Source organism: Exobacillus caeni, from assembly GCF_005747095.1.
Lineage (GTDB): Bacteria > Bacillota > Bacilli > Bacillales > Guptibacillaceae > Exobacillus > Exobacillus caeni.
On sequence record NZ_SWLG01000013.1, the window covers coordinates 57,172 to 111,445 of the forward strand.

At 41.6% G+C, this 54,274-nt stretch carries 59 protein-coding genes (1 of these 59 cut by a window edge); 30 read left to right on the plus strand and 29 right to left on the minus strand.

What is annotated here, in order from left to right:
* Positions 1-861: the 3' portion of a phosphotransferase family protein gene (locus FCL54_RS17050; RefSeq protein WP_138127984.1), read on the plus strand. The gene continues 123 nt to the left of window position 1, outside the view; 861 of the gene's 984 nt are visible here — the last part of the coding sequence; its start codon lies beyond the left edge, outside the window; it ends in the stop codon at positions 859-861.
* Positions 862-882: 21 nt separating this feature from the next.
* On the opposite strand, the gene FCL54_RS17055 is transcribed toward FCL54_RS17050, so the two are convergent.
* Entirely contained in the window at positions 883-1,245 is a 363-nt protein-coding gene (locus tag FCL54_RS17055; RefSeq protein ID WP_138127986.1) for a hypothetical protein, read from the minus strand.
* 264 nt (positions 1,246-1,509) lie between these two features.
* Between FCL54_RS17055 and dacB the strand changes: the two genes are divergently transcribed.
* The 3 genes from dacB to ytzI all read left to right on the plus strand — a co-directional run bounded on the left by dacB (position 1,510) and on the right by ytzI (position 4,038).
* Positions 1,510-3,018, plus strand: coding sequence for a D-alanyl-D-alanine carboxypeptidase/D-alanyl-D-alanine endopeptidase (gene dacB / locus FCL54_RS17060; protein ID WP_425467143.1), 1,509 nt, complete (start codon positions 1,510-1,512; stop codon positions 3,016-3,018).
* 312 nt (positions 3,019-3,330) lie between these two features.
* Entirely contained in the window at positions 3,331-3,813 is a 483-nt protein-coding gene (locus FCL54_RS17065; RefSeq protein WP_138127988.1) for an STAS domain-containing protein, read from the plus strand.
* A gap of 63 nt (positions 3,814-3,876) precedes the next feature.
* Positions 3,877-4,038 carry a YtzI protein gene (ytzI, locus tag FCL54_RS17070; protein WP_138127990.1) on the plus strand — a complete coding sequence of 54 codons (162 nt, stop codon included), beginning with the start codon at positions 3,877-3,879 and terminating at the stop codon, positions 4,036-4,038.
* 111 nt (positions 4,039-4,149) lie between these two features.
* On the opposite strand, the gene FCL54_RS24655 is transcribed toward ytzI, so the two are convergent.
* A complete protein-coding gene (locus FCL54_RS24655; protein ID WP_281281386.1) occupies positions 4,150-4,278 on the minus strand; it encodes a hypothetical protein in 129 nt (42 codons plus the stop codon).
* Positions 4,279-4,880: 602 nt separating this feature from the next.
* On the opposite strand from FCL54_RS24655, the gene FCL54_RS17075 reads away from it, so the two are divergent.
* The 5 genes from FCL54_RS17075 (at position 4,881) to FCL54_RS17090 (ending at position 8,513) form a co-directional block, all read left to right on the plus strand.
* Positions 4,881-5,330 (plus strand): Lrp/AsnC family transcriptional regulator, encoded by a 450-nt coding sequence (locus FCL54_RS17075; RefSeq protein WP_138127992.1) that lies wholly within the window; start codon positions 4,881-4,883, stop codon positions 5,328-5,330.
* A gap of 218 nt (positions 5,331-5,548) precedes the next feature.
* Positions 5,549-5,683, plus strand: a complete 135-nt coding sequence (locus FCL54_RS24660; protein WP_281281387.1) for a hypothetical protein — start codon at positions 5,549-5,551, stop codon at positions 5,681-5,683.
* 34 nt (positions 5,684-5,717) lie between these two features.
* A complete protein-coding gene (locus FCL54_RS17080) occupies positions 5,718-7,322 on the plus strand; it encodes a gamma-glutamyltransferase family protein (RefSeq protein WP_138127994.1) in 1,605 nt (534 codons plus the stop codon).
* An 85-nt stretch (positions 7,323-7,407) separates the two neighbouring features.
* A complete protein-coding gene (locus FCL54_RS17085; RefSeq protein ID WP_138127996.1) occupies positions 7,408-7,983 on the plus strand; it encodes a chromate transporter in 576 nt (191 codons plus the stop codon).
* Entirely contained in the window at positions 7,983-8,513 is a 531-nt protein-coding gene (locus FCL54_RS17090; protein WP_138128090.1) for a chromate transporter, read from the plus strand. Before FCL54_RS17085 ends, FCL54_RS17090 begins: the two co-directional genes overlap by 1 nt.
* A 73-nt stretch (positions 8,514-8,586) precedes the next feature.
* Here the strand turns inward: FCL54_RS17090 and FCL54_RS17095 are convergent, their stop codons facing one another.
* Complete coding sequence (locus FCL54_RS17095) at positions 8,587-9,819, minus strand: ATP-binding protein (RefSeq protein ID WP_425467144.1); 1,233 nt, start codon at positions 9,817-9,819, stop codon at positions 8,587-8,589.
* Positions 9,820-10,045: 226 nt separating this feature from the next.
* Entirely contained in the window at positions 10,046-10,327 is a 282-nt protein-coding gene (locus FCL54_RS17100; protein WP_138128000.1) for a hypothetical protein, read from the minus strand.
* 283 nt (positions 10,328-10,610) lie between these two features.
* Here FCL54_RS17100 and FCL54_RS17105 point away from each other — a divergent pair, with 283 nt between their 5' ends.
* From FCL54_RS17105 to FCL54_RS17115, 3 genes are all read left to right on the plus strand, one after another.
* A complete protein-coding gene (locus tag FCL54_RS17105) occupies positions 10,611-11,090 on the plus strand; it encodes a hypothetical protein (RefSeq protein WP_138128002.1) in 480 nt (159 codons plus the stop codon).
* Positions 11,091-11,287: 197 nt separating this feature from the next.
* Positions 11,288-12,184: a ribokinase gene (gene rbsK / locus FCL54_RS17110; RefSeq protein WP_138128004.1), complete on the plus strand. Its 897-nt coding sequence runs from the start codon at positions 11,288-11,290 to the stop codon at positions 12,182-12,184.
* Between the two features lie 65 nt (positions 12,185-12,249).
* The gene (locus tag FCL54_RS17115) at positions 12,250-13,287 is read left to right on the plus strand and encodes an STAS domain-containing protein (RefSeq protein ID WP_138128006.1); all 1,038 of its coding nucleotides are present in this window, start codon (positions 12,250-12,252) and stop codon (positions 13,285-13,287) included.
* A 55-nt stretch (positions 13,288-13,342) separates the two neighbouring features.
* Here the strand turns inward: FCL54_RS17115 and FCL54_RS17120 are convergent, their stop codons facing one another.
* The 8 genes from FCL54_RS17120 to FCL54_RS17155 all read right to left on the minus strand — a co-directional run bounded on the left by FCL54_RS17120 (position 13,343) and on the right by FCL54_RS17155 (position 22,449).
* Positions 13,343-14,560, minus strand: a complete 1,218-nt coding sequence (locus FCL54_RS17120; RefSeq protein WP_138128008.1) for a M20 family metallopeptidase — start codon at positions 14,558-14,560, stop codon at positions 13,343-13,345.
* 290 nt (positions 14,561-14,850) lie between these two features.
* The gene (locus FCL54_RS17125; protein WP_138128010.1) at positions 14,851-15,537 is read right to left on the minus strand and encodes a DUF4352 domain-containing protein; all 687 of its coding nucleotides are present in this window, start codon (positions 15,535-15,537) and stop codon (positions 14,851-14,853) included.
* 71 nt (positions 15,538-15,608) lie between these two features.
* The gene (locus FCL54_RS17130) at positions 15,609-16,982 is read right to left on the minus strand and encodes an alkaline phosphatase (RefSeq protein ID WP_138128012.1); all 1,374 of its coding nucleotides are present in this window, start codon (positions 16,980-16,982) and stop codon (positions 15,609-15,611) included.
* Between the two features lie 401 nt (positions 16,983-17,383).
* On the minus strand, positions 17,384-18,880 hold the full coding sequence (locus FCL54_RS17135; protein ID WP_138128014.1) for a glycine betaine uptake BCCT transporter: 1,497 nt from the start codon (positions 18,878-18,880) through the stop codon (positions 17,384-17,386).
* Between the two features lie 59 nt (positions 18,881-18,939).
* The gene (locus FCL54_RS17140; protein ID WP_246055326.1) at positions 18,940-19,410 is read right to left on the minus strand and encodes a staygreen family protein; all 471 of its coding nucleotides are present in this window, start codon (positions 19,408-19,410) and stop codon (positions 18,940-18,942) included.
* An 84-nt stretch (positions 19,411-19,494) separates the two neighbouring features.
* Positions 19,495-21,072 carry an alkaline phosphatase family protein gene (locus FCL54_RS17145; protein ID WP_138128016.1) on the minus strand — a complete coding sequence of 526 codons (1,578 nt, stop codon included), beginning with the start codon at positions 21,070-21,072 and terminating at the stop codon, positions 19,495-19,497.
* Positions 21,073-21,145: 73 nt separating this feature from the next.
* Positions 21,146-21,871: an endonuclease/exonuclease/phosphatase family protein gene (locus FCL54_RS17150; RefSeq protein WP_171016896.1), complete on the minus strand. Its 726-nt coding sequence runs from the start codon at positions 21,869-21,871 to the stop codon at positions 21,146-21,148.
* Positions 21,872-22,005: 134 nt separating this feature from the next.
* Positions 22,006-22,449, minus strand: a complete 444-nt coding sequence (locus tag FCL54_RS17155) for a Dps family protein (RefSeq protein WP_138128020.1) — start codon at positions 22,447-22,449, stop codon at positions 22,006-22,008.
* Between the two features lie 147 nt (positions 22,450-22,596).
* On the opposite strand from FCL54_RS17155, the gene FCL54_RS24100 reads away from it, so the two are divergent.
* The 6 genes from FCL54_RS24100 (at position 22,597) to FCL54_RS17175 (ending at position 27,576) form a co-directional block, all read left to right on the plus strand.
* A complete protein-coding gene (locus FCL54_RS24100; protein ID WP_171016897.1) occupies positions 22,597-22,773 on the plus strand; it encodes a hypothetical protein in 177 nt (58 codons plus the stop codon).
* Positions 22,774-22,967: 194 nt separating this feature from the next.
* Complete coding sequence (locus FCL54_RS24665) at positions 22,968-23,096, plus strand: hypothetical protein (protein WP_281281388.1); 129 nt, start codon at positions 22,968-22,970, stop codon at positions 23,094-23,096.
* Entirely contained in the window at positions 23,059-23,286 is a 228-nt protein-coding gene (locus tag FCL54_RS17160; protein WP_246055331.1) for a c-type cytochrome, read from the plus strand. Before FCL54_RS24665 ends, FCL54_RS17160 begins: the two co-directional genes overlap by 38 nt.
* Positions 23,287-23,610: 324 nt before the next feature.
* Positions 23,611-23,964 carry a cytochrome c551 gene (gene cccB, locus FCL54_RS17165; RefSeq protein ID WP_138128022.1) on the plus strand — a complete coding sequence of 118 codons (354 nt, stop codon included), beginning with the start codon at positions 23,611-23,613 and terminating at the stop codon, positions 23,962-23,964.
* A gap of 1,195 nt (positions 23,965-25,159) precedes the next feature.
* Positions 25,160-26,497 carry a YjiH family protein gene (locus FCL54_RS17170; RefSeq protein WP_138128024.1) on the plus strand — a complete coding sequence of 446 codons (1,338 nt, stop codon included), beginning with the start codon at positions 25,160-25,162 and terminating at the stop codon, positions 26,495-26,497.
* Between the two features lie 152 nt (positions 26,498-26,649).
* Positions 26,650-27,576 carry a patatin-like phospholipase family protein gene (locus FCL54_RS17175; RefSeq protein ID WP_138128026.1) on the plus strand — a complete coding sequence of 309 codons (927 nt, stop codon included), beginning with the start codon at positions 26,650-26,652 and terminating at the stop codon, positions 27,574-27,576.
* Between the two features lie 150 nt (positions 27,577-27,726).
* On the opposite strand, the gene FCL54_RS24670 is transcribed toward FCL54_RS17175, so the two are convergent.
* From FCL54_RS24670 to FCL54_RS17195, 5 genes are all read right to left on the minus strand, one after another.
* Positions 27,727-27,855: a hypothetical protein gene (locus FCL54_RS24670; RefSeq protein WP_281281389.1), complete on the minus strand. Its 129-nt coding sequence runs from the start codon at positions 27,853-27,855 to the stop codon at positions 27,727-27,729.
* A gap of 251 nt (positions 27,856-28,106) precedes the next feature.
* The gene (locus tag FCL54_RS17180; protein ID WP_171016898.1) at positions 28,107-29,375 is read right to left on the minus strand and encodes an MFS transporter; all 1,269 of its coding nucleotides are present in this window, start codon (positions 29,373-29,375) and stop codon (positions 28,107-28,109) included.
* 401 nt (positions 29,376-29,776) lie between these two features.
* Positions 29,777-30,439, minus strand: coding sequence for a TetR/AcrR family transcriptional regulator (locus FCL54_RS17185; RefSeq protein WP_138128094.1), 663 nt, complete (start codon positions 30,437-30,439; stop codon positions 29,777-29,779).
* A gap of 69 nt (positions 30,440-30,508) precedes the next feature.
* Positions 30,509-31,531, minus strand: a complete 1,023-nt coding sequence (locus FCL54_RS17190; protein ID WP_138128030.1) for an ABC transporter permease — start codon at positions 31,529-31,531, stop codon at positions 30,509-30,511.
* Positions 31,531-32,256 (minus strand): ABC transporter ATP-binding protein, encoded by a 726-nt coding sequence (locus FCL54_RS17195; protein WP_138128032.1) that lies wholly within the window; start codon positions 32,254-32,256, stop codon positions 31,531-31,533. Before FCL54_RS17195 ends, FCL54_RS17190 begins: the two co-directional genes overlap by 1 nt.
* Before the next feature lie 177 nt (positions 32,257-32,433).
* Between FCL54_RS17195 and FCL54_RS17200 the strand changes: the two genes are divergently transcribed.
* Together FCL54_RS17200 and FCL54_RS17205 are read left to right on the plus strand one after the other, a co-directional pair.
* The gene (locus tag FCL54_RS17200) at positions 32,434-32,898 is read left to right on the plus strand and encodes a GNAT family N-acetyltransferase (RefSeq protein ID WP_138128034.1); all 465 of its coding nucleotides are present in this window, start codon (positions 32,434-32,436) and stop codon (positions 32,896-32,898) included.
* 89 nt (positions 32,899-32,987) lie between these two features.
* Positions 32,988-33,626, plus strand: coding sequence for a VC0807 family protein (locus FCL54_RS17205; RefSeq protein WP_138128036.1), 639 nt, complete (start codon positions 32,988-32,990; stop codon positions 33,624-33,626).
* A 129-nt stretch (positions 33,627-33,755) separates the two neighbouring features.
* On the opposite strand, the gene FCL54_RS17210 is transcribed toward FCL54_RS17205, so the two are convergent.
* Positions 33,756-35,336 carry an MFS transporter gene (locus FCL54_RS17210; RefSeq protein WP_138128038.1) on the minus strand — a complete coding sequence of 527 codons (1,581 nt, stop codon included), beginning with the start codon at positions 35,334-35,336 and terminating at the stop codon, positions 33,756-33,758.
* A gap of 227 nt (positions 35,337-35,563) precedes the next feature.
* Here FCL54_RS17210 and FCL54_RS17215 point away from each other — a divergent pair, with 227 nt between their 5' ends.
* Together FCL54_RS17215 and FCL54_RS17220 are read left to right on the plus strand one after the other, a co-directional pair.
* Positions 35,564-36,505: a DMT family transporter gene (locus FCL54_RS17215; RefSeq protein WP_171016899.1), complete on the plus strand. Its 942-nt coding sequence runs from the start codon at positions 35,564-35,566 to the stop codon at positions 36,503-36,505.
* Positions 36,506-36,629: 124 nt separating this feature from the next.
* Positions 36,630-37,115 (plus strand): DinB family protein, encoded by a 486-nt coding sequence (locus FCL54_RS17220; RefSeq protein ID WP_138128042.1) that lies wholly within the window; start codon positions 36,630-36,632, stop codon positions 37,113-37,115.
* Positions 37,116-37,617: 502 nt separating this feature from the next.
* Here FCL54_RS17220 and FCL54_RS17225 read toward each other — a convergent pair.
* Positions 37,618-38,589 (minus strand): helix-turn-helix transcriptional regulator, encoded by a 972-nt coding sequence (locus FCL54_RS17225; protein ID WP_138128044.1) that lies wholly within the window; start codon positions 38,587-38,589, stop codon positions 37,618-37,620.
* A 184-nt stretch (positions 38,590-38,773) separates the two neighbouring features.
* Here FCL54_RS17225 and FCL54_RS17230 point away from each other — a divergent pair, with 184 nt between their 5' ends.
* Entirely contained in the window at positions 38,774-39,124 is a 351-nt protein-coding gene (locus FCL54_RS17230; RefSeq protein ID WP_138128046.1) for a c-type cytochrome, read from the plus strand.
* 55 nt (positions 39,125-39,179) lie between these two features.
* Here the strand turns inward: FCL54_RS17230 and FCL54_RS17235 are convergent, their stop codons facing one another.
* Positions 39,180-40,310, minus strand: a complete 1,131-nt coding sequence (locus FCL54_RS17235; RefSeq protein ID WP_425467141.1) for a S8 family peptidase — start codon at positions 40,308-40,310, stop codon at positions 39,180-39,182.
* 555 nt (positions 40,311-40,865) lie between these two features.
* On the opposite strand from FCL54_RS17235, the gene FCL54_RS17240 reads away from it, so the two are divergent.
* Positions 40,866-41,702: a CAP domain-containing protein gene (locus FCL54_RS17240; RefSeq protein ID WP_138128048.1), complete on the plus strand. Its 837-nt coding sequence runs from the start codon at positions 40,866-40,868 to the stop codon at positions 41,700-41,702.
* A 156-nt stretch (positions 41,703-41,858) separates the two neighbouring features.
* On the opposite strand, the gene FCL54_RS17245 is transcribed toward FCL54_RS17240, so the two are convergent.
* On the minus strand, positions 41,859-42,929 hold the full coding sequence (locus FCL54_RS17245) for a M42 family metallopeptidase (protein WP_425467142.1): 1,071 nt from the start codon (positions 42,927-42,929) through the stop codon (positions 41,859-41,861).
* Between the two features lie 216 nt (positions 42,930-43,145).
* Between FCL54_RS17245 and FCL54_RS17250 the strand changes: the two genes are divergently transcribed.
* Entirely contained in the window at positions 43,146-43,379 is a 234-nt protein-coding gene (locus tag FCL54_RS17250; RefSeq protein WP_138128052.1) for a hypothetical protein, read from the plus strand.
* Between the two features lie 86 nt (positions 43,380-43,465).
* Positions 43,466-44,188, plus strand: a complete 723-nt coding sequence (locus tag FCL54_RS17255; protein ID WP_138128054.1) for an MOSC domain-containing protein — start codon at positions 43,466-43,468, stop codon at positions 44,186-44,188.
* Between the two features lie 40 nt (positions 44,189-44,228).
* Here FCL54_RS17255 and FCL54_RS17260 read toward each other — a convergent pair whose 3' ends face one another.
* On the minus strand, positions 44,229-44,432 hold the full coding sequence (locus FCL54_RS17260; RefSeq protein WP_138128098.1) for a hypothetical protein: 204 nt from the start codon (positions 44,430-44,432) through the stop codon (positions 44,229-44,231).
* Positions 44,433-45,066: 634 nt separating this feature from the next.
* On the opposite strand from FCL54_RS17260, the gene FCL54_RS17265 reads away from it, so the two are divergent.
* Positions 45,067-45,309 (plus strand): type B 50S ribosomal protein L31, encoded by a 243-nt coding sequence (locus tag FCL54_RS17265; protein ID WP_138128056.1) that lies wholly within the window; start codon positions 45,067-45,069, stop codon positions 45,307-45,309.
* A gap of 289 nt (positions 45,310-45,598) precedes the next feature.
* Positions 45,599-46,411, plus strand: a complete 813-nt coding sequence (locus tag FCL54_RS17270; RefSeq protein ID WP_138128058.1) for an MBL fold metallo-hydrolase — start codon at positions 45,599-45,601, stop codon at positions 46,409-46,411.
* Between the two features lie 76 nt (positions 46,412-46,487).
* Here FCL54_RS17270 and FCL54_RS17275 read toward each other — a convergent pair whose 3' ends face one another.
* From FCL54_RS17275 to FCL54_RS17285, 3 genes are all read right to left on the minus strand, one after another.
* On the minus strand, positions 46,488-47,573 hold the full coding sequence (locus FCL54_RS17275; RefSeq protein WP_246055329.1) for a murein hydrolase activator EnvC family protein: 1,086 nt from the start codon (positions 47,571-47,573) through the stop codon (positions 46,488-46,490).
* Between the two features lie 312 nt (positions 47,574-47,885).
* Positions 47,886-48,170: a DUF3219 family protein gene (locus FCL54_RS17280; RefSeq protein ID WP_138128062.1), complete on the minus strand. Its 285-nt coding sequence runs from the start codon at positions 48,168-48,170 to the stop codon at positions 47,886-47,888.
* Entirely contained in the window at positions 48,167-49,144 is a 978-nt protein-coding gene (locus FCL54_RS17285; protein WP_138128100.1) for an MBL fold metallo-hydrolase, read from the minus strand. The genes FCL54_RS17280 and FCL54_RS17285 overlap by 4 nt, the downstream gene beginning before the upstream one ends.
* Positions 49,145-49,297: 153 nt before the next feature.
* Here FCL54_RS17285 and FCL54_RS17290 point away from each other — a divergent pair, with 153 nt between their 5' ends.
* Complete coding sequence (locus FCL54_RS17290) at positions 49,298-49,510, plus strand: methionine aminopeptidase (protein ID WP_138128064.1); 213 nt, start codon at positions 49,298-49,300, stop codon at positions 49,508-49,510.
* Positions 49,511-49,654: 144 nt separating this feature from the next.
* Here the strand turns inward: FCL54_RS17290 and FCL54_RS17295 are convergent, their stop codons facing one another.
* The 3 genes from FCL54_RS17295 to FCL54_RS17305 all read right to left on the minus strand — a co-directional run bounded on the left by FCL54_RS17295 (position 49,655) and on the right by FCL54_RS17305 (position 52,641).
* Entirely contained in the window at positions 49,655-50,068 is a 414-nt protein-coding gene (locus tag FCL54_RS17295; protein WP_138128066.1) for an NUDIX hydrolase, read from the minus strand.
* Between the two features lie 76 nt (positions 50,069-50,144).
* Positions 50,145-51,515, minus strand: coding sequence for an aldehyde dehydrogenase (locus FCL54_RS17300; RefSeq protein WP_138128068.1), 1,371 nt, complete (start codon positions 51,513-51,515; stop codon positions 50,145-50,147).
* Positions 51,516-51,543: 28 nt separating this feature from the next.
* Positions 51,544-52,641, minus strand: coding sequence for an SDR family oxidoreductase (locus FCL54_RS17305; protein ID WP_138128070.1), 1,098 nt, complete (start codon positions 52,639-52,641; stop codon positions 51,544-51,546).
* Positions 52,642-52,931: 290 nt separating this feature from the next.
* On the opposite strand from FCL54_RS17305, the gene FCL54_RS17310 reads away from it, so the two are divergent.
* Positions 52,932-53,750: an SPL family radical SAM protein gene (locus tag FCL54_RS17310; RefSeq protein WP_138128072.1), complete on the plus strand. Its 819-nt coding sequence runs from the start codon at positions 52,932-52,934 to the stop codon at positions 53,748-53,750.
* Between the two features lie 326 nt (positions 53,751-54,076).
* Here the strand turns inward: FCL54_RS17310 and FCL54_RS24895 are convergent.
* Positions 54,077-54,274 (minus strand): hypothetical protein (locus FCL54_RS24895; RefSeq protein WP_246055330.1); only part of this gene is annotated, 198 nt, incomplete at its 5' end.

Below are 54,274 nucleotides of genomic sequence, written 5' to 3' on the forward strand. Positions count from 1 at the left end.
CTGAGTAACTCGAATTATAAAGTATTACTGGAAGGATACGAGGACCCTTTTGTTGTAAGGTTAACCAGAAAAGAAACCTGTGAAAAGGAAGCGGCGATACATACCATGTTGGCTGGTGAAGTTCCTGTTCCTGAGGTTTACTATTACAACACCCGGACAGACACACCTTTTTTGATGATGGAATGGAAAGAAGGCGTCCAGCTTAAAAGGGTTCTTCAGATAGGAGAAACGACGGAACTTAAAGAAGCGGGACAATCGATCGGTTATTGGCTTTCAAAGCTGGGATCATGTTCTTTTTCCAGACCAGGATTCCTGGAAGTACACCACACAGACTTAAAAGTTACCGAAACGATGGAGGTTAACCCAGAAACTTTTATCGAAGTGATAAACCATTTCGTTCGTGACGGAAAGTCAAAGAGATGGCTCGGTGAATCTTTAGCGAAAGAAGTGCTCCAGTTTGCAAAAAAGCATGCACATCTGTTAAATCATCTCGATCGAACCTCTGCGCTTGTGCATAGCGACTTTAACGGATTAAATATTTTAGTTGATAATCAAAACGGACAACTGAACACGAGTGCGATTTTGGATTGGGAGTTTGCTTTTTCTGGTCCGATCGAGGTGGATATTGGCAACATGCTGAGATATACGGGGTTTTCGAATTTCGTTGTTTTTGAAAATGCTTTTCTGGCAGGGCTTGCAGAAGGCGGTATAAACCTGGATAAGAACTGGAGGAAACGTGCAAAGCTTGTGGATTTAATAGCGCTCTGTGAAATGTTGAATAATGATAATGGAGGAAAAGTAAAGGTTCATGACTTAAAAAGCCTGATAATTAAAACCCTTGAGGACTGGGAAAACCTTTAAAACTCTTAGAGAAGGGCTTTGCTACAGGAGCCCTTCTTCATTGATGCGATATTCGGCCTGTTCGTTAAGGCAGGTGATTAATTCATGATCCGGGAGCTTTCGGTACCTTTTGTAAGCGTGCATATGGGTGACACCGGGGTTCAGTTCCATTAGTTGTTCCAGCAAGGAGTTTTCAATAATGCTTCGTGTAAGCTTATCATTTTTCCACTTAAACGCTTCGACTTCATTGCTTCCATTTTTAACGAGAAAATATCTGTCCTTTAAATCGACACTTCCCCGGACGGTGTTATAGTACCCCTTAATCACATCTATTATGGCTACGAGCTCTCCTGTCTCTTTTTCTTCCAGCGTTCCATTTATCTTGATGATCTTGATGCTGTTCATAGTATCTACCTTTCTTTAGATAATGGATGACACCTAGATATTTTTGCCAATCTCCATCAAAACATACTTCTTTTTAAAAATTTCTATTGGTACAGGGACCCGGGAACCAGTCTAATGGTCTTGTATGAGAAGTGATTAGAAAACCATACTACATTACCATAGTCATGTTTTTCATAAAATCGTATAAAAATATTATAATATTCATTATTTTCTGTTAATATTAGCTTGTTTGCTAATAGTTGGACAGGGAGGCACATATTGGAAATGAAACAGTTGTTCATGAAACGATGGCTTGTCTTACTGATGGTATGTCTTATGGTGGCGGTTATTCCTTATCAAACTCCTGACACAAAGAGTGTGGACGCCTCTGGTGAACATGCAGAACTTGCAAGGTCGATCGACAAGATTTTAAGTGATGAGAGGCTTGACGGGGCACTTGCAGGAGTTAGTATCCGGTCTGCAAAAACAGGGGAGCTAATTTACGAGCACCTGGCCGAAACAAGGTTAAAACCTGCTTCCAACATGAAGCTTCTAACTGCTGCAGCAGCCCTCGAGACTCTAGGGCCAGACTATACTTTTAAAACAGAACTATTAACCGATGGTAAGCTAAAGGGGAAGGTCTTGAACGGGAATTTATATTTGAAAGGAAAGGGAGATCCGACGCTTTTAAAAGAAGACTATGATGAGCTTGCAAAGGAATTGAAGCAAAAAGGGGTAAGTGTAGTAACAGGAAGTTTGATTGCAGATGATTCCTGGTATGATCATGAACGATTTTCTGAAGATCTAACCTGGAATGACGAAACACAATATTATGGAGCGTCTATTTCTGCGTTAACTGCTTCACCGAATGAAGATTACGATGCAGGAACCGTTATTGTGGCGGCATATCCTTCCGATAAAGAAGGAGAACCAGCTGAAATAACAGTAACTCCAAAAACGGATTATGTTCAGATTATAAACAGGACGAAAACAGTTGCTAAAGATGGGGAAAAAGACATATCGATCGAGCGGGAACACGGCGGCAACAAGATTGTAGTCGAAGGAACGATTCCGGTGGATGTCACCAGGTCCAGGTCATGGGTGGCTGTATGGGAACCGACTGGCTATGCACTCGATTTGTTCCAGCAGTCTTTAGAGGATGAGGGAATCAGGGTAAATAATCGGGCAAAAGTAAGTATAGCAACACCAGTAAATGCAGAGAAATTAGTTTCGAAAGACTCTATGCCTCTATCAGAGTTGTTAATACCTTTTATGAAGCTAAGCAACAACGGACATGCAGAAGTCCTTGTGAAAGAGATGGGAAAAGTCGTCCATGATGAGGGCAGCTGGGACAAGGGCATTGAAGTAGTGGAAAGCTTTTTAAAAAATAACGGAATCGATACAAAAACGCTTCGTATACGGGACGGTTCGGGGATATCCCACGTGAACATGGTCCCTGCAAATGAACTATCGAAGCTTTTATATGTTATTAAAGAAAAAGAATGGTATAACATTTATTTAAACTCGCTTCCTGTAGCAGGGGCAAGCGAACGCTTTGTTGGAGGGACGCTGCGCTATCGTATGAATGATACTCTTGCAGCCGGTAATGTGAAGGCAAAGACAGGTTCCCTGACTGGTGTAACTTCTTTGACGGGTTATGTCACTACGAAAGACGATGAAGAGCTCATTTTCTCCATCATCCTGAATAACTTTATAGATGATGATCTTAAGGAGATTGAAGATAAGATTGCAATAGAACTTGCAGAATATGAATTTAAAGGTACTAATAAATAACTGAAAAAATCTGTACGAGCAAGGGGCTGACACGAATCAGCCTCTTTTTTGCGGAATAGTATAAGACTTTTGATACAAACTAACCTTACCCTACTTATACTAAAATACCTGGTTTTAAATAACTGGTTTTAAATTTCTTAAACTGGTGAACAGCATTGATAAGAAATCAAAACGGTATGTTTTTAACATGGGGAAGATGGTTCGCAGTTGTTTTGAGAATTCTTAGTATCATCTTAATTTGTGAAATTTATGTTTTTATATTAAAATTAGTAACTAGATTGTAGATAGGACGAAAGAAGGAGGATGTAAGCTATGGAAAAGGACCGATCCAATTATATTAATGAACTTGAGCTTAAGTTAAAGGAATATGAAGTGGCATTTGAAGAAATCTCCTCACCGATCATTCCTTCTATTATTCCCAATACGATTCTGGTTCCGTTAACCGGTCAGTTAACGGTAGAAAGGTTTGAGAACATTCGGCAAAAACTGTTGTCCTTTGTTAAGAACAACCCCGAAGTGGATGCTGCGATTATCGACTTTACTGGAATTAACAATGAAGATATCAGTAGTATAGGATATGAAAAACTTGCTAATGAGATCCATCAGGTGGCAAACGCTTTGCAACTTATGGGTGTGGAAGCGATCTATGCTGGCTTTAAGCCAAAGGCAGTGCAAAGCATGGTGCTTTCTGGAATTGATCTGGACTTAACCGCACATGCTAACTTTAGAAAAGCCCTTGAATTTTTAATGAAAAAGAAAGGGTTGCAATTTGTAACTAATGCAATTCATTCATAAGTCTTTTGGTTAACGTATACTTAGTGTATGATGAATTTCAGATAAACCTTTAGGAGAGATTCGATGGTTTTAACAGTGATTCTCATTACGATTGCCATGACCTTTATTATTGCCCTTATGTTTGGAATAGCTGTTTCAAAAGGATACAGTGTGAAACATACCGTGGACCCGCTTCCTGAGAAAAGTGAGACAGAAGAAAACGATAATAAACTTAATGAACGATAATTGGAAGGAACTCGGTGATCCTTCTTTTTTATTGTATGGGCTCGTCACAATCGGCGAGTTTTTTTATTGCCTAAAAAATGAAATGCCTGAAATCATTTTGGGGACAATGCACTATTCCAACCCATGTTTCTTTAAAAATGGCTCTTTTCTAAAAGATTGTTGTTTTTGCACAAGAGCGATAAATTGCGATGCAATTGCAGCATTGATTTTCACTCCGGGCAATTCGCTTTCCGCGGGCAACGCTTCAGCTTCCTTGTCAGCAAAAACCGCCTGTCTAGTTCCGGCTCAAAGAGACTAGTGGATTTCCCTCACCTCCTTGCGATAAGGCAACATCGACTCTCTTTCGTTCGTCGTTGTTTCTTATCTCCATGCGGTTCAGTCCAATCCATACGTCTCTTGGCGTTCGCCTCCACTTTTCAACACTGTGGGATCTTCAGCTGTTGCTTTTCCCGCAGGACAAGGAAGGGTTCGGCAGCGTTACATCGCAAGAAGGAAATGTGAAAACATTTTCGAGGAGTCGACTGCTCTTCGTTTCTATCAATTGACGTCTTTCAAAGATGTGGAACGTCAAAGCGCAACTCAGCGGAGGAAATATACGTAGACTCCTGCGGGACAGCGAAGACGTTGAGACCCCGCAAGGAGCGTTTTGTGCGAGTGAGGAGGCTCAGCGCGAGCCCGCGGAAAGCGTAGTGTATTTCCGCAGCGGTCATCCTTCCGTTATGTTGCAGTTCATCTCTACTGTGAAGCTTCTTTAGCAACAAAGTGCACTTGAAAATTCAGTTGATTCAAAAACTTCTTTCAGCTAAACTATTACCAATCATCTATGGAAAAGAGCTGATGAAATGAAACTGGATGACATCGATAGAAAAATTTTAGAATTATTGTCGGATAACGGAAGAATGTCCTATGTTGATATTGGGAAAGAATTGAACCTATCTAGAGTTTCTGTAAGAGATCGAGTGAACCAATTGTGTGAGAACGGCATCATAGAAAAATTTAGTGCTGTCATAAATTCTGAAAAGGTTGGGAAAACGGTATCAGCTTTTTTTAATGTGGAATGTGAACCTTTATATCTCGTTGAAGTCGCAGAAAAGTTAACGAACAATCCGAATGTTGCAAGCTGTTACCAGATGACAGGGCCGAGTACCCTGCACATGCATGTTCTGGTGGAGGATTTTACCAGCCTGGAAAAATTTATTAATAATGAGTTATATTCACTTGAAGGGATTACAAGAGTTGATAGCCACATACTGTTGCGAAGGTTTAAAAGCCGAAGTGGATTGAAATTGTAGATTTGATTACCAAACCGTAAGCATAACGTCGCTTTCGGTTTATTTAATTTTACAAAAAGAAGGAATTCCCATTGTAGCACTTTTTTTAGTGAGAAAAGGTGGATTTATCTGAATAATTACTATATAATCTAATCTAATTTGAATATTAGATATCATTTGTAAGTCAGAAACATTAATTCGGTTACAAATAGTAACTTAAAAAGGGTTGATGATTTACAATGGGATTGGTATATCGGTCAAGAGTAGTATTGATTTATTTGGCGGAATCTTTAGCGGAAAGCCGTTGTAAGGAAGAGAAGCCGGCATGGCGGGAAATGGAAGAAATCCATTTTGTTGCCTGTCATGAAATCTAACCATAAAGAAACAAAAGATTGAAAGGAGCAACAGATGGATTATTTAAAACACCCTTATACCTCCCAGCGAATGACGACGTTTGGCAAAAATGGCATGGTAGCAACTTCACAGCCGTTAGCTGCTCAGGCCGGACTGGATATTTTAAAGCAGGGCGGTAACGCGATCGATGCTGCTATCGCAACCGCAGCAGCGTTAACAGTTGTTGAACCCACCTCCAACGGGATCGGAGGGGATGCTTTTGCACTCGTCTGGACAAATGGAAAGCTTCACGGTCTAAACGCTAGCGGTCCTTCTCCTCAAAGCATTTCGATCGAAGCGGTAAAAGAAAGAGGATATGAAGAAATTCCAGCCCATGGCTGGGTGCCGGTTACTGTACCTGGTGCACCGGGAGCCTGGGCGGAACTTTCAAAGGAATTTGGAAAATTGCCTTTAACAGAAGTGCTGAAGCCTGCGATCGACTATGCGGAAAACGGTTATCCTGTTTCACCGATACTCGGGAAGTTCTGGAAGCTGGCATATAAGAAATTTAAAGGAATATTAACAGAGGAAGAATTCACCCACTGGTTTGAAACCTTTGCTCCAGGCGGGAACCCTCCAGAAATCGGGGAAGTATGGAAATCACCGGGGCATGCCAGCACATTAAAGGAAATTGCAGAAACAAATGCTGAGTCTTTTTACAGAGGCGAATTAGCAAACAAGATATCTTCTTTTTCAAAAGAATATAACGGTTTTATCTCGAAAGAAGACCTTGAAAACTTTCAGCCTGAATGGGTCGATCCTATTAACGTGAAATATCGCGGATACGATGTCTGGGAGATTCCGCCGAACGGGCAGGGCCTAGTCGCACTGATGGCATTAAACGTTCTAAATGGCATGGATATTGATGAAAAAGAATCAATAGATACTTATCATAAACAGATTGAAGCTATGAAGCTTGCCTTTACAGATGGCCAAAAGTATATAACGGAAGAGAAAGCGATGTCTGTTAAAGTGAAGGATCTTCTTTCCGAACAATATGCAGAAAAAAGAAGAGCTTTAATCGGCGAAGAAGCAATAACACCTGAGCCGGGAACACCGCCTAAAGGCGGCACGGTATACCTCGCAACGGCTGATGGTGAAGGGAACATGGTTTCATTTATCCAAAGCAACTATATGGGCTTTGGCTCTGGTTTGGTGGTGCCCGGAACAGGGATCGCGCTGCAAAACCGCGGGCATAACTTCTCGTTAAACACTGAACATGACAATCGTTTAGAACCAGGTAAACGTACATACCATACCATTATACCTGGATTTCTGACAAAAGATGGCCAGCCTGTTGGCCCGTTTGGAGTAATGGGAGGATTTATGCAGCCCCAGGGGCATTTGCAGGTAGTGATGAATACAGTAGATTTCCACTTGAATCCTCAAACGGCACTGGATGCGCCGAGATGGCAATGGTTGAAGGATAAAAAAGTACTGGTAGAAAGCAATTTTCCTAATCATATCGCCCAGGAGCTTTCAAGAAAAGGCCATGAAATACAAGTCGCTCTGGATTCTGGAGCGTTTGGAAGAGGGCAGATCATCTGGAGAAATCCCGATACAGGAGTGCTTAGTGGAGGGACAGAATCCAGGACTGATGGAGCCATTGCGGTATGGTAAAGGAATGAGAAAACGAGACGCCAACCTGAATGGAAATGTTTTGGCGTCTTTCTTTTGAATTTCAACAGACAAGGGGTTTTATTTTTTGACACATTTTCATTTATTTTTAGCTTTTTTTCGAGTTGGAATGCTCGGGTATGGCGGAGGTCCCTCATCGATTCCACTTGTTCATAAAGAAGTAGTCGACAAATATCAGTGGATGAATGAAGAAGATTTTACGGATTTGCTCGCACTTGCCAACACGCTGCCAGGTCCAATCGCAACAAAGATGGCGGGATATATCGGATATAAGGTCGCCGGAATAGTAGGTATGGTAAACGCTGTGCTTGCTACCATCGTGCCGACTATTCTTCTGATGATCCTGTTGCTTACTTCATTGTCATCTTTTAAAGATCAACCATGGGTCGCTGGTATGACAAAAGCAGTTGTTCCTGTAGTTGGCGTAATGCTCGGAGTATTAACATGGCAGTTCATAACAAGAGCGCAAAAAGGGCTCGGATGGAAAATTACAGGAATTCTTGTTGCAGCCAGTCTGATCTTGCTTGTTTTCCTTAATATTCATCCAGGTATCTTAATCGGAGTCCTTCTTCTTTACGCGCTTTTAAAACCAGCAAAGAAACAGTCAAACCAATCGGTTGTTGAAAGGGGGAATATTTCATGATTTTGTACTGGAATATTTTTCTCGCTTTTTTTATCCCCGGGATTGTAGGATACGGAGGAGGACCAGCATCAATTCCGCTGGTTCAAAATGAAGTGGTCAACCGCTACGGATGGCTTACGGTAAATGAGTTTAGTGAAGTGCTTGCTCTTGGAAATACACTGCCAGGTCCGATCGCCACTAAGATGGCCGGCTATATTGGATTCCAGCAGGGTGGAGTTCTTGGCGCAGTAGTAGGAATTTTTGCTACAGTTGCTCCCTCATTAATATTGATGATTGCTTTATTAGGAATACTTTATAAATTTAAAAACTCGCCGAGGGTCAAGAATATGACGATGCTTATCAGACCGACGATTGCGATACTTCTTGGGATAATGGCATATCAATTCTTTAAAACATCTTACTTCGATATCGGGATGGTCCAAACATTGTTTCTAATTGTGATCAGTTTTCTTTTAATGGAAAAATGGAAGATCCATCCCGCCTTTGTAATTATAGGCTCCCTTGGGTACGGAGCGATTTTCCTGTCATGAAAAAAAGAATCAGCCTGGCTGATTCTTTTTTCCGTATAGGAAAACGTACCTTTTTAGCAAAGGATTTTCTTTATTAAATAGCTTTCTCTTTCTCCTCACTAACCGGTAATGAGACGGTTACAGTAGTTCCAACGTTTACCTCGCTTTCGATTTTCAGAGATCCTTTATGTTCTTCGATGATCTTGTTGGTAATAGTCATTCCCAGTCCCATACCTTTTTCTTTCAGGGTATAAAAAGGTTCACCGATTCTGGCCAGACGTTCTTTTGGGATCCCTATGCCATTATCCTTGATCGTGATGCTCACCTCATTATTCTTGATTTCGGTTTGGACGTTTATCTCTCCGCCAGAAGGCATTGCTTCGATTGCATTTTTAATAATGTTGATAAAAGCTTGCTTAAGCGAGTCTTCATCCCCGAAAATAATTAACTTTTTTCCTTCGAAGTGTGTATCGATTTTAGCTTTTGTAATCAAAGCTTCATGGTTCAAAAGATTGATTACCTTTTGAAGGTGAGTATTGATCTCAACAAACTTAAAAGATTTGGACTGCGGTTTTGATAGGACAAGCAATTCGCTGACAATCTCATTTATACGGTCTAATTCAATTGACATGATATCAAAATGGTCTGGAGAAGGTTTATCCATCTCCTTCATGAATTGCAAAAAACCTCGTACAGATGTTAGAGGATTTCTAATTTCATGAGCTATTCCTGCAGCAAGTTCTCCTGCTACGGATAGCTTTTCCCTGTTTCTTAGAATAGCTTCCGTTTGCTTTAACTGTGTTACATCTCTACCGATCGTAACAAGTCCGTTCCTTTCACCGTTACTAAAAAACAGTGGAACTTTTATAACATCAAAGGTTTTCATCTCACCAGAAGGAATGAGGAAAGATTCTTCACATCTTGTTAGTTTCCGGTTGACCCATGCCTCTTCATCAGAATCAACGCAATGAAGAAAAGCATCCTTGAAAAATGGGGAAATCTCTGCTAATTCTCGGTCCGATTTATTAACATAGTCGACTCCTTCAAGCTGGTACAGTTGTTTACCGTATTCATTTACTTTGATCCATCTGCCGTTTCCGTCCTTAAAACAAACAAAATCGGGCATCGAATTAATAAGCGTGTTCAGCTTTATCTCTTCGCTTTTAGCGACTTTTTCCTGCTTGTCCTTCTTAAGGATAATATAGATTAACCATGTGGTCACAGCAACGAAAAACCAGCCTTTTAAGGTATCGATGGTTCGGTTTTCTGAAAAATAAAGTTCTAAATAATAGTCGGTTAAAGTAACCCACACTAAACTGATCACCATGTAACTTAATGCGGGATGTCTTTTAAGAGCTGAAATTAATTTTTTAAACACGGGCATTCACCTTTGCTTTTATAGCTTTTAACCTAAGTATAACGAATGATGGGAAAAGTAGGTATGGTATATGGTACCAGTATAATAGTTTTGAGGGTAATAGTGTTTATTTTTTTGAAAAGAGGAATGTTTTTATAAAAAATAGGGAAAAGGTCTGTAAGAGAATTCTATGGTATTATTTATCAGAATATTCAGTTATACCTTTGAATCCAGGCTGTTTTCTAACGGAACATTGTTTTTGCACACGAGCGATAAACTGCGACGTAATTGCAGCATTGATTTCCACTGCGGGCAGTTCGCTTTCCGCGAGTAACACTTCAGCTTCCTCAGCAAAAAACGCTTCCTGGGGAATTTTCAGCTGTTGCTTTTCCCGCAGGACAAGGAAGGCTTCGGTAGCGTTAAATCGCACGAAGAAAAGTGAATGCATTTTCGAAGAGTCGACTGCCCTCCACTGCATTCAACTGATGTCTTTGATAGTTAATCCTGAATGAAGACTACAAAGCTCGATTCCCAGTGAAGGAAATACACGTAGACTCCTGCGGGACAGCGAAGACGTTGAGACCCCACAGTGAGCGTACTTTGTGAGCGAGGAGGCTCAGCGCGAGCCAGCGGAAAGCGTAGTGTAATTCCGAAGCGACAAGCCTTTTTATTACGTCGCAGTTCCTCTCAAATAAGAAACATATAAAGCAACTAAATATGTGAAAAGAGCCTAACTATAAAAATCGGGAGTGTATTAAGGAGTGAGGAGAAAAAACAAGATTGTTAACTATGTGACATGGACGGGGATTGTAATAGCGGCATTTCTGTATGTATTCATACTGAATACAGAGCAAATCAATCCAGCGATCGCTTTAAAAAGCGAGCAGAAAGAATCTGTCGAACAAACAGGAGTAGCAGAACCTGAAGCTGTAAAATTGACTGCCAAAAGCAAAAATTGGGATGCGTTTTATACAGGGGCAATCGGGCCTGAGAGTAAGCAGTACGAAATAATGTTCGATTATAAAGGAAAAGAGTTTTCAGATATCGAGGCAGTAAGCTATGAAGGAGCTTTGCCTTATGGAGGGGAATCAAAAGGGGAAGGGCGTTCACTAGAAGGAAGCCGTTTTCTGATCGCAGGTAAGTGTCAGGGCTGTTTGGTAGACCGAAACTTTGGTGAAGCAAAATTTACAATAGAATGGAATGGCAAAAGAGAAGTCCTGATCTTTAAAGAGCCGGAATAAGTAGAAAGAAAAAAAGTTTCTATAAAATTTCATTTTAAGGTTTATGCATGTCCTGTAGGGGGTACACCCATAATACCCAAAGAATCCCCCCTAAAAATTCTTTTGGTAAACCCCTAAAAAAAACTAACCAGCCCGGCTGGTTAGTTTTTTAATGGCCAATTATCATTTATACTAAACAGAAAGGGTGGAGGGATTCTGTGGAAAAGAGGCGCATAACTGTTATTGGCAGCATAAATATGGACCTTGTTACCAGTACGGAAAGAATTCCTGAGTTAGGGGAAACCGTTTCTGGAACATCCTTTACAACTAAAGCCGGGGGGAAAGGCGCAAACCAGGCAGTGGCTGCTGCCAATTTAAATGCAGATGTTACGTTTGTCGGTTGTGTCGGTGACGATGCATTCGGCCATCAACTATTGAAAAATTTACAGGACAAAAGGATAAATACCGATTACATAAAAGTGGTTCCTGAAACGGAGACCGGTATTGCCGCGATTACGATTGCAAACAAAGATAACAGCATTATTGTTGTGCCCGGAGCTAACCTTCATGTTACTCCTGAACTTGTAGAAAGGCATGAAAAGGTTATCGCTGAAAGCGATATCATACTCCTTCAGCTTGAGATTCCCTTAAGAGCAGTGGAAAGAGCGATAGAGATTGCTAATAACCACGGGGTTAAAGTGATTTTAAATCCTGCTCCGGTTCAAAAGCTGCAAAAAAAGTTGTATGAAAAGATCGATTATATAACTCCAAACGAGCATGAAAGCATTGTGTTGTTGGATGAGATGGACACAGAAAAGGAGTCCCTTACGACAAAGATTGTTATCACAAGAGGAAAACAGGGTGCAAGCATTTTTGAAAAAGGGAAACAGGTTCTGATCGAAGGATTTACAACAGAAGTTATCGACACAACAGGTGCTGGAGATGCATTTAACGGGGCGCTGGCCGTTGCGATAAGTGAAGGAAAACCTCTTAAAGAAGCGTGCAGGTTTGCTAATGCCGTTGCCGCGATTTCCGTGACCAGGTTAGGAGCACAAAGCGGAATGCCAGGTTTAGAAGAAGTGAAGGCGTTTTTAAAAAATGTGAATCATATATAGAAGGAACTTAAGTTTTGTTACATAGTATCTGGTATGAAAAAATTTGATAATGGGGGGAAAGGCAAGTGGTCGAAAATACGAATGGAAAGCAAGCAGAAACGAGTGTGAATGGTTCGGAATTTAAATGGGATCTAAACGACGGTTCGTTCCAATTTGAAGGCGCAGATGTCATGTTATTCTGGATCGATTCAGCGTTTAAAACTTTTTTGGATACGATTGAAGAAGTTGCAGGAGAAGGGCCGGCAGATCTTGTTTTTGAAACAGCAGGCTATCGAACAGGATTGATTGTTAGTGGGTTTTTTAAAAAAACCATGGATGATATCGATCAAATGCTGGCGGCCCTGCCTAACATCTATGCTTCAGCGGGATGGGGGAGAACTACGATTGAATTTTGCCCTGATGAACGTAAAGCTACTGTGACAATACTTAACGGATGGGAAGATAAAGTAAGCAGGGCAAGAGGAAAAGAGAAGCCGGGGACATTCCTTCCTGGCCATTGGGCAGGTGTCTTTACAGGGCTATTGGATGAGAACATGTGGTATGAAGTCTCTCCTGGCGGGGAGGATAAAGATGGCCAAATTGTTATTGAGGTAGCACCATCAGAAATCACCCCAACCCAAAATATACAGGAACTTATACAAAGTGAAGAGCGGAAGCAAATTGTGAAGCTGGAACAAATGGTAGAAGACCGTACTAATGATTTGCAAGCACTTGTCAAGGAAATATCTTCGCCTATCATTCCAATTACCGACCACATAGTCATCATACCTTTGATAGGTCGCTATGATGAAAATCGGGCACAGGAATTGGTGGATAAAACAATGACTTCCTTGCCAAAATACCGTGCTGACTTTTTAGTGGTGGATTTGACTGGTATATCAGAAACAGATGAGTATACCATAACAATGCTGCAAAAAATGATCCAGGCGGTAAAACTTTTAGGTACTCAAACGATTCTGGTCGGCATTTCAGCGGAACTTAGTTTACAGATTACAAATTCTAACTTTATGCTTGAAGATGTATCCTATTTTTCTACTTTAAAGCATGGAATGTACTATGCGCTGGCAAAAGAGGGAATGCATGAAGTGAAACCTTCCAAATGAAGAAACGATAAAAGGGGATGGCACTTTGTTTTAGTGTCATCCCCATTGGTATTTATTAATTAGCATTAACAGCTGCTTTTGTTTCGGTTGTTTTTCGATTAAGATAAGTTAATGATGCAGCTCCCAGTGTTTTAGCTGCGATCAGCATCGCTTTTTCGTTGATGGAAAACTTTGGATGGTGGTGGGGGTATACGATTTCCCACTCTGGATCTTTTGCGCCAGTGAAGAAGAAAGTCCCTGGAACATGCTGCAGGTAATAGGCAAAATCTTCGCCGCCCATTTCCGGTTCGGTTTCCTTAACATTTTCAACTCCCGGAACGTCTTTTGCGACCTCTGCTAGAAACATTGTTTCTTGTTCATGGTTCATAACAGCAGGATAACCCCTAATAAAATCGAACGTATAAGAAGCATCCGCTCCAAGGCAGGTTCCTTGTGTTACCCGTTCCATTTCTCTCTCCATTAAATCACGCGTATCTTCACGGAAAGTCCGGACCGTTCCTGTTAATTTCGCAGTATCAGCGATAACATTGAATGCGTTTTTTGCTTCGAATGCACCGACAGAAAGGACTGCAGAGTGAAGCGGATTGACCCTGCGGCTTACTAGCTGCTGCAGGTTTGTCACTAATTGGGAACCGATAACGATCGCATCTTTTGTCAAATGGGGCTGAGCTCCATGGCCGCCCTGTCCCTGGATTGTAATTCTAAACTCATCCGCAGCCGCCATGAATGCGCCAGAGCGGTAGTGAACTTCACCAGTAGGGAGTGTCGCCCATAGATGTGTTCCGAAAATTACATCGACTCCATCAAGGCAGCCGTCTTCAATCATTTCGATCGCTCCGCCGGGGGATTGTTCTTCAGCGAATTGATGGATAAAAACGATCGTGCCTTCCAGGTCTTCTTTCATACTGTTCAACACTTTAGCAAGGACTAACAATGTAGCTGTATGGCCATCATGGCCGCAGGCGTGCATGATTCCATCCACTTTTGATTTGTATGGAACATCACGTTCCTCCTGAATCGGCAGCGCATCGAAATCCGCTCTTAATGCGACTGTTTTGCCAGGCTTACCGCCAATCAGCTTCGCTACGACTCCACGTCCGCCAACCTCAGTACGCACTTCATGTCCCAGATTACGGTGGTACTCAGCAATATACTTTGGTGTATTAACTTCATGGAATGAAAGCTCCGGGTTTTCGTGAAGGTGCCTTCTAATATCAACCATTTCATCATACAAGTTTTCTAGTCTTTCAAAAAGTTGTTTCAAGCTCTTCATCTCCCTCATTAATGTCTATCTAACTACTTTTTCAAAACCAGTCAAAATCCTTCTAAACATTATAAAGTTTTACATGTCTTTTGTTCAAGGGGAGAATGGAGTGAATTTAGAAAAGAACGAATTATCGCACATTATTCTGCATCATATGTGTGCGCAATGGACGGAGAGAAGGGTATCTGCATAACCGATAAAGCGGTTTGATGCTAAAAAGCAACTTTCAAAGGGAGGTTAACGAAAATTATTGCTGGTTTGTCAAAACAAAACAGGCTCCTCAAAAAAGAGCCTGTGGCTTAGAACTCAATATTTATTTTCTGCCCCTTATGCAGGGAGTTTTTTTCTTTCCCGAATACATCACTGGTTGTGATGGTGATGCTGTTTAAATCTTTTATATTGGTTTTATCTAAAACAAATCCCAGTTCTCCAGTTTTTTCCTCGTTAGGAGAGAGGTCACCGTATAGGCTTTCTAAATAAAAGTCATCTTTAAATCCTTTTTTCTCGCCTTGATTTGTTTCTAAATAGGAGATAGGAGCGAAATTGATTGCCTTTTCAGATGTGTTTCGGATTGTTACATCGATTTTTACATAGTTAAAATTTTCTTCATTATGTGTAAAACCGTGAAAATAATCGATCAGATCCGGTGAAGGAGAATAATTCATCACTTTGATATCTTTAACTGTAAGTTCGACCGGGCCGATCAAGTGGGTGTTATCATGTGCGGAGATAGCTTCTAACGTAACTACACCATCTTCATCTTCAAAGGTCTGGCCGATTTCATTTAATGAACGAGTATCAGGAGCCTGAGGGTTATCCACATATTGGTTGTTTCTCTTGCTTTTTTGATCGGGCTGGTCTTTATTAATTGTTTCGTCTTTCTTCTCGGTATTATTATCAACCGGAGCAGACCCGGAATCATCCATGTTGTTTGAGCATCCTGCTGTAAAAGAAAATGCTAATAAAATAATTAACAAATACTTCATCAAGTACCCTCCTTGATAAGGCTTGTTTCATAAAAGTCCCGTTGCCGTTTATCGGCAACGGGATGGTACAATTACTTGTTCTTTCTTATGTTGTTTAGGAGTTCCATCACTTTTTGTCCTGTTTCATTGTTGTCCTGGAGACCGATGAACTTATCGGACTGAGGACCGTATGCATATACGTTTACGTCAACGCCAGTGTGTCCGCCAGTAGTCCAGCCTGTGCCGGAGCGAAGGTCAAAGATACGCTCGATCGCATTGTCGATATCAACTGTTTTACCAGTTGCAGCTGCGTCTTTAACACCCTGGATTTCCTCAGCTGTTAGGTCAAGGTCAATGTATTTCGCAAGTGTTTCTTCCACATCAGCACCGTCTGCGATTTGAGATGCCATGAAATCAGGCGTACGTTTCGCAGCTTTTAAAGGAGCTGGATCCCACTTGTATTCTCCGTCACGCCCCATTGCAAATCCGCCAGTAGAGTGGTCAGCGGTTGTGATAACAAGTGTATGCTTGTCCTTTTTCGCGAATTCGATCGCACGCTCAAATGCCTGCTCGAAGTCTTTCATTTCACTCATAGCAGCTACTGCATCATTGTCATGGCCCGCCCAGTCGATCTGGCTTCCTTCTACCATTAAGAAGAATCCATCTTTGTCCTGGCTCAAGCGGTCAAGTGCAGCATCAGTCATTTCTTCTAAAGAAGGAACATCCTCTGTGCGGTCAATCGCTTTGTCCATTCCTTTTGGTGCAAATAATCCTAAGATTTGCTCGTTATCGTCATTCAAAAGCTCTTCTTTCGTTTTTACATAGCTGAAACCATCTTTTTCGAAATCTTCAGCCAGGTTGCGGTCAGCACGTTCGAAGTAAGAAGTACCACCACCAAGAAGAACATCAACCTTATGTTCACCGTTAACCATTTCATCAAAGTAGTCATCGGCAATATCATTATAGTTGTGGCGGGATTCATCATGTGCACCGAATGATGCTGGTGTCGCATGGTTGATTTGGGAAGTCGCTACTAATCCGGTAGCTTTTCCGTTTTCTTTCGCTTCTTCCAGTACGGTTTTCACTTCTTGTTTTTCCATGTCAACGGAAATTGCACCATTGTATGTTTTGATTCCGGCAGCCATGGAAGTTGCTGCAGCAGCTGAATCTGTTACACTTTCTTCTTTATCCCAGGAATAGGTTTCTTGCATTCCTACTAAATATTTATCAAAAGCTGTTTTTTCCATGTAAGGAGTAGACTTATCATCTTTAAAAGAACGGTATGCAGTATTGTATGAAGGTCCCATTCCGTCACCGATTAAGAAGATAACGTTCTTGATCTTCGCCTGGTCTTGATTGTCCGATTTTGCTTCGACTCCAGGGTTGCCTCCTGCAAGACTACCAACTGCAAGTGAAGAAACGACCGCGAATGGTAAAAGTTTTTTCCCTAATTTTTTGTTGAACAAAGTGATTTCCTCCTTAGATTTGTTGAATTCTAACACAACTAGAATTCTACTCTGAAACTTTTAATCTACAATTAATGGAATGTAAGAGATTTGTAAAAGAAATTGAGAAAAATGATGTAGGCAAGAAGGTATGTTTTATAGAATGGAAAACTCATCTTCTGGCAATTGTGCAACCTTATAAATTGATTGGAACTTGGTTGCAGAGCGGGTTATGAGGAAGTTTGTATTACTAGAGAACTTTATTTTAACTGGAAGGGGTTTTGATAGATGTGCATCTATATGCCTAGGCGGTTGTAGAGGTCAGTGGAGGGAAGAATCTAGCAGAAATATTTTTTGAAATAATCGTTCTTTAGGAAAGTTTAAGGCATATGAAAAGCCGCCAGTTAAGCGGCTCTTCGTTTTTATTTCACTTTTTGTTTCCTATGGTCCTGTCTTAATGCTTTAAAGAGAGCGATACACATGATTATCAAAATAAATGTAAAAGGGAGTGCTGCGACAAGTGACGCGGTTTGAAGCCCCTGTAATCCACTGCTGATAATAAGAACAGCTGCGATTGCTGCAATTAATACTCCCCAGATTATTTTTACCATCATACTCGGATTAAGTTTTCCGTTCTGTGTCATCATCCCCAATACGTATGTTGCGGAGTCAGCTGAAGTCACAAGAAATGTGAAGATCAACAACATTGATAGTATAGATAGAACGAAACTGAACGGAAAGTGCTCAAACATAGCGAACAGAGCTACTGTGACGTCATTTTGCACGGCTTCTGCAATAGCGGTGTTTTCAAACATGTCAAGATGAAGCGCAGAACCACCGAATACTGCAAGCCATACGATCGCGATGAAAGGCGGGACGATTAAAACGCCAAAAACGAACTCGCGTATCGTTCTTCCTCTTGAAACCCTCGCGATGAAAGCGCCAACGAACGGTGACCAGGCGATAACCCACGCCCAGTAAAAGATTGTCCAATCACGAACCCAGGTGCCGCCGCCGTAAGGAGTAAGCCTCAGGCTCATTTCAAAAAAGCGCTGGATATATTGGCCGAGGGCAAGCGTGAAGCTGTCCAAAATAAACACAGTCGGGCCCACTATGAAAACAAATAACAACAGTCCCAGTGCCAGGCTTAAGTTAAGATTACTAAGATACTTGATCCCCTTGTTAAGACCAGTAGTTGAGGAGGATAAGTAAAGCACCAGCAGAACAAAGGTGATGATCAACTGATAAACAGCGTTGTTCGGGATGCCGAAAACGTGGTTCAATCCACCGTTGATTTGGAGAATACCCATGCCGAGTGACGTCGCAACACCAGTTACTGTAGCGATTACCGCTAAAATATCGATCGGCTTCCTTAAGTAATTCTTCCCCTTATCCCCGATCAATGGGTTGAATGTATTACTGATTAAGCTTGGAACTCCTTTTCTAAACTGGTAGTATGCGATGGCGAGCCCTACGATGGTGAAAACTGACCATTGGTGGATTCCCCAGTGAAAAAAAGAATATCGCATCGCTACCTGGGCTGATTCAGTAGTTTGAGACGGGGCACCAAGAGGCGGGGCAAAATAGTGCTGCATCGGCTCTGCCACTCCCCAAAAAACGAGGCCCACACCAAAGCCCGCACTAAACAACATGCCTATCCACGTGAAAAAGGAATACTCAGGCCTGTCGCTGTCCTTTCCCAGCCTGACTTTTCCAAAGCGGCTGAATGCAAGATAAAAACAAAATAACACAAAAAATAACACGGCAAGAAGATAGAACCATCCGAATGCTTTTGTGGTGAAGTCAAAAACGGCTGATGCGTTATTCCCCAGTGATTCAGGAGAAACAGCAGCCCAAATAACAAATAGGGTAATAATAATTGCGGAAAACCAGAATACAATGTTGGATTTACTCTCCATGACAAACCTCCCTGGATTAATATCTGTTTTCTTTACTACTTTTAGACCTGTAAAATAAGCTACCTGTAATCAGCAGGCTGTCCCCAGTATTGCACCATCCTATATTGCGGAAATGCCGACTCGAATCTAATCAGGATGGTCGCAAAATCGAGCTCTGGATTTGAAAGGAAAAGTCCACTGTCTCCGTAACGAATGGCTTTTAAGGCAAGGGGGAGTTCCTTTTGGAAAATATCAAAGCGGAGCGCTGCGGCAGTTTCACCCATTTCAACCCCTCCTATATAACAATAACAAAACAATACAAATTTACCATTTAATATGCACCATTCTGCCAGTACTTCATCCCTTGACTTCTTATCGATTTTGTCTTCTGCAAAGTATGGTGCGATAGTCAGAAAAAGCTGTCCTGTTTGGTCGGAGTGGGTAAGCGTGTATTTTCGGCCAGCTAACGGACTTTCGAGTGATACACCTGAACGGAATTCGACTGTCAACTTTGCAGGATCGAACTCATGCATGACATTCCCTCTTCTCATATTAGTTATTCCTATCTTAAGTAAAAGAAGAGATATTAGTGTATGCAAAAATAAAAAAGCACTCCTGAAAGTGCTTTATAAAAATTAATCAGTTTTTTCAAGCAGTATCTTAAGTAAAAACTCTTTCAGATCAACATGCCGATTTGTTTTAGGCTTTAATTCAGTGCCGACTATGATCATAGGTGCAACGGATTCATCCTTAAATAGTGCACCGTGTGACGCGCCGCCAACGTGTGTAGGAGACTTTTCATCGACAAATTCATGACCGGGTTTGGCGTCTATTGCAAGAAACCTTCCTGGGTGAGAGTTGATGGCGCCATATAACCTTGCAAGAGCGTCCGGGTATCGTCCATATGTTACGTTATTTTCAGAATCAGTTGTTAAATCAAGAACGTTTAAGGAACCTTCAATAGTCCATTGTTGACCGTATTCATCCTTGAATTTTCCTTTGTGTCCGAATAACAGGCTTTGATTGTGACCATTCTTTTTTACTCGTATAAAATTATTTTCTTTATATGCCGCAAAGTCAATCCTGCTATCTCCCAGCACCGTGTCAGCGATTTCGTTTAAGGGTATATTTTCATCCAATGAATAGATGTAAGCCATCCTCTCGTTTACCGCAAGTACGATTTCATCATCCTGCTTCACTTTTTCACCTGTTTTGGTTATTTGATACTGGCTCAGCAAGGGACGCAAAGGAATCAGTGCTTCCTTTTTATCGCTGCCTATCGGGGTTTGTCCTCCGTCACCCATTATGATCCATGTTACACTTTCTAAAGCTTCTTCAGATGAAGTGAAGGCATTTAGGACTGTTTGAAGCGCCTGGTCTGTTTGTTTTATCCCTTTTACATCTGAGGGGCCGTTCTTGTGAATTGTATGATCATTATCAGGAAAGTAAGCGATGGTATACGAAGGCAATGTTTTATTTTCGATCAAATATTTAAGCTCTTGTGCAGTGAAAGTGTTGTTAAAGCCTAGATCCTTAAAGATGCCCGCATTTTTCTTGTTTTCTGCATTATAATAAGAAAGTTTTCCAAATGACAGGTAACCAGGCCCGCTAACTGTTTTCTTTTCAGGCAATAGATTAAACAATGACGTGATCCTTGGGTTAAAAAGTGTCTGTGTTTCGCTTCCCCTGTATACCAGAGCATTTAACGAAGCGCTCTGGTTACCCTCGGAATGTAATTTTTCATGGATAGTAGTGACATTATCAGAGAGATGCTGATTACTTAAATGATAAATGCTATCCTCTAAAACCTGTTTGAGACCTACTGTAAGAACTTCTTTGCTTGATGTTCCGTAGTTGATCACTTTTTTTTGGTCTACGTTATACCAGTTAAGCGCAGGAATTTTATGCTGATCTGGATAAGTGCCGGTTAAAAGGGTACTGTCCATTGAAACAGACATGCTTGGATAAGAAGCTACCATTTCAGGCTGGTAATAGTTTGCATTCTTATAGAAGAATTCGAAGGCAGGTACCTGGCCGCTTTTTATTAACTTCTGGAGCGGTTTATCCATTAATGAATCAACAACAAGCACTACTACCGGTTTGCTTGATCCCGGCTCAGCACGAGGTGGTTTCCTTAAACCCTGCGTTCCCAGCAGATAACGGAACAAAAAAAATAAAATTACAATAATCGCAATTGAAATAACCCACTTCATGTTGTCACTCCTAATATTTGTCCTGGTCATTAGTATTAGTGGAAGCAACCGAGATTATTTATCTTAATCGAGTTCATTTGATTCGAAGATCGCATACGACTGGCAGATGATCAGATGCACAGGCCGCTTTTTTTAAAACCTCGCACGATATAATATGAAAATGAGCGCTTACAAAGAGGTAATCTAGCCGGATTTTCGGTTTCATGGAAGGATGTGTTTTTCCGTTTCCTTTTCCAGCAAAAGCCCATGCATCGTTATAAGAACCGGCCATTTTTCTCCAGCTCTTTGACCCGCTCATCATATTCCAGTCTCCAAAGATAACGGAAGGCAAAAGGGAAGGACTCGTATGCTTCCACACAAAGTCTGTTTGTTTCCGATGAAGAAAAGGTACCATCGTTAAATGGGTTACGAAGGCGTTTAGCTGAAAATTATTCATTTGCACAATCGCATGAAGCAATGACCTTTTCTCAGCGATTCCATTTAGCAAATTTATGGAATGCGATTGCTGGTCAATGACTGGATACTTTGATAACAGTACGTTTCCGTATTGGCAGATCGGATAGGAAGCCTTTTCCCTGTTGATAGAAGGAGAAAATGCCCAGTGATAGTCAAGGTCGTTGGCGAGTTCCTTCAGTTGGTCCTGGTAATCGCTTCGACTGGAAAAGTGCCTGTCTACCTCGTTTAGACCGACAAGATCTGCACCGCTGTTTTTAATAACCTGTTTGATCCGTTGTAGGTCATATCTTCTATCTGTTCCGACGCCATGATGAATGTTGAAGCACATCACTCGAATATCCAACATTGTTCCTCCGATAATAAAAAGAGTCTGATCCTATGTAAGCCAGGAGAGGCGAAACGGTGAGTGGATGAAGGACATGTTGGGTGAAGCACAGTTGCTGTACCACTTGTGGATCTTCTAATCATTGTCGTTTACTACCCGAGGTAAGCTGTAAGCATCCAGGTATGTTGTTCAAGTGATGTTCTAATCCCGATAAACATATCAGCGGTCGGGACATCAGCGGTATCCTCGGCAGCTTCAATAAGCTCGGATGTTTCCGAAATGAGAGTTCTGAAGTCCCCAGCAAGGCTCGAAACCATTTGCTTTGCATTTTCAGATCCGGTCGCTTCAGGGATTGTCGATGCTTCAAGGTACTCTTTTAAAGTTGCAAGCGGCTTTCCCTTGATCGTTAAAATCCGTTCGGCGATTTCATCGATATAACCGGCTGCTTCTGTATAAAACTCCTCGAACTTTTCATGCAGGGTGAAAAAATCGCTTCCTTTTACATACCAGTGATAGTTATGTAACTTTGTATAAAGTACATTCCAATTTGCCAACTGCTTGTTTGCTAACTGAATGATATTTTCGTTTGCTTCCACAATACCTCTCCTTCCATTTAATCAGTTATATTGTTTGCAGAGCTTTTAGTTTTATGAATGATTTTTTCATTCGGGTTTTAACGTTTTTAGTTAAGGATAGGAGGGAAGATGAACCATAGATCTACTTAGAATAAAGGGAGTGGTAGCATGGTCAATAAAGCGCAGCCCTATGCAGATGAAATTATAAAATATGGGGAAGGAACAGTCCCGGAAGAGGTGTATCAACAGGTCGTCAATCTGCTTGATGAAGAAGGGATCCCTTATAATACAAAATACAATGAAACAGACGAAAGTTATGCGATCGAAGTATCTAGAATCTGGTGAGATTAGCTCCTGCAAGTTGATTGCGGGAGTCTTTTTTATGGGGGTGCCATATGGGGGTGCCAGGCACCGCTCGTGGACAGTTGTCCATTTGTGGTGCCTGGCACCCGCCACTTAGACCAAAGAGAAGAGACCATAGCTTTTTATGAGCATTTCTATTACAATTAGCTGGGTATTTGATACAAGGGGGATAAAGAATGAAGAAGCCATTATTATTAGTTGCCAGTATGATGCTTGCAGGATCTCTAACTGCATGCGGTGGTTCAGGAGAGTCAAATTCTGATTCTGCTGCGGCCTGCTGCGGCCGGGCCACAGAAAACTTATAACCAGAGCTGTGCCGGCTGCCATGGCAAAAACCTTGAAGGGTTGAACGGACCGAAATTAGAAGATGTTGGATCAAGGCTTTCAAAAGAAGAAATTTTAACAAAGATTAAGAATGGCGGCGGGGGAATGCCCGGTGGTCTAGTAAGCGGGGAAAAAGCGGAGAACCTTGCTTCCTGGCTTTCAGAAAAATAACCAGCTGTCTATGAAAGCACCAATCAAATCCGGTTGGTGTTTTTTTATATTTTTTTTATAAATTGTGAGGTTTGTCACAGAATTAACCGGATACCATGCAGTATACTTGGGTAGAACATTCACTACTACCTCTCTTTAACCTAATACTTTTTATTTTGGCCGGCTTTTAAGTAAGCCGGTTCTTTTTTTGTAGCCTTAAGAGGTTAATTTGTCAATCTGATGAAAAATACTTAAACTATTAAAATATGGTGACATATATCACAGATTAGCTCGACATCCTTTTCCTAAAATAGAAAATGAAGACTATTACTGGGAGGGGAAGCAATGAAGAAATTGTTAACGGTTTCGATGTCTCTTGCACTTGCGATCGGACTCACTGCCTGTGGCGGTTCAGAGGAATCGAGTTCTAATAACACTGGCAGTAATGGAAATAGTGATGGAGGAGCAACAACAGTTGATGCTTCTGCGGCTGAAGAGGTGTTCCAGCAAAGCTGTGCCGGCTGTCATGGTGGAAATTTAGAAGGTGTAAGCGGACCGGCACTTAAAAATGTAGGCTCTAAGCTTTCAGAAGATGAAATATTGACTAAGATCCAGGAAGGCGGCAATGGAATGCCTGCAGGTCTTGTAAAAGACGACAAAGCACAGAATCTTGCAGCATGGTTGGCTGAAAAAGAATAAGGAATGCTTAATTAGTATCCGGCACACTCCGTTTGACGCAATATCCAGATAACGCGTTGGAGGTGCCGGACACTTGTTTTAAGTCAATCCCTTTGTGAAGTGTTATAAGGAGCTTTTTCCAATTCTGTTGAGAAACCTCCCTTTCCGTACAAACATGCTTAAAGCAAATAGAAGATAGCGATCACTGACCGGATTTGCCAGCCAAATCTATCGGATCGATCATCACTCCACCCTGAATTCAACAGTTCCGTCCCACATCTGTCATCGAATCTCCATCAGCACAAAACGAACGATAAACGATAACTCCTACATGAAAGTCCTTTTAAAAAAAGAGTCTTCACCACAATAGGTGGTTTTTAGCAAACATCTGTGAATAGTTGAATGGAACAAGCGAGGGATCCCGAGTATCGAAGGCATCAATAGCCAGCTTGCACAGAGAGGCAACTCAGGCAATGGATGAATGCTTGGAAATCCGAGATTTAGATTTATAGGACATTGAATCCGTTATCTGTGTAAAAATCCCCCTTTTCAAAAGAATGAGGACATATGTTCCGCTATTTGCTCAAAATCAGATCAATATAGGCGTTTTCCCGGTAAATAACGGCACAGATGTCCTATAATTTTTTAAAAATAACCTTTTTTCACAAATAACGAACCTGGTGACCTCTTTTTTGCTTTACGACAAAGATCCTCCCGCCCGCGGAAAGCGAGCATACTGAAGCGAAAATCAACCACTCCTCTATTTAAATAGCAACTGAGTTTGCTAATACAGCCCTACATTTAAACCACTTTCTTTAGGGATGAATTTTAAAAATGAAATTTGCCTTCTTTTAAAAAAGAGGGTTTTATTTTTCGTGGAAAAGGGGATTTAAAAAAGATTGCTTGCCTGCCTGTTCTCTTATAAAAATCAGAAAAAATTTCCTGGTTATAAAAATTCATAAACATAGTATAATTATTCCCGTCCGCTGTTTAATGGATTTTATAAAGAAGTACAGACAGCCGGGCTCGTTTGCTGGGAAATACAGGATAAGCGAATTTAAATTCAATGGCACCACAATCGAAGCGGTTGTTAAAAGTCAGACAATATTGACTAATCTTATTTTTCTTTTAATACTTATAGTAGCGTAAAAGAATAGAATGCAGGTGATTGTATTCTAAACATCAAAGAACTAACAGAGGTGAAAAGGTGGGAAATATGCAGAAAAACACGTACTCTACTTCAGATTACTTAAAATTTATTATTCCTTCTTTAATCGGGATGTTCTTATTCATGGTTCCTATTCAGTACAATGGGGAAACCACTATCCCGGTTGCCATTCTAGCTGGAGAATTACAGGGAATACTGGGCAGCTCGATCCCGTACATTGTGACAGGCTTGATAACGATAACTGTAATCGGGACGCTAATTGCAAAGGTCAAAGAACCCCGAAGCCCGTTTTTTAATGCCCTTTTTAATGTAGGACCATTATGGATGATCGCCAGGGTTTTAGGAATGGTCTTTGCTGTTATGACATTGTTTGAACTTGGGCCAGAATGGGTCTGGTCTGCAAATACAGGCGGATTATTATTATATGATCTGCTTCCTGTACTTTTTGCTGTATTTTTATTTGCCGGATTGTTTTTGCCGTTATTGTTAGATTTCGGATTGCTGGAATTGACCGGCGCATTGTTAACAAAAATCATGAGACCCCTCTTCACTCTTCCGGGAAGGTCATCTATCGATTGCCTTGCTTCCTGGCTTGGAGATGGAACAATCGGTGTTCTCTTAACGACAAAGCAATATGAAGACGGCTTTTATTCAAAGCGTGAAGCAGCAGTAATCGGAACAACTTTTTCAGTAGTATCGATTACCTTTACGATCGTTGTGCTAGACTTTATGAAATTAGGTGCTTACTTTGGACCTTACTATTTAACGATTGCTCTAGCAGGGTTCATCGCAGCGATCATCATGCCGAGAATCCCGCCATTATCCCGGAAAGAAAACAATTACTATGGCGACGTTGACAAGCAGCTTGATGAATCGATTCCGGAAAATATGTCTGCTTTTTCATTCGGATGGAGAAAAGCAGCTGAACATGCGCATAGTGTTAAAAGCTTTGCCGGAGTTGCAAGAGGCGGAGTGAAGAACGTACTTGATATGTGGCTCGGTGTTGTTCCTATCGTGATGGCTCTCGGAACGCTGGCTGTTATTATCGCGGAGACAACACCGGTATTCGAATGGGTTGGAGCTCCATTTGTCCCATTGTTATCGGTGATGCAGGTCCCTGAAGCGGCAGAAGCTGCACAAACGATGGTGGTAGGATTTGCAGATATGTTCTTACCGGCAGTAATCGGAAGCGAGATCGAAAGTGAACTCACCCGTTTCGTTATCGCGTGCCTGTCTGTTACACAGCTTATCTATATGTCTGAAGTCGGCGGCTTGCTGCTTGGTTCCAAGCTTCCGGTCAACTTTAAAGATCTAATTGTTATCTTCTTATTAAGAACAATTATTACGTTGCCTGTGATTGTAATCATGGCCCATATCATTTTTTAAAACGGAGATCGGCTTTTGCCGGTCTTTTTACTTTTGAACGGGTAGGATTATTGTTATTCGAGCTTGAATTTATTTAATAGGGTTGTTAATTGGTTTTATACGTGAACTTTTACTAAAAAGAGAGTGTTACATCTGAAAGAGGTGAGTGAACGATGAAAGCTGATGCTGTTTTTGAAGGCGGCGGTGTACGAGGGATCGCTTTTACAGGAGCTGTAGAAGCGATGGAAGAATACGGTTATGAGTGGGAACGCCTGGCCGGGACTTCTGCTGGAGCTGTCATAGCAGCTTTGCTTGCGAGCGGGTATACAGGAGCCGAAATGAAGAATATACTGGCTTCAATCGAATACAGTGAATTCCTTGGAAAAACGATATTAAACCGGATACCCTTTGTTGGCAGTGGCCTGGAACTCTTTATTCATCTGGGTTTATACCATAGTGACAACCTGGAAAGATGGCTTGAGGGACTCCTCGAGAAAAAGGGGATCCGTACCTTTGCAGATTTACCTGAAGGAAAGCTGAAAATCATTGCTTCGGATATTTCCAATGGGAGGTTACTTATCTTACCAGATCATCTCGAACAGTATAATCTCGAGCCTAAAGATCTAAAGGTAGCAACTGCGGTAAAAATGAGTGCAAGCATCCCGTTTTTCTTCCGCCCTGTCATTTGGAAATCTAAACGCAAGCGAACCTCGTATATTGTGGACGGCGGTTTGCTGAGCAACTTTCCGATCTGGATTTTTGATAAAGAGAGTCCACGCTGGCCGACATTCGGTTTCCGGTTTGTTAAAGAAGAGATCGATAGTGAGGGCGTTAAGATAAATAATCCGGTCGACCTGTTTAAAAGTATGTTTAAGACGATGCTGCAGGCACATGACCTCAGGTATATAAACGAAAGGACCAAAGAACGTACGGTTCGTATTTACACAGACGGAATCACAGCAACCGAATTCGATTTAACTGCTGATCAAATTGAATTTCTTTATAACTCAGGTTATCATGCAGCACAAACGTTTCTTTCCGGCTGGGATTTTGAAACGCATAAAGCGAAACGAATGCAGTTAAAGCATATTGAAACATAAAATCGAGGCAGAGGAAAACAGGCCAGGAATGGTGGATAAATAAAAGGGAAGGGGCTTCGATGAAGAAAAAAGGCTGGCTAAAAAGTGTGCCGTGTGAAGCTAGTAAACTTCTTACTCGGAAATCACTTTGAAAGCCAGCCCTTTTTGTTTTTAGGCAGAGCAAATTTGTGAAATGAACTTATTTCCTTTTTTTGAGGCGGCAAAAACCTTCGCTTCTTCCTTTGTTCGAAACTCATACATCTTCTGTTCCGTTCCAGTGAAAATCGTTAAAATCCACATCATATCGCCTCCCGGTTAGTAAAAGTTGCTTGAAATAATGAGGGACACCTGGACGCCAGGGACAAACAGCGCGAATACCAGTATTTTCGATACCTTCAGCCAGTTTCAGCTGTGTACTTGCATGATATTAGCAATGAAGCAAGTTTATACTTGAATCAACAACATTTAATATTTTTCTAACACACATTTAAAAGAAACAAATTAGAAGGCTCTTCCCCGGGGGTTGGACAGGGAAGAGCCCTCACAATCTATTAATCAACAATTAAGGAGTTATCCACAGTTTTGAGGGGGTCAGACCCCCAGATGTAACGCTGGAAGACCAGGCCGATCGCACCTATGATGCAGACACTGATGCCAAGCCACTGGAAAATCTGGCTGGGTCCCATAAAGTGGATCAGTGTACCTCCGCTTAATGGGGCAACGATGAACACTATGCTGGAAAGAGAGTTTTGTATCCCGAAGATTCTTCCTACCATTTCTTTGCTGGATTCCTGCTGAAGGAGATAGTTGTAAGCAACCATCCAGATTCCGTTTCCCAATCCTGCGAGCAATCCCAATAAAATCGGCCAGGCGGCGTGTACACCTACTCCAAGTGATCCTATCCCTGCAAACGAGATGCCGATCAGACTGTTTCCCCCGGCAATTGCCCAGCCGTATTTTATTGTTTTAAAGCGGTTGATGCACATCATAGAAATTACTGCCCCGAGACCCGAAGCCGCGATTACCCAGCCTATCAAACTCGGCCTGTTGGGAGCGATTTCTCTAAACAATACTGCGAACTGCCCGTCGACAAATTGAATGGCCATCAGGCCCATAAGGGAATAGGCCATTGTGAACAGAATGATCTTCCTTTGCAGGATAAAGGAGAATCCTTCTTTCCAGGAATCACGGAACCCTGGCTTTTGTTCATCGTTCAAAAGATCAGTGTGCTTTTCGTTTTCTTTTATGTTGCGAAGCGTAAATAAGATAGAAGCCGACATGACACTGCTGATCGCGTTTATTAAGATACATAGCTTCGGGGATAGGACAGCGAGTACTAAGGCACCCAGCAACGGCCCTGCAACTTTAGCCATCTGGTTAACGATCTGGTTCATAGAAGTCGCCTTAAGCAATTGTTCTTCTGTAACTACATTGCGGGTCAAAGCCTGCTGTGCCGGCATGTTTAACAGCCCGATAGTTGACCTTAAAAAGAGAACCGGAAGCACAGCGTAAATGTTATCAGCCATCAGGAGCAGCAGGGTTAAACCAGAGCTGATGATATCTGCAAAAAACATTATATGGACTTTTCTCCACCTGTCAGCAAGTACGCCTGCAAAAGAGCCGAGTAGTATTCCGGGCAAAGCAAATGTGATCGGTACAAGAGCGATCAGCAGCGGGTCTGAGTTCCACGTGTAAGCAAGCAGCACCGAAATAGCAATAATATCAAACCAGTCGCCAAAAATAGAAATGGAATAAGCAGTGAACATCTTCATAAACGTTTTGTTTTGCCAGATTGTATCCTTTTTATTTAGTTGATCCATCGTTGATTCCCCCGTATTCTTCGTCGTTTTCTTACTTATAAGTTTAGAGGAATGCCAGCACGCCATTAACGAGCCCTGGATGGAATTCACCTCCGCCTCCAGACTGAATTATTTCTCAGACCCCTCCAGGATTGGGATATCATATCCACAATCCATTGGGGGGTCTGACCCCAATGAAGATGTGGATAACATAAAAAAAGCATCAATGAGGGTGGGGGGTAGCGATTTATAAGAGGTTCAATGCGGTATATAGGATGTTCAAATGGACTTATAAGAGGTTTTTAGCAGTTTATAAGAAGTTCAGAAGGATTTATAAGAGCTTCAGAGGAGTTTATAAGAGCTTCGAAGCGATTTATAAGAGGTTCATAGTCATCAAGCAAACCATAAAAAAGGACGAACGGTTATCGTTCATCCTTTCTAAGGCCTTTCATGATGTATTCGATCGTGCGCTCGATTTCGGCTTCGTCATCCCAGTCCTGGTTTGGCAGGACGATAAACCGGGTGAACAAATGGCCGATCACCGTCGTGATACTCAATCGAATAACAGTGGTAGGAGGGAGGTCGGTGATTTCTCCTTTTTCCTGAAAGTGTTCAATAATAGCGAAAAATTTCTTTTTAACCTGCTCGTTGAAAATCGCTTTGTATTGTTCCCTGATTTCTTCATGGAAGGCGATTTCCTGAAGGAAGATCTTGATGATCGGCAGGTTCTTTTTGGCGAATTCGTACCTGTTTTTTATTAGGAGCCGTATAAAATCTTCAAAACTGTTATGGTCGTTCTCGAAAACTTTTTTCACAAAGTCTCTGGCCATAAATGGAGCCAGCACTTTCGTAAGTGTTGGAGTTACAATCGACATTAACAAATCTTTTTTCGTTTTATAATGGCGAAAAATGGTTCCTTCAGCAACACCGGCCTTTTTAGCGATTTCGCTTGTAGAAGTTGCGGCATATCCTTTTTCAGAAAAAATTTCCACCGCTGCTTCTAAAATTTTCACCTGTTTTTCGCTTAGTTTTCCATCCTGGTCCTGTGCTAAAAGCAGTTCTTTTATCATATCCGGCTGAGACATAACGAAAGCTCCTTCAACGTGATTTTTTACTTCTTTATTATAGCTGATTGCCATACCACAAATACAAACCTATAGTTTCCGGTGCTTTTTTAAAGCTAATATATTTAAGATCATAAATCCGATTGAAAAGGCGAGTAGTATATATACATCCTGTGCGATCATCTCCCAGCCCTGGCCACGGATCATGATTTCCCTCAGGGCATCAGCACCGTAGGTAAGCGGCATAACAAGGCCGATAGACTGGAGCCACTCTGCCATCGTCTCCATGTTGAACAATCCAGAGAAAAAGACTTGCGGCACCACTACGATCGGGATAAATTGGATCATTTGCAACTCGTTGTTGGCATATGCCGAGAGCAGGGTTCCGAGTGTTAAAGCAGTCATCGCAAGCAAGAATGTGATCAGCAGTACGTAAAAGAAAGAACCTTCCATCATGATCCCGAGAATTTGAATGGAAAACCAGGATATGAGGGTAGCCTGCACTGTGGTGAAAAGTCCAAACCCGATGACATATCCAACAACGATTTCCCATCTTCTTAGAGGAGTGGCCAGCAACCGCTCAAGTGTCCCGCCTGTTCGTTCTTTTAAGAAAGAAACGCCTGAGATTAAAAAGACGAAGAAAAAGATAAAGAATCCTATTAATACAGGACCAAAGTTATCGAAAAGCTCCATATCTTCAGAACCGTAAAGGTAATGGATCGCCAGCTTTTGCTCGCCGCCGTTTGTTTGCATACTTTTCATCGCTTCTTGAAATGCCATTAGTACGGCTTTGTTGGCTGTTGGGTCGCTTCCTTCGAGGTTAATTTCTGGCTCTTTGTTCATTTTGATAAAAGCATCTAGCTCTTTTTCTTTTAAAGCTTCCATCGCTTCTTGTTCAGTATAATCGACTATCGTAACATTTTGCTCTTCAAGCTGTTCCTTAAGAGGTTCCGGCATATTGCTTACTGCGACGGTAGGGTGGTAATCCTCACCGTTAAATACAAGGCTCATCAATAGCAGGACGAACATAGGGGCAACAATCATGAGGCCAAGAGTCCTTTTATCTCTAAAAAATTGCTGGATGATCCGGATTACGATCGCCTGGATTCTCATTATTCAGCACCTCCGTAGGTTAAGAATGCTTCTTCAAGCGTTGTAGAGGAAGAAGATTCCTTCAGTTCAGAAGGAGTACCGACAGCGATCAATTTTCCGTCCCTTAGCATCGCCAGGCGCTGGCACTTATCTGCTTCGTCCATTACGTGTGTTGTAACCAGAATCGTTGTTCCCTGCTCTCTAAGTGTTTCAAGTTCCTGCCAGATCGATTTTCTCAGCACCGGGTCGATTCCGACGGTAGGCTCGTCGAGAATGAGAAGTTCTGGCCGATGCAACAGGGCGGCAGCCAGCGATAACCGGCGTTTCATTCCGCCAGAATATTTATTTACCTTTTTGTTCAAATCCTCCGTTAAGCCAACTATATCCATCACCTCGGCGATCCGTTGCCTTCGTTGTGTTCGTTTTAAGCCATAGATTCTTCCGAAGAATTCAAGGTTTTCCTTCGCGGTCAATTCTTCATACAGTGCATCTGATTGCGCCATATAGCCGATTCTTTTCATTATTTCAAGGTTCGGCATTTCGGTTCCAAGAACGGATACATTCCCGGTAGTTGCAGTATCGATACCGGCTATAATCTTTACAAGCGTGGTTTTACCGGCGCCAGAGGGACCTAGCAAGCCAAATATCTCTGCGTTCTGGATACCCAGGGAAATATCATTTAACACATTATGTTTTCCAAAATTCTTCGTAACGTTATTAACAGTTATGCAACTTGAAAAAGCCATCGATAATGCCCCCTTCAGTAAAGTGAGTGATCACTCATTATTAGTATATACTGCGAAAAACCCGTTGTAAAGTGAGTACTTACTCATCTCCGTTAATTTAACCGAAACATCGACTGTTAATTTTTACCGGTAAAGTGTAAGATTATTATAATAAGTCAAATTATTGCGGAGGAATTTATGGTTGAGTTATTAAAAATGACAGAAGAAGATTATCAGCATTTTCTTGATTATGCCATTGAAGATTATGCTAAAGAAAAAACAAAAGCCGGGAACTATGAGGAACACGAAGCGATAGAGCGTTCTAAACAAGACTTTGGCAAATTGCTTCCTGAAGGGTTAGAGACAGAAAATCATCTATTACATACAATTGTCGATCAAAAAGCTAACAAAAAGGTAGGCTACCTCTGGACGTTTCTCGATAAAAAGCCTAATACCGCGTTTATTTATAACATCTGGGTCTTTGATGAACTGCAGGGGAAGGGATACGGTTCAAAAGCAATTGCCAAGCTGGAAGAACTGTTGAAAGAAAAAGGAATAGAAAAGCTGGAACTTCACGTGTTTGGCCATAATCAAGGAGCGTTCAGGCTGTATCAGCGCCTTGGCTTTGAACCTACTAACATTGTTATGGCTAAGACTTTATAGTTAACAAACATATCAAGAAAGTAAGCTGCCACTTTGTAGTGAAAAAGCTTATTTTCTTTATTTTTTAGCTGTGTCAGAGGAGTGTTAATTTGAAAAAGCTACCGATTCTTGACCTTGTTTTTTATTTAGTCATACCGTTGTTGATCTGGAACGAAGGACGCGATCTCATCGGCGATTATTATGCGATTTTGTTATCGACTGTTCCGGGGATACTTTATACGTTTTATCGATTTTTCGTGGAAAAGCAGTTTAATGTTACCGGCCTGTTCATTATCACTACGATGTTGATCGGAGCTGTGGTCGACCTGTTATCGGGGGATGCAGAAGCGATGCTCTGGAATAATGTCTACTATGGGGGAGGGATCGGTCTCTTTTTTCTCTTATCATCGCTGATCAGAAAGCCTATCGCGATGTATTTCAGCATAGACATTGCTTATCTGCAGGGATACGCAAGGCAGGACAGCTATATGCTCTATACGAAAAAAGGCCTTTTTGTTTATTTTCAACTGCTAAACCTTTTGTTTGCATTTCGGAGTTTTACGATGAGCGGATTAAAGGCTGTATTGATTGAAACGTATGGTGTGGAACAATATGATCGAATACTTTTTATGATGAATGTAGCAGGCTGGATATTTACGGGGATTATTTTTATTGCTTATATTGTTGTCGGAAAGAAAACGATGGAATTTGTAACGAGGCTGCAGGCTGCTCCTGACAATGCAGGCTAACACAAAGGGAGAGAGACTCATATCTGAAAGTTTCAGCCAAAAGATCATGGCCAACTCAATAATAAGGCTAGATTACTAAATGAGAAAATAAGAAGAGGAAAAGCATTGTAGAGCTTTTCCTCTTCTTGTCTAAAAACGATATGGCCCAACGAGCAGTGCCAGGATCAATAGATCAACCGCAACGGTATAACTGAACAAAACCATTAACCGGTCTTCTTTTCTGAGAACGACTTTTCCGATCAGGTAAGCTAACAGAGCGACAATTATCGGAATGACAAACGAGCTTCCTGCAAAGGTTAGATAGCCAGGAGCAAAGGCATAGAAGGCTGGATTGAATTGTTTTTGCAAGAAAATCAGCTGTGTGATAAAGAATAGCCCGTATGCTGTGTATAGGGCCCATCTTTTTCCCTGTTCGATAGCAGTCGGGTTGAACATGAACATTGCCAGCAGGAAAAGTGCGGCAGGAGTTACCCAGGCGAATCCGATCAGTAGGGTTATAAGTCCCATCGAGGCCCCAAGCAATCCGGTAGACAGAGCATTTTTGATATCTTTCATTGTCATTTTGGTGCTTGTTTCGATGACTTCAGGGTTTGTGCTGGTACCCATCAATTTGTAGTCGATTGTTTCAAAAGTAGTTCCTGAATTTGCTTCGAACCATACTACGTTACTGTCATCCAACCAGAAAGGCTCGGAAGAACGCTTCGGGGTTTTGCTTAAACGACTGGCAATCCATTTTCCTTCCTCATTTTGCTTTGCTTGAAAAATATTAAATTCCTCGCTAAAAGAAGAAATTTGATTCCAGGCTGTAAATAAGATTTTCGGAGTTCCTTCTTCAACTTTAAAGTTGATATGTTTCGCATTTTCAAAGCTCAGGCCGCTTCCCTGAGGATAGATTTTCATAGAGCGGGGTGCAACTTCGCCATCAAAAGAATCGACAGTGCCCTCGGTATACATAGGAGTAAAAGTGTTGCCTTTTGATTCCGCTTTTTCATATGCAAGCATTAGTTTTCCATCGTTGATCGCGTATTGAAACCGCTGAAAAATCTCATACGCTTTTATATGCTTCAGTTTAAACTGCAGTTTTTCCGTGTAAGTATTTTTTTCTTCTTTATATAGCATCCCGACAGTAAAATCGTTTGTAGGTTTTGAAATAACAAGAAATGAATCGGCACTGTTATTTTGAATGGCGATATCTTTTACCGGGCTATCAATCTCTTTAACTGGCACCGTACTAAGCTGATCCAGGTTAACCTTGAAAATTTTGTTCTCTTTCCAATAAAGCACCAGGTCATCTTTTAAAGTCATACCGTTGATTCCATCAGCAAGAATATTTTCCTCATTTCCGACTGCATGCACTAACTTCTTATTTGAGTTAATAAAAAGAAAGTCGGTCCCATTTGTCCATAGTGGATACTCTTCAGAGGCATGATAAGGAAGTTCTGATTGTTTTACTTTTTCTAACTCAGAATTTAACGTTAGCTGCTTGACCTTTCCCTCATTTACAGAGAAAAGCTGAAACGTACCGTCGTTTTTCAACACATACGGCTCCTGTTTGCTGTCGATTTCAAAAGGAATATCAACTGCTCTGCTCCATCCTTCACTCGGCAGAGAGCGTTCGATTTTTAAAAAATGAAGGCTGAGGAGTCCGAAAAATATTGCGATGATGGCTACTAACGATAAAATAATTCTCAGTCTTTGGTTTTTATGCATTCATTTGTCCCCCTAAAAAATTCCTGTCTATATTTTACCAATCATGAAAAGGTTTGAAAGGCTTTTATGAAGGATTTTCCTATGTTTTTACATAAAAAGGATGTGCAGTAGCTAATGAGAAGAGGATGAGAGCTATGAAAAGGAGGAAAATGGGAAAAGGGTTTCGAATATTGTAAACAGAATGGATAGTAATTGATAATGAAAATTTTCTAGAAGGATTGATAAAGTTGCGAAAGGTAATTTCTTCACCGTATCTGTTACTAGTTCTGGCAGCGCTGTTTTGGGGAGGGAATTTTTCAGTTGGAAAGGCGCTCGTGTCCGTTATGCCTCCGGTTACGATGTCGACGATTCGGTGGTCGGTGTCATTTTTATTGTTTCTCCCACTTGCGTATAGAGATGTAAGTAATAATAAAGAAACGTTAAGGCGAAACTGGAAAGCGGTGCTTGGTTTGGCTGTTACCGGTATCGCGATGTTTAATGCCCTGGCTTATCTGTCGATGGAGTACACTACCTCGATCAATGCTTCGCTAATGAACGCGATGGCTCCTGTCGTAATAGTTGTTCTTTCAGTCATTTATTTAAAGGACCGATTTAACGCTGTTCAGCTTTCAGGTATTTTGCTTTCGATTGCAGGGGTGATCTGGATTATCACACGCGGGGATATTTCCCGGATTATCCACTTTTCCTTTAATCCCGGGGACTTAATTATGGTGGTGGCTGTTTCTGCATGGGGAGCCTACTCGGTAATGATGAAAAAGTTTGGAGGCCGTCTGCCCGGGAGAGGAACGTTTCTCCTCACAATGCTGGTTGGTATCATCTGTCTTCTTCCATTCACGGTATACGAATTGATCACTTTGGAGAGTCCTCTTGTCCTTGAACCTTTAAACTATTTGCAGTTGGCTTATATCAGCGTGTTCCCATCTGTTCTTGCTTTTCTTTGCTGGAACAAGGGCCTCCTTGCAGTCGGTCCATCGAAAGCATCCGTTTATTTGAACTTGATCGTTGTGTTTGTCGCGTTGTTTGGCATCATCTTTCTTGACGAAAGGCTGTACAGTTTTCAAATCATCGGAGGAATTCTTGTTGTAGCGGGAGTCTATTTATCGAACCGTGCTGGAATGAAAAAAGCATCCGTTTCCAGGAGGGGGATTAAAAGGGCGTCCCATTTATAAGAAGCTTTTAAAAATAAAACGGGAAATAAAATTTTCCGCCGGATTTTTTTATTATGACATCGTTTGTCACAAATGCCTGTTACATTTTAAGTGTAACAAGATTAAAAATTGAAAGGGTGGAAGTATGAATCAAACAAAACTATTCCAGGAAACGTTATTTCACGAAATGGAAGTTGCAGTACGAACGATCAAAGGATTGCTCGAAAAGGTGGAAGAATCGCAGTGGGAGTATAAGCCCGCCAATAACATGCGAACGCTAAAAGAGCTTGCACAGCATCTTGTAGCAATACCAAGAACAGATTTAGCGATTTTGAAAGAGAGCTCGGAAGAAGAAGTACATAGATTGAACAATGAAATTGAAGGATTAAATGGCTATCGTGAACTTTCCGATGAGCTGGAGGCAGGACTTTCTCTTTTAAAAGATTATATGGGGAATCTGGATGATGAAACATTTTTAACAAAAAAGACAAAAGCTTTTTATGCAGAAGAGGGAGCAACTCAAATCCAATGGCTTACAGAAATTCTTACCCACATGTTCCATCACCGCGCACAGTTGTTTAACTATCTTAAACAATTAGGGCAGCCGGTCAATATGTTTGATTTATACTGATGAAAGAGGAAAGGGAAAGACGCGCAGGGATGTGCGTCTTTTTCCGTTCACTACCGTTGCATTGCTGTTATTCAGAAGGTTGTTCACCAAAGAAAGGGCCATGTATCAAGTGCTGTTTTTTGCAATCTCTGTTTTCACGATGTTCGCTTTCTGCGGGAAGACGGGGAGCCTCCTCGGTGTAAAGGATTAGAGAACTCAACTAGAGTGTCAGCTCCTTACCATCATTATTAGAGGTCATCAGGTTCCTTATTTGTGACAAAAGGTTATTTTTAAAAGATTATAGGACATCTGTGCCGTTATTTACCGGGAAAACAGCTGTTTTGGTTCAATTTTAAGCGAATAACGGAACGTATGTCCTTATTTTTTTGAAAAGTTGGGTTTTTACACAAATAGAGGATTCAATGTCCTATAAATCTAAATTCCGGATTTCCAGGCATTCGTCCATCGCCTGAGGAGCATTCCTCTTAACGCTGGCTATTGATGCTTTCGATACTCAGGAGTCTCACACATTCCGAAGTTCTTCTGAATAAAGGGAAGCCATATCTTCCAGTTTTTCTTTGAAAATATCAATAATCTCAACAGGCTCTTGTACTTTAACATGGTTGCCAAGCCCCCATAGTATCTCTGCGAAGTAACTAGCTTCTGTTTCAGGAATCGTGGTATTGATCTTGCCTGTTCCATCTTTGTCCTCTTCGATAAGGTATTCAAGGTCCAGCTCTGATTTACCCCGTCTGATCCCCTCCCGGTCAAGCTTAACAATAAGCTTAAGTGCATACTCCTCTGTTTTTCTATAAGGCTGAAGCCAATCTTTTAGAGTAATTTTATTTGTTGGCGGCAATTGATGGTGTTCCTTAAATTCTGCTGCTTCGATACGATCAGCCCTGAATAGGCGGTATGCCTCTCTCTTATGGCAGTATGCTGGACAGAACCAGTACCCGTTATAGGAGTACAATCCAACTGGTGAAATGATACGCGAATGAACGCCATTGAAAGATCGATAGCTTATTTCAACCGTGCTTTTGGTTGTGGCTGCCTTTAAAAGTGTTTTTAATAAAGCGGGAGACTGTGAATCGATCCGATGTGGGTTCCATAATACAATTCTCTCCTTCATCTCATCGATTTGCTTTTTCGTTTCGTTAGGCAGGTGATGGTAAAATTTCTTCAACGCAGCCTTCGATTCCGCTTCAAAAGGAAGAGCGCCGTAGAATTGCAATGACTGATATGCGAAAAACATCGCGATTGCTTCTTCTTCTGAAAACACGATCGGCGGCAAGAACTTCTCATGAAGCAGAAAGTATCCTCCGCCTGCACCGGTCTCCGAGTATAAAGGGACACCGAGGGAACTCAGTTCTTCCAGGTCTCTTAAAATAGTCCGGTAAGAAACGCCGAACTCTTCAGCCAGTTCTGCAACGTTAAATTTCTTTCTATCATGAATTAGGATCATTAAGTTAATCAGCCGTTTTGTTTTGGACATGTTCTGTTATCCTCCGAGCTATTATTCTAATAGACTCTTTCGTTTAAAGGTTCCGAAATCCTTCCCTGGAACTGACAATGCGCTGTTTTTGGCATGACTAAAAACAGTTTAACTTCGATTGTTTATGTAGGAAAATATTAGGGTACTTCATATACAAATCCTACATATGGGAGGAGAGAACAGAATGAAGAAGTTAGGTGCGTTGTTTACGGTTTTTATGTTAGTGGTCGGCCTTGTAGCCTGTGGCGGAGGAAATAATTCCTCGTCGAATAACACGAACAACCCGGAAGAAGGGGTAGATGAAGGTGGAAGTGCAACGGTTGATGGAGCCGCTGCTGAAAAAGCTTTCCAGCAGAACTGTGCCTCATGCCATGGTGAAAACCTTGAAGGTGGAACAGGTCCAGCATTAGAGAATACGGACTTATCAAAGGATGAAATTCTTAACCAGATTCAAAAAGGCGGAGGCGGAATGCCCGCTAACCTGGTTGAAGGGGAAAAAGCGGAAAATCTTGCAGCATGGATAGCGGAGAAATAATAGATTTTATAATAAGAGGGGCTGACACTTATAAGTCAGCCCCTCTATTGTTTTTTTATTGTACTGCTGCTAAAACATTTAACACGCCATTTCCGTAATAGAACGGATCTCCGAGCGGCGTTGCTGTGTTATTCATCAAGTTACGTACCTGAACATTGCTTAGTGAAGGATTGTCAGCAAGGATCAGGGCTGCAGCACCTGAAACGTGCGGAGTTGCCATCGATGTTCCATTATAGTAATCATATGAATTACCAGGAACAGAACTAAGTATGTTTACCCCTGGAGCCATAATCTCCAGTTCATCGCCAACACTTGAAAAAGAAGCGCGATTGTTGCTGCTGTCAACCGCTCCAACTGCTATGGCAGATGCATACTTTGCCGGATAGCCGATCGTATTCTTTTTTCCTTTAGCCCCGGAGTTTCCTGCCGCTGCCACTACCACGATTCCGCTGTTATAAGCATTGTCGACTGCCTGCTGAAGAGCGGAAGAGCCGCGGTCTCCACCAAGAGACATGCTGATCACATCCATGTTATTGTCGATTGCCCACTCGATACCCTTTGCAATCCCGCTGTATGTTCCGCTTCCAGAACTGTTTAGAACTTTAACTGCATAAAGGCTTGCTGATGGTGCAACACCAAGAACTCCAAGATTATTGTTTAAACCAGCTACAGTACCTGCCACGTGGGTTCCATGGCTGTTTCCATCGTTATACGGGTTAGGTTCCCCATCAACAAAGCTCGCACCGCCTGCCACGTTTAAGTCTTCATGGCTCGCATCGATTCCGGTATCCAGGATTGCTACTTTGACGCCTGAGCCGGAGTTACCGGTAGCTTGTACATCATCGGCATTAATGTGTGGAATTCCCCAAGGAATCGTCTGGCCATAAGCGATTGCTTTATGATCTTCTTCTACAAAAGAGATGTTCGCTTTGTTTTCCAGAGCATCTGCGGCTTGTTCTGAAAGCCTGGCCTGTACTACTTTCATGTGCTTAAACTGGTGAACTACCTTTCCACCTACACTTTTAACCGCATTCTGATTGACGTTGTTCTTAAACCCAATTAAGTAATCCGAAACAGGTGATGGCTTTGCTTGCTGTGATGCTGCGCTTGCAAATCCCCCAAACAGCATAGAGACTGCCAGTACGAGGCTAAATAGGAAACTGAGTGTTTTAAACTTTTTTCGCAAATAAATTCTCCTTCCAAGTTTTTTATATACAAGGCACCCGGGCTGCCTTATACAACTAATCCAACGTAAAGACAGATAATTCTTAAAATTATAATAACACGGGCAGGAAGGAATGTTTATTGGGAAATAGGTTGAATTTTTATCAAATAAAAAGGGGATTTACAGTTCTAATTTCCCAAGTGAAAAATCATTATAATAGGGTATATTACCTGGTTGGCACTTTTGTGTAATCGGGATGTAACAGTAGTAAAACTATTATTATATTTGTCTGAATTTTTAACATTCCATTTTTGGTTGTAGTCACCTTTTGATCCATTGTTTTCCTGTTTGATTTTCCAATCGGGAAAACAGCAAAAAGCCTTTTATAACAGGAATTTTGCTATTTTGGAAGGAAGCTGGGTTCAATAATATCTAATAATTTTCCTCCTGAAACAGGAAACATCTCCACTTTTTGGCTCATAGACTCGCTAGATTGCTATGTTATGCTCATCTTGTGTTCAGCAGAAACGAAACATTTGTTGAACAACAACAAGAATTACAGGGAGGAATATGGAAATGAAAAAGAAAAATCGCATTTTGATCACACTTGCAGCAGCAGGAGCGTTACTTGCAGCGAATCCAGCGAACAGTATGGCGGCAGGAAACGAAGATACCCAGCAAGCTGATCAATTTAAAACATACGTTTATACAAAAACATTCAATTTTGCGAACCCTCAGGAATTGCAAAATTTCAACGTTGACCAATTTGTCCAGGGCTTTTTAAAGCAATATGGTACACAATTCAACTGGAACTACCAGCCGAAACAACCAGATCAACAGCAGCCTGCTCCTGAGCAGCCGGCACCACAGCCTGAGAAACCTAAAACAGAACAGCCTGCACCAGAAAAGCCAGAACAACCTGAACAGGCACCTGAAAAAGCTGAGCCAGCCCCTGCGCCTGCTCCAGCCCCAGCTCCTGAAAAACAGCCGGAACAGACGAAACAACCAGAACAACAACAGCCAGCAGGTTACAAACTTAGCGAATATGAACAACAGGTTGTGGACTTAACTAACCAGGAACGTGCTAAGAACGGCTTGCCGGCATTAAAAGTTGATCTAGAATTAAGCAAGGTTGCCCGTGCTAAGTCACAGGATATGCACGATAAAAATTACTTCTCCCATACAAGCCCGACATACGGTTCTCCGTTCGAAATGATGAAGCAATTCGGTATCGAGTACCGTTCTGCTGGAGAGAACATCGCGATGGGCCAACGTTCCCCTGAAGAAGTTGTTAATGCATGGATGAACAGTGAAGGCCACCGTAAAAACATCTTAAACAGCAACTATACGCATATCGGTGTAGGATATGTAAAAGACGGAAACTACTGGACACAAGAATTTATCGGTAAATAATTAAAAAAGAAGCATGCAGCCACTATCAAAGTGCTGCATGCTTTTATTTATACCATATTAGAATGTATAACTTTTATAGCAAAGGAGAAGGCTCGATGTTGTTAGCTTGGCTCGCCTCTGCTTTCCAATAAAGGATTGCTTATCGGCGAGTTTTCTTTAATCGTATTTATAGCTGATGCTTTTCATTTTCGGTTCATCTAGTTGTTTTATGACTTCGACTAGCAGTTTAGCTGCATTTTCGAGGTCTTTTTTGCTTATCATCGATACATGGCTGTGGATATAGCGGGAAGGGACTCCGATTACGATAGACGGGACCCCATTTTTGAAAAGGTGGAACTTGCCGGCATCTGTTCCTCCACCTGTCATTACATCAGGTTGATAAGGGATGTTATGCTTTTCAGCAGTATCGACAACCAGATCGCGGAACCTGGTGTTCGGAATCATCGTGGCATCAAGGAACGTGACAATTGGGCCTTTTCCTAATCCCGGCTTGTTTTCATTTCCGCCCGGCCCGTCTTGTGCCACTCCAACATCCAGCGCGAATGCGACATCGGGTTCAATGATATAAGGGGCAGTCGTTGCTCCGCGCAATCCTACTTCCTCCTGGACGGTTGCTCCTGCATATACGATGTTGTCATGTTGGGCATCTTTTAGTTGTTTTAATACTTCCACAGCAAGAAAACAGCCTGCTCTGTTGTCGAGCGCTTTTGCGAGAATGGTATCATTGTCAGGCAATAGCTCAAATGGGCAGATAGGAATAATCGGATCCCCGACCCTGATTCCCCATGACTTTACCTGTTCACGGTCTCTTGCTCCAACATCAATAAACATTTCTTTCATCGGATATACTTTTTTTCTTTCCTTTGGAGTTAAGATATGAGGCGGTTTGGAGCCGATCACACCGGTATATGTCCTTTTTTCTGTCACGACAGAGACACGCTGGGATAAAAGAACCTGCTCCCACCAGCCTCCGAGCGGTGTGAAACGAAGGTATCCTTCTTTTGTAATCTCTTTTACCATGAATGCTACTTCATCAAGGTGCCCTGCAAGCATTATTTTTGGACCTGTTTCATTGCCTTTTTTGATCCCGAAAATGCTTCCCATATTATCGTAAACAATATTTGTTTGCACCTTTTCGAGTTCTTCTTTCATGATTTTCCGTACATCTTGTTCATAACCAGGAGCTCCCTTTGCCTCCGTTAGTTGTTTTAGTAATTCAAGTTCCAAAATTATCCACATCCTTCTCATTTTATACAAGTATAGAGTGGCGAATCGTATTTGTTTTTATACCAATGTCTTTAAAGAAACTACTTTAAAGGGCGTTAGGTACAGATATTGTTATGAAAACCGGGAATTAGTATTTTGCGAAAAGAAGTTAACTTCATAGTTTGTTTATCCGATTAATATAATGAGATATAAAAAGAATGACGGAGGCCTGATGCGATGAAGGGGAAGTTCTCGGAATTCGGCCAGTGGATCGTTTTGGCAGTAATTGCTTTTTTATATGTAAAGTATGGCTTGCCGGCTCTATTTGAAAAAGGTGAGCGCTCGTATTTAGAAGTAGCTTTTATTGGATTCAGTTCACTCTTTTTGTTTTCATTCATCTGGATACTTTTTCAAAAGAAAGCAGATGGAGATGAATCAGAGCAAAAGGAACAGACGACTACCGGCAGTTAACTTTAACTGAGAAATAAAAAGGAAGCAGGATAGAAGTTATCGAAACAATATAGTAGAGCTTAAATTTTTTTTGAAGGGGTGATCGGATGGGGAAAGCGGGAAAACTCCAGACCATAATGAGGCATCCTGTTAAATCCTTCAGTGGAGAAAGTGTCCAATCTGTGGAAGTGAAGTCTTATGGGGTATATGGCGATAGGAGTCATGCTTTTATGGACGAGACGAGGCCAGGAAAATACCTGACAGCGACACAGGCCCCAGGTATGATCGGTTACTCTGCTGTTTTTAAAGGAGAAGAGAAGGAGGAAGAATTCCCAGAAATTCTTATCAAAACCCCGGAGGGAACCCGGTACAGCTGGCAGGATAATCTATTGAAGGAAGAGATGGAACGTTTGTCTGGTCGAAAAGTGAAGCCGGTCAAGTATTCACCTTCTCATGTACCAATAGGAGCGATTGAAGAGGAAAACATTTTGATCGTAACATTATCTTCGCTTAAAAAAATGGAAGAGTTAATCGGGAAAAGGATCGACCACAGGAGATTCCGGGCCAACCTTGTGCTGGACCTTGAGGAAGACATCCCTTTCCAGGAGGAAACATGGTATGGAAAAAAGCTTGTCTTTAAAGAAGTTGAATTAAAAGTCGAACGCCCCTGCGAGAGGTGCAGCATTATTAACATAGATCCTGAAGAAAACAGGATAACGCCGGAGATGTTAAAAAACATCTATAAATACAGGGATAATATCTTTGGTGTATATGCTTCCGTAAAACGAACAGGAAGGCTATCGAGAGGAGAAGCATTTTCTCTCGTATAGGAAAGCTCCTTTTTTAACAGAGAAGAAGGGCCGTCGTCGTTCAAAAGTTTAGGCTCTTTTCTAAAAGAATGTTGTTTTGCACAGTATTTATAAACTGCGACGTGATTGCAGCATTGATTTCCACTCCGGTCAGTTCGCTTTCCGCGGGCAACGCTTCAGCTTCCTCGTCAGCAAAAACCGCTTCCTGCGGGATCTTCAGCTGTTGCTTTTCCCGCAGGAGTCGACTGCCCTCCGCTACAATCAATTGAAGTTTTTCAAGAGAAGTACAACGAAACACAGCCTAGCGAAGGAAATACACGTAGACTCCTCGAAAATGAACATCACATTTTCTTCGTGCGATGTCTTGCTGCCGTAGCTTTCCTTATCCTGCGGGACAGCGAAGACGTTGAGACCCCGCAGTGTGGAAAGGTGAAGGCGAACGCCTAGAGACGTATGGATTGGACTGAGCCGTATGGAGATAAAGAAAACACGACGAACGAAAGAGAGTCGATGTTGCCTTATCGCAAGGAGGTGAGGGAAATCCACTAGTCTCTTTGAGCCGTAACCAGACAGGCGTTTTGTGCGAGAGAGGAGGCTCAGCGCGAGCCCGCGGAAAGCGTAGTGTATTTCCGTAGCGTTTATCCGTTATGTCGCAGTTACTCTCAAATGTGAAGCTTATAAAGCAACAAAGTATACGAAAATAGCGAAAGTTTAAGAATACAGATATGCGCTACTAGCGCTTCCGTCTTGATCTAAAGGCTACTTATGGGCAAAGTTCCATAGGCAGCCTATGTTTAATGGAAGGTGTAGTTGGATAAATAATAGAAAGAATGTTATTTTATCTATAGTGCTTCACCATAGAAAAAATTTAGTTATGATTTACCAGGGAGGTATTAGTAATGAGAGAAAATTTACACCCCGATTACCGAAAAGTAGTCTTTCATGATGTGACTTCTGGCTATAAGTTTTTGTCAGGTTCAACAATGAATTCGAATGAAACGATCGAATGGGAAGACGGCAATACGTATCCTGTGGTCAAAGTGGATATTAGTTCAGAATCACATCCTTTTTACACAGGGGAACAGAGATTTGCCGATAAAGGCGGACGAGCAGAGCGCTTCCGGAAGAAATATAACCGATAAGCAAAAATGTTTACTTGATTGGTTTTACCGTATTACAATATAGTCCCCCTAAAAAATTACCTGTACACCTGGCCGGCGTTCGTTTGGTCAGGTGTTTTGGTTTACCGTATAAGAATATCTTCCATAAAGACTCGTTAAAGGCTCGTTAAGTTTTTTCCTGAAGATTTTTTCTTCTCCTTCTAAAGTCTTATGTTTTCTTCTACAAATGACGGAAGCAAGAAACTCTTTTGCATTGTATGCTTGATATAGAAAAGGTTTTACAAACCAAAAAGAGGAGAGGAAGGTTGAAATGGAAAAACGCATATGCAAAACCTGTGGCACACAGTATGAGGGATCCCCGATAGAATGCCCCATTTGCCTCGACGAGCGCCAATACGTAGGTCATAACGGGCAAGAATGGACCACGTTGAGAGAGATGAAGGAAAAACGGTTTGAAAATGAATTTACAAAAATAGAACCCAATTTAGTTAGTATTCAAACTTCACCTGAATTTGCTATTTCACAGAGGGCGTTGCTCATTCAGACAGAAGAAGGGAATTTCTTATGGGACTGTGTTTCATTTATCGATGACAAAACGGCTGAAGAAATCGATAAGCTCGGTGGGTTAGATGGTATTTATATTTCCCATCCGCATTATTATAGTTCTATGGTCGAATGGGCAGAACGATTTGATTGTGAAGTTTATGTCCATGAAAACGATCAGGAATGGATAATGCGACCTGATAAAAGGGTAAGGACATGGAGTGGAAAAGAGCTTAAAGTGACAGACAGTATCACAGTAATTCAGGCAGGCGGACACTTTGATGGAAGTGCTGTTCTTCACTGGACTGGCGGTGCAGCGGGAGAAGGAGTCCTTTTAACAGGAGATACCATCTATGTTGTGCCAGACCGTGAGTGGGTGAGCTTCATGTACAGCTATCCAAACCTTATTCCGCTGGCAGAAAGTGAAATCGAAACGATTGTTGACCGAGTGGAGCCATATCACTTTGAGCGGATATATGGAGCATGGCCAAACTCCATCGTAAAATCAAATGCAAAGCAATCCATCAAACGCTCAGCAGAACGATATCTCCTGCATAGCAAAGAAAAAACCCGAAGCTGAGAGCTTCGGGTTTAAAAATGCTATTAAACTTTCCTTCAGTGGAGAGTTATCCACATTTTTGATGGGGTCAGACCCCCTACTTTAAATAGGGTATTGGATTAACAGCGTTGGATTTGCTGTTGTTCCATTGGCCTTTGTGCAGTTCGAAGTGAAGGTGCTGGCCAAAGGATCTCCCGGTATTTCCCATTGTTCCGATTCTTTGCCCCTGTGAAACGGACTGGCCTGTGCTGACCATCCGGCTTCTCATATGAGCATAAACGGTAGTATAGGTCTGGCCTTTTATGTTATGCGTAATAAAAACCACGTTTCCATAACTGGAAGAATAGTAGGATTTGGCTACTGTCCCAGATGCCGCTGCATGAACAGGGACCGTTCCAGATTTTGCGATATCGATTCCAAAATGGTTACCAAGTGAGCGGTCTCCAAAATTGGAGGAAACCCTGCCTGCTGCCGGATAAATAAAGCTGCCATTCCCTCTGGACGGGCGTTTCTTTTCTGTTTCAATAGCTGTATTTTGTTCAGTTGAAATGTCTGTTTCAAGCTCCATATGAAGTTCATCTTCTTCCATATTGACGTCTTTCAGAAGCTTTTTCTTATTTTCAATCTGGTTATCCAGTTCTTTTTGCAGCTTTTTGAGTTCTTCCAGGTTGGTTTCTACTTCCTCCAATTCATTGGCCACTTCTGTTTTTTTCATTTCTAACTCTTCCTTATCGCTCATATGTTCTTCCAGGATTGTTTTATCCTGTTCTGCGATCGAATTTAACGCACTGATTCTTTCGACGAAGTCTCCAAAATCCTGTGCACCGAGCAATACTTCAATGAAATCTACCGGACCGCCGCTTTGGTACATATAACGTACCCGTTCTTTCAAAAGCTTGTCCCTTTCTTCGATACGCTTTTGAATGACAGCGATTTCTTTTTTTAACTTCTCGATGTCTTCCTTCGCATCTTTAACTTCCGTTTCTTTTTTAAAGATTTCCTGGTCGTTTTCGGAGATCTTGTGATCAATTTGCCTTATTTCTTTTTCAAGCTTTTGTTCTTTCGATTTCAACTCGTTCATTTTATCCTGTGTAGCTGATGCGTTCGCTGTTTCAAGATTAGCGGGCATAAAAATGACAAGCCCAAGAATGATTATGTATAAAAGTATTTTTTTGCGAAACAAAACTGGAATCCCCCCGGTCATTTTTTGCTGATTAGAAAAACTTGCATTCTTAATCATTCAATACATACCATTTATTTAATTCGATAGAACGGGAGGTTGTTGACCGTAAAGGGAAGATTTAAACATGTACATGTTGGGAGAAGAGGTGAAAATGGGGATGGGAACCAGATAATGGGCATAAAACTGGCGAATAATGGGGGGATATGCAGGAAATAGGGTATCAAAAATAAAGATCGCTCTCCAGAAAAAACCATTAAAAATCTGAAACGTTTTTCAGGAGAGCGATGGAATCTTACCATGGTCTCTTTGCATTTAATAGACCTGGATAAGCTCGAGATGAAAATCTCCAATCGCATTTTCTTCGTAAAGGTTGGTGAAAGAAGTAGAATAATTAAAAATCGTCGCGTTAAATGCTTCTTCTTTTTCAGGTATTCGAACATAAAAGGTCATTTCATATAACAATGTTGTGACGCCGTTATATTCTCCGCTGCGCACTTTAAAATCAAAAGAAATTTTCTTTTTGCCGTTATCAGCGGTTCCTTCTTTAAAGTTTGTAATATTAAGCTTATAGTCATTCAGTTCGATTACGCTTATCATTTCTGCACCTCTTTATCCTCCGAAGTTTTAACGGAATAGCTATCTATCCGCTTGCCCCATAATGTTTCCCCCAATTTTAACACTTTAAGCTTTTCAGATGGAAGCTTCAGCCGTTCCCATTCTACATACAATCTTTCCAATGCTTCGGAACCTGTATCATCGGCCAAACGGTATGCGCCGTAATGCATAGGGATAAACAGATCTGCTTTCACTTCTAGAAAAGCTGTTATGGCGTCTTCCGGATTGATATGGGAATCTGACATGAACCATTCTGGCTCGTAAGCCCCGATCGGCATTATTGCATAAGTGATGGTGAATCGTTCACCGATTTCTTTGAATCCTCTAAAATATCCGGTATCTCCGGCAAAATAAACGGTTTTCCCCCTGTCAGGTGATTCGATAACCCAGCCGCCCCAGTGGGAGGCATTTGTATCCCACAACGATCGTTTTGTCCAGTGCTGTGCAGGTACAAAGGTAAGGTTGATATTTTTATAGGAAAACGTCTCCCACCAGTTTCCCTCTGTCACTTTTGTAAATCCTTTTCTCGAGAAAACCTCTTTTAGTCCAACAGGAACAAAAAAAGAAATGTCTCCGTTCAGTTTTTTAATAGAGGAAAAAGATAGATGGTCATAATGGCCGTGAGAAATAAGTACGGCATCTATTTCAGGCAGGTCCATAATATCTATCCCCGGCTGTGTAAGCCGTTTTTGCGTACCCATCCAGTAATCCCAAACAGGGTCAGTAAGAATGTTCATACCGCCTGTCTGGATTAAAAAGGTAGAATGTCCGATCCAGGTTAAAGAAAAATCATGCCTGTTTTTCTTCAGTTGCTCTATTTCTTTTCTGGACGATTGCGGAATCTGCTTTGATAAGTCCTTTTGCTTCGTTCTTCGCTCTTTATGCCACTTTAGAAGTTCAGAAAAACTCCTGGTATTGTTGATGCCGTCGTAATTTTGATAGCGTTTTCTCGCCATGCTCATCACCTTTTCTTTACGTTCGGAATAGTTATATAGCAAGCAGTTATCATTAAAAAGATTTTCAGTACAAGCACTTTGTCTCTTTTGTTTGTTGGATAAAATCCAGGCTATGTTTGCACACTAATAGTAAAACATGATGAGGTGAAAAAGATGGGATTGTTAAGCAGTTTTTCTGAATGGAGAAATGCAAGGTATCAGAAAAAGCTGGCAAGGATGGAAGAGCAGGGTATCTGTCCGGATTGCTATGGCAGAGGAATCAATGTGTTCGCGCAAAATGAATTCGCCTATACGAATAACTATGACTGTCCTGGATGTAACGGAAGCGGTTCCTTTGATGATTGGTCTGAAATAAACGATAGGTGAAGCGTTAAAAAGGAAAGAGGCTGGCTCAATCGGAAAGTGTTAAGCACCTCCAACACAAGTTCAAGAAAACGTATGCTAAAGTTTTCCTTAAACTTGTACCAAACGGAGGTGGTTAGAAACTTGTGTGTCAGCCTCTTCTGGTTTTTAAGGTTGTAATGTATAGGATGCACCAGGCTTGTCGATTAAGGCAGCGATTGAGTCGGGGCGGTAGGGCATCATTTCATCTACTTCACAGACCGGGACCCATTTCACTTCCAGTATTGCTTCATCATGGGTGATTACGGCTGGCGCCTGGATGATCTCACCGTAATAGGTGATAAAATAAACGTGATTGTCGCCGAGGAATGCCTCATTAATCCCTGCAATATTACCGACTTTGACATCATAGCCGGTTTCTTCCTTTACTTCTCTTACAGCTGCTTCTGTTAAGGTTTCTGAGGCTTCGACTGCTCCACCCGGCAATGTCCACGTTCCGTTTCGGTTTAAAACAACCAATATTTTCGTTTTGTCTTCGTTTAACAACAGTGTGTATACAACATCCACGCGATTATGTTCCAATGAATTTCCCCCTCTATTTGCACCTTTTTACTTCTTGAAGATTTCCCCTTTTGCTGTTTTACGGAATCAGAACCCGTTATTTGAAAATCAGCTTCAGCTTTTTTAGCGCGTTTTTTGTATTGGGATAACGCAGCGGTATATCGAATCGAGTCGTTTGCTTTAAGATACTTTTTTCATGGGAGAACACATCAAAACTCCCTTTGCCATGGTAAGCACCCATGCCGCTTGCTCCTACTCCGCCAAAGGGTAGGTACGGAGAGGAAAGATGATAGACCGTATCATTTATACAGCCGCCGCCAAATGAAATATGATCGATTACCGTTTGCTGGATTTCCTCTTCTTCTGAAAAAACATAAAGAGCGAGCGGTTTTGGACGTGAATTGACCTGTTCGATAGCATCACCAACGTTCTTGTAGGTTAAGACTGGAAGAATAGGACCGAAGATTTCATCTTCCATTACGGGATCATCCCAGCTGATGTTATCAAGAATCGTAGGCTCGATAATTAGGGAAGAGCGTTCGGTTTTTCCGCCAACGACAAGGTTTCCGTCCGATAAGAAATTAGACAACCTGTCAAAGTGCCTTTCGCTAACGATATGGGTGAAGTTCTCATTTTGAAGAGCATTTTCTCCATAAAATTCTCTGATTGTTATTTTCATTTGTTCCAGCAGGCTTTCTTTCATTTCATGGTGAACTAGCAGGTAGTCAGGAGCAACGCACGTTTGTCCGGCGTTAAGAAACTTTCCCCAGACGATTCGTTTAGCTGCGAGTTCCAGGTTCGCGTCTTTATGCACGATACATGGGCTCTTTCCACCGAGTTCAAGCGTAACCGGTGTCAATGTTTTTGCAGCAGCCTCCATGATGATTTTACCGACCGCGGTACTACCTGTGAAAAAGATTTTATCAAAGTCTTCTTTTAACAGGGCCTGGCTGGTCTCAACTGCTCCTTCTACGACTGAAATATATTCTTCATCAAAAGTATCCTGCACCAGTCTTGAGAGAACACGTGATGTTTCAGGCGTTAATTCAGAAGGCTTCATTACCGCGCAATTTCCCGCTGCCATCGCTCCGATCAAAGGGGCAACCGCAAGCTGAAAAGGATAGTTCCACGGTGCGATGACCAGAACGGAGCCATATGGTTCAGGGTAGATTTTGCTTTTCGAACCAACATGCGTAATCGGTGTTTTGACTGTCTTTGGCTTTGCCCAATCCTTCAAGTGTTTTACCACAAAGTTGATTTCTTCGTAAATGATCCCGATCTCCGTCATGTATGCTTCAGTCTTTGATTTGTTCAAGTCCGTTTTTAAAGCTTTTATTAATTCGGCTTCATAGTTTTGGATAGCTTTTTTTAGCTTCTTTAATTGATGAAGGCGAAAAGAAACGTCCTTCGTTTTATTTGCAGCAAAGTAGTCTTTCTGTTTTAAAAGCAAACTATGATAGTTTTCCATACAAAAACCTCCTAAGACATTTGCATTGTTAGATGATTGTCAATTGCTTGTCTCTGTCATTTTTGTATTCATCATAATACATTACCATCGATTTAAGCGAATCTTTGAAATCAGGGCAGCTGATTCCGGAGCCCTGCAGGTCGTCCTGTGCCTGGGTGCAATCATAATGCGAGACACAGGTAAAATAATCCATCGCCTCTTTTTGGACCCTGATCCACTTCCTCATGGGGGATAATGACAGAAACCCTTTTGTTAAGAATAGGGGTAGAGCTCCTTTTGGTGTTTTGCCAAGGTATTCATTCATTAGCATTTTATATACTTCATTCATTTTATACGGCTCTGGGTCTGTTAGATGATAGGTTTTGCCGATACCGACTTTTTCGTGGGCCAGATAAATCGTTCCGTTTAAAACATAGTCGATCGGTACAAAGTTTCCTTCCGCCTCCCCGGATGCGAGGTAGGGGAGAAGCGGGGAATAGCGTAACCGGTCAAGGACATTTAAGATGAAATACGGTCCGTCAAACTTGATCGTTTCCCCGGTTTTGGAATCTCCCCTGACAACGCCCGGCCTGATGATGGTGACAGGCACTTTCTCTTTTACTTCTTCTACAAGCACTTCAGCATCATACTTTGTGCGCTCATAATGATTTTTGAATCCCTGGCCCATCTGAAGTTCATTTTCATAGATTACACCCTGCCTGTCGCCGGAAACATACGCTGTACTGAAATAGATATAGCGTTCAAGCTTTGTAAGAGAGAGTACCCATTGGTTGATATTGCGCGTTCCATCGACATTGACTTTTTGAGCAATATTTTCGGGCACTGCGAGGTCATATATTGCGGCTAGATGGAAAACATGAGTGACCGATATTTCTAACTCTGCTTGCATTTCTTCAGGAATGCCCAGGCCCTGTTTGGTTATATCGCCGGGAATGATTGTAAAGTTGCTCTCAGGAAGCTCCTCTTTTGTAGTAGCATAGAGGATCTCCTGGCTCGCTTTCTCAACCATTTGCGGTAATACTAGCAGATAAATATGCCCGACCTGATAGTCGCTTTTAACCAGGTTCTTAATAATAGATGTAGAGATGAATCCCGGAAATCCAGTGAAAAAATAAACGTTTTCCATTTTCTTTTCCCCCTAAAGTATATTGGAACTAATGTTAGATGCCGGTTAATTCGTTAACGGCAATGCCGATTCATATTGGGTTTAGCGGATTTACAAAGGATATTGAGAGGAGGCTCACATAACTCTGCAGTGCATGCTAATTGTATCTTTCCCCGATAAGGAATATAATTTATAGACATGTTTATTCATGTCTGCTGCACTCCAACATACGGTATAAGTTTAAAATACGATAAAAGGGTTAGAATCCCTTCTAATGCAAAATAGAAAAATCGTCTGAAAGGGGTTAGAAGATGTCTGCGAGAGTAACCATGAAGGAGTCGAAAAGCATTCTAACAACTGCCACCGGATTTCTGGAGGGTTATACCCATACGTTAAATCCTTATGCTGGCTGTTCGTTCGGCTGCAGTTATTGCTATGTCAGACAGATGCCGATCGGCCTTTTCAGGGAGGAAACATGGGGAGAATGGGTTGACGTGAAACAGAATGCTGCAGCGTTATTAGAAAAAGATCTTGCTAAAGCTAGAAAGAAGGGTGCCGTCTCCATTTTTATGTCTTCTTCCACCGATCCTTATCAGCCGGCCGAACATAAAGCCGAAATTACGAGGGGAATTCTTGAAATGCTGACAGAAGACCAGCCGGATTTTCTCCTGGTACAAACACGCTCACCTCTTGTTAAAAGGGACCTCGATCTGCTTAGTAAGTTTGGCAACAAAGTGAGGGTTAGCATGACTGTTGAGACGGATCTCGATTCTGTCCGAAAGATCTTCGCAGCTTCTGCTCCTCCCATACAGGCGCGATTAAAAACGCTGAAAATCCTGAACGAGGCGGGAATACCTGTTCAGGCAGCACTTTCTCCGGTATTGCCATGCTCAGATCAATTTCCATCGCGGTTAAAAGAAGTAACGAACAGGGTCGTGATCGATGACTTTTTTACAGGGGATGGAAGCGGAGGAAAGAGAACCGAAAAATTAAAGATACGGGATATATATAAGAAGTATAATTTGGATAAGTGGTATAACCCTAATGCACACAAAATGGTGTACAGGTTGTTAAGAAAAGAGTTCAAAGAGGCTGAACTGTTCATTTCAAAAGAAGGCTTTTTGCCTTAACGTAGCTAGAAAAATGAAGATACCTGTTTTAGGTGTCTTTTTTTTGTTAAAGAAAGAGCAACTACATTCACCGTAAGGGTTGTGAACGGTAAGAATTCTAAGATGCAAAATTTACAAGTTGCAAAGATGTGTTTAATGTTATAAATTTATAACATGATGTTATTTATTTATAACATAACCGACGAATGTTTCAATTCGTTAATTGAAAAGCTAAACCTATTACTTTGTTCAGGAGGTGGCTCACTGTGAAATCCAGCTGGTTAAAATATTTGGGTTTTATTGGATTCATAGGATTACTTGGTATTTATCCGTTAAATCTTCCGATGTTAGGATTCTTTGGTTTTTTTGCGTTTTTTAAGTTTGCAAATGTCGTACATGATGAACGTTTTGACCATAATGTGAATCGAGCGTCCCGCAATGCATTCATTGCTTTTTGTGCGACGGGCAGTCGCAAAGGGTGTTGCCGCAGGCAACACCCTTTCACTCTGTTTCTGGACAGAGACGACACCGAGGTGTAACGACTG

Excerpts from the sequence above, each read along its gene's own strand:
- FCL54_RS17280 (WP_138128062.1), bottom strand. The coding sequence starts at position 48,170 with ATGATAAGCGTAATCGAACTGAATGACTATAAGCTTAATATTACAAAC.
- FCL54_RS24670 (WP_281281389.1), bottom strand. The coding sequence starts at position 27,855 with ATGTGGATTTTAACGATTTTCACTGGAACGGAACAGAAGATGTATGAG.
- FCL54_RS17170 (WP_138128024.1), top strand. The coding sequence starts at position 25,160 with ATGCAGAAAAACACGTACTCTACTTCAGATTACTTAAAATTTATTATT.
- FCL54_RS17095 (WP_425467144.1), bottom strand. The coding sequence starts at position 9,819 with ATGGTGATCAGTTTAGTGTGGGTTACTTTAACCGACTATTATTTAGAA.
- FCL54_RS17175 (WP_138128026.1), top strand. The coding sequence starts at position 26,650 with ATGAAAGCTGATGCTGTTTTTGAAGGCGGCGGTGTACGAGGGATCGCT.
- dacB (WP_425467143.1), top strand. The coding sequence starts at position 1,510 with ATGAAACAGTTGTTCATGAAACGATGGCTTGTCTTACTGATGGTATGT.
- FCL54_RS17120 (WP_138128008.1), bottom strand. The coding sequence starts at position 14,560 with ATGAAGAGCTTGAAACAACTTTTTGAAAGACTAGAAAACTTGTATGAT.
- FCL54_RS24665 (WP_281281388.1), top strand. The coding sequence starts at position 22,968 with ATGAAGAAGCCATTATTATTAGTTGCCAGTATGATGCTTGCAGGATCT.
- FCL54_RS17200 (WP_138128034.1), top strand. The coding sequence starts at position 32,434 with ATGGTTGAGTTATTAAAAATGACAGAAGAAGATTATCAGCATTTTCTT.
- FCL54_RS17305 (WP_138128070.1), bottom strand. The coding sequence starts at position 52,641 with ATGGAAAACGTTTATTTTTTCACTGGATTTCCGGGATTCATCTCTACA.
- FCL54_RS17265 (WP_138128056.1), top strand. The coding sequence starts at position 45,067 with ATGAGAGAAAATTTACACCCCGATTACCGAAAAGTAGTCTTTCATGAT.
- FCL54_RS17210 (WP_138128038.1), bottom strand. The coding sequence starts at position 35,336 with ATGCATAAAAACCAAAGACTGAGAATTATTTTATCGTTAGTAGCCATC.
- FCL54_RS17055 (WP_138127986.1), bottom strand. The coding sequence starts at position 1,245 with ATGAACAGCATCAAGATCATCAAGATAAATGGAACGCTGGAAGAAAAA.
- FCL54_RS24660 (WP_281281387.1), top strand. The coding sequence starts at position 5,549 with ATGGGATTGGTATATCGGTCAAGAGTAGTATTGATTTATTTGGCGGAA.
- cccB (WP_138128022.1), top strand. The coding sequence starts at position 23,611 with ATGAAGAAATTGTTAACGGTTTCGATGTCTCTTGCACTTGCGATCGGA.
- FCL54_RS17185 (WP_138128094.1), bottom strand. The coding sequence starts at position 30,439 with ATGTCTCAGCCGGATATGATAAAAGAACTGCTTTTAGCACAGGACCAG.
- FCL54_RS17270 (WP_138128058.1), top strand. The coding sequence starts at position 45,599 with ATGGAAAAACGCATATGCAAAACCTGTGGCACACAGTATGAGGGATCC.
- ytzI (WP_138127990.1), top strand. The coding sequence starts at position 3,877 with ATGGTTTTAACAGTGATTCTCATTACGATTGCCATGACCTTTATTATT.
- FCL54_RS17240 (WP_138128048.1), top strand. The coding sequence starts at position 40,866 with ATGAAAAAGAAAAATCGCATTTTGATCACACTTGCAGCAGCAGGAGCG.
- FCL54_RS17065 (WP_138127988.1), top strand. The coding sequence starts at position 3,331 with ATGGAAAAGGACCGATCCAATTATATTAATGAACTTGAGCTTAAGTTA.
- FCL54_RS17135 (WP_138128014.1), bottom strand. The coding sequence starts at position 18,880 with ATGGAGAGTAAATCCAACATTGTATTCTGGTTTTCCGCAATTATTATT.
- FCL54_RS17310 (WP_138128072.1), top strand. The coding sequence starts at position 52,932 with ATGTCTGCGAGAGTAACCATGAAGGAGTCGAAAAGCATTCTAACAACT.
- FCL54_RS17075 (WP_138127992.1), top strand. The coding sequence starts at position 4,881 with ATGAAACTGGATGACATCGATAGAAAAATTTTAGAATTATTGTCGGAT.
- FCL54_RS17125 (WP_138128010.1), bottom strand. The coding sequence starts at position 15,537 with ATGAAGTATTTGTTAATTATTTTATTAGCATTTTCTTTTACAGCAGGA.
- FCL54_RS17180 (WP_171016898.1), bottom strand. The coding sequence starts at position 29,375 with ATGGATCAACTAAATAAAAAGGATACAATCTGGCAAAACAAAACGTTT.
- FCL54_RS17100 (WP_138128000.1), bottom strand. The coding sequence starts at position 10,327 with ATGCAGTGGAGGGCAGTCGACTCTTCGAAAATGCATTCACTTTTCTTC.
- FCL54_RS17140 (WP_246055326.1), bottom strand. The coding sequence starts at position 19,410 with ATGAGAAGAGGGAATGTCATGCATGAGTTCGATCCTGCAAAGTTGACA.
- FCL54_RS17300 (WP_138128068.1), bottom strand. The coding sequence starts at position 51,515 with ATGGAAAACTATCATAGTTTGCTTTTAAAACAGAAAGACTACTTTGCT.
- FCL54_RS17190 (WP_138128030.1), bottom strand. The coding sequence starts at position 31,531 with ATGAGAATCCAGGCGATCGTAATCCGGATCATCCAGCAATTTTTTAGA.
- FCL54_RS17290 (WP_138128064.1), top strand. The coding sequence starts at position 49,298 with ATGGGATTGTTAAGCAGTTTTTCTGAATGGAGAAATGCAAGGTATCAG.
- FCL54_RS17225 (WP_138128044.1), bottom strand. The coding sequence starts at position 38,589 with ATGTCCAAAACAAAACGGCTGATTAACTTAATGATCCTAATTCATGAT.
- FCL54_RS24100 (WP_171016897.1), top strand. The coding sequence starts at position 22,597 with ATGGTCAATAAAGCGCAGCCCTATGCAGATGAAATTATAAAATATGGG.
- FCL54_RS17145 (WP_138128016.1), bottom strand. The coding sequence starts at position 21,072 with ATGAAGTGGGTTATTTCAATTGCGATTATTGTAATTTTATTTTTTTTG.
- FCL54_RS17220 (WP_138128042.1), top strand. The coding sequence starts at position 36,630 with ATGAATCAAACAAAACTATTCCAGGAAACGTTATTTCACGAAATGGAA.
- FCL54_RS17230 (WP_138128046.1), top strand. The coding sequence starts at position 38,774 with ATGAAGAAGTTAGGTGCGTTGTTTACGGTTTTTATGTTAGTGGTCGGC.
- FCL54_RS17195 (WP_138128032.1), bottom strand. The coding sequence starts at position 32,256 with ATGGCTTTTTCAAGTTGCATAACTGTTAATAACGTTACGAAGAATTTT.
- FCL54_RS17250 (WP_138128052.1), top strand. The coding sequence starts at position 43,146 with ATGAAGGGGAAGTTCTCGGAATTCGGCCAGTGGATCGTTTTGGCAGTA.
- FCL54_RS17080 (WP_138127994.1), top strand. The coding sequence starts at position 5,718 with ATGGATTATTTAAAACACCCTTATACCTCCCAGCGAATGACGACGTTT.
- FCL54_RS17255 (WP_138128054.1), top strand. The coding sequence starts at position 43,466 with ATGGGGAAAGCGGGAAAACTCCAGACCATAATGAGGCATCCTGTTAAA.
- FCL54_RS17285 (WP_138128100.1), bottom strand. The coding sequence starts at position 49,144 with ATGGCGAGAAAACGCTATCAAAATTACGACGGCATCAACAATACCAGG.